Origin of the sequence: Stenotrophomonas sp. PFBMAA-4 (assembly GCF_030053215.1) — a bacterium.
Taxonomy (GTDB): Bacteria; Pseudomonadota; Gammaproteobacteria; order Xanthomonadales; family Xanthomonadaceae; genus Stenotrophomonas.
In genome coordinates, this window is record NZ_JASGBW010000031.1 from 1 (window position 1) to 55226 (window position 55226).

Annotated in this window: 46 protein-coding genes and 2 pseudogenes; 27 read left to right on the forward strand and 21 right to left on the reverse strand. The window is 67.9% G+C overall.

From position 1 onward, the window contains the following. The 3 genes and pseudogenes from QMZ26_RS16965 to QMZ26_RS16975 form a co-directional block, all read right to left on the reverse strand. A pseudogene (locus tag QMZ26_RS16965) lies at window positions 1–1630 on the reverse strand (phospholipase); the annotation flags it as partial. Between the two features lie 2 nt (window positions 1631–1632). Beyond that, a complete protein-coding gene (locus QMZ26_RS16970; RefSeq protein WP_283222159.1) occupies window positions 1633–3750 on the reverse strand; it encodes a type VI secretion system Vgr family protein in 2118 nt (705 codons plus the stop codon). 75 nt (window positions 3751–3825) lie between these two features. Next, a pseudogene (locus tag QMZ26_RS16975) lies at window positions 3826–5034 on the reverse strand (phage late control D family protein); the annotation flags it as partial. Between the two features lie 187 nt (window positions 5035–5221). Between QMZ26_RS16975 and QMZ26_RS16980 the strand changes: the two are divergent. The 7 genes from QMZ26_RS16980 to QMZ26_RS17010 all read left to right on the forward strand — a co-directional run bounded on the left by QMZ26_RS16980 (window position 5222) and on the right by QMZ26_RS17010 (window position 11372). After that, entirely contained in the window at window positions 5222–6205 is a 984-nt protein-coding gene (locus QMZ26_RS16980; protein WP_283222140.1) for a PhoH family protein, read from the forward strand. Window positions 6206–6352: 147 nt separating this feature from the next. Beyond that, window positions 6353–6838, forward strand: a complete 486-nt coding sequence (gene ybeY / locus QMZ26_RS16985) for an rRNA maturation RNase YbeY (protein WP_079221336.1) — start codon at window positions 6353–6355, stop codon at window positions 6836–6838. 50 nt (window positions 6839–6888) lie between these two features. Further along, entirely contained in the window at window positions 6889–7494 is a 606-nt protein-coding gene (locus QMZ26_RS16990; protein ID WP_283222141.1) for a hypothetical protein, read from the forward strand. Window positions 7495–7583: 89 nt separating this feature from the next. Further along, window positions 7584–8138 (forward strand): hypothetical protein, encoded by a 555-nt coding sequence (locus QMZ26_RS16995; protein WP_200731997.1) that lies wholly within the window; start codon window positions 7584–7586, stop codon window positions 8136–8138. Between the two features lie 64 nt (window positions 8139–8202). Then, window positions 8203–9084 carry a transporter associated domain-containing protein gene (locus QMZ26_RS17000; protein WP_079221333.1) on the forward strand — a complete coding sequence of 294 codons (882 nt, stop codon included), beginning with the start codon at window positions 8203–8205 and terminating at the stop codon, window positions 9082–9084. Next, window positions 9081–10343, forward strand: coding sequence for a DUF4105 domain-containing protein (locus QMZ26_RS17005; protein WP_283222142.1), 1263 nt, complete (start codon window positions 9081–9083; stop codon window positions 10341–10343). The genes QMZ26_RS17000 and QMZ26_RS17005 overlap by 4 nt, the downstream gene beginning before the upstream one ends. A gap of 6 nt (window positions 10344–10349) precedes the next feature. Next, on the forward strand, window positions 10350–11372 hold the full coding sequence (locus QMZ26_RS17010; protein ID WP_200731996.1) for a magnesium and cobalt transport protein CorA: 1023 nt from the start codon (window positions 10350–10352) through the stop codon (window positions 11370–11372). Window positions 11373–11484: 112 nt separating this feature from the next. Here QMZ26_RS17010 and QMZ26_RS17015 read toward each other — a convergent pair whose 3' ends face one another. The 10 genes from QMZ26_RS17015 to QMZ26_RS17060 form a co-directional block, all read right to left on the reverse strand. Continuing rightward, window positions 11485–12849 carry an NAD-dependent succinate-semialdehyde dehydrogenase gene (locus tag QMZ26_RS17015; protein ID WP_283222143.1) on the reverse strand — a complete coding sequence of 455 codons (1365 nt, stop codon included), beginning with the start codon at window positions 12847–12849 and terminating at the stop codon, window positions 11485–11487. Window positions 12850–12934: 85 nt separating this feature from the next. Further along, window positions 12935–13777, reverse strand: a complete 843-nt coding sequence (locus tag QMZ26_RS17020; RefSeq protein ID WP_079221329.1) for an ABC transporter permease subunit — start codon at window positions 13775–13777, stop codon at window positions 12935–12937. Then, on the reverse strand, window positions 13774–14706 hold the full coding sequence (locus tag QMZ26_RS17025; protein ID WP_079221328.1) for an ABC transporter permease subunit: 933 nt from the start codon (window positions 14704–14706) through the stop codon (window positions 13774–13776). Before QMZ26_RS17025 ends, QMZ26_RS17020 begins: the two co-directional genes overlap by 4 nt. Further along, window positions 14703–15839: a polyamine ABC transporter ATP-binding protein gene (gene potA / locus QMZ26_RS17030; RefSeq protein WP_283222144.1), complete on the reverse strand. Its 1137-nt coding sequence runs from the start codon at window positions 15837–15839 to the stop codon at window positions 14703–14705. The genes QMZ26_RS17025 and potA overlap by 4 nt, the downstream gene beginning before the upstream one ends. A gap of 129 nt (window positions 15840–15968) precedes the next feature. Continuing rightward, complete coding sequence (locus tag QMZ26_RS17035) at window positions 15969–17510, reverse strand: efflux transporter outer membrane subunit (protein ID WP_283222145.1); 1542 nt, start codon at window positions 17508–17510, stop codon at window positions 15969–15971. Then, window positions 17510–19066 carry a DHA2 family efflux MFS transporter permease subunit gene (locus QMZ26_RS17040; RefSeq protein ID WP_108759637.1) on the reverse strand — a complete coding sequence of 519 codons (1557 nt, stop codon included), beginning with the start codon at window positions 19064–19066 and terminating at the stop codon, window positions 17510–17512. The genes QMZ26_RS17035 and QMZ26_RS17040 overlap by 1 nt, the downstream gene beginning before the upstream one ends. Beyond that, on the reverse strand, window positions 19063–20232 hold the full coding sequence (locus QMZ26_RS17045) for an HlyD family secretion protein (RefSeq protein ID WP_283222146.1): 1170 nt from the start codon (window positions 20230–20232) through the stop codon (window positions 19063–19065). The genes QMZ26_RS17040 and QMZ26_RS17045 overlap by 4 nt, the downstream gene beginning before the upstream one ends. Window positions 20233–20458: 226 nt before the next feature. After that, window positions 20459–21568, reverse strand: a complete 1110-nt coding sequence (locus QMZ26_RS17050) for a polyamine ABC transporter substrate-binding protein (RefSeq protein WP_108759639.1) — start codon at window positions 21566–21568, stop codon at window positions 20459–20461. Between the two features lie 94 nt (window positions 21569–21662). Continuing rightward, complete coding sequence (locus QMZ26_RS17055; RefSeq protein WP_283222147.1) at window positions 21663–23060, reverse strand: glutamine synthetase family protein; 1398 nt, start codon at window positions 23058–23060, stop codon at window positions 21663–21665. After that, window positions 23057–23818 carry a gamma-glutamyl-gamma-aminobutyrate hydrolase family protein gene (locus QMZ26_RS17060; protein WP_200731992.1) on the reverse strand — a complete coding sequence of 254 codons (762 nt, stop codon included), beginning with the start codon at window positions 23816–23818 and terminating at the stop codon, window positions 23057–23059. Before QMZ26_RS17060 ends, QMZ26_RS17055 begins: the two co-directional genes overlap by 4 nt. A gap of 161 nt (window positions 23819–23979) precedes the next feature. Between QMZ26_RS17060 and QMZ26_RS17065 the strand changes: the two genes are divergently transcribed. Next, window positions 23980–25257 carry an FAD-binding oxidoreductase gene (locus QMZ26_RS17065; RefSeq protein ID WP_283222148.1) on the forward strand — a complete coding sequence of 426 codons (1278 nt, stop codon included), beginning with the start codon at window positions 23980–23982 and terminating at the stop codon, window positions 25255–25257. Window positions 25258–25502: 245 nt separating this feature from the next. After that, entirely contained in the window at window positions 25503–27113 is a 1611-nt protein-coding gene (locus QMZ26_RS17070; RefSeq protein WP_325166973.1) for an MASE1 domain-containing protein, read from the forward strand. Window positions 27114–27162: 49 nt separating this feature from the next. Here the strand turns inward: QMZ26_RS17070 and QMZ26_RS17075 are convergent, their stop codons facing one another. Further along, complete coding sequence (locus QMZ26_RS17075; RefSeq protein WP_234458257.1) at window positions 27163–27678, reverse strand: hypothetical protein; 516 nt, start codon at window positions 27676–27678, stop codon at window positions 27163–27165. Between the two features lie 129 nt (window positions 27679–27807). On the opposite strand from QMZ26_RS17075, the gene QMZ26_RS17080 reads away from it, so the two are divergent. Both QMZ26_RS17080 and QMZ26_RS17085 read left to right on the forward strand, forming a co-directional pair. Beyond that, the gene (locus QMZ26_RS17080) at window positions 27808–29160 is read left to right on the forward strand and encodes a diguanylate cyclase (RefSeq protein ID WP_108746323.1); all 1353 of its coding nucleotides are present in this window, start codon (window positions 27808–27810) and stop codon (window positions 29158–29160) included. Between the two features lie 71 nt (window positions 29161–29231). Beyond that, window positions 29232–29693 carry a bacteriohemerythrin gene (locus QMZ26_RS17085; RefSeq protein ID WP_079221317.1) on the forward strand — a complete coding sequence of 154 codons (462 nt, stop codon included), beginning with the start codon at window positions 29232–29234 and terminating at the stop codon, window positions 29691–29693. Here the strand turns inward: QMZ26_RS17085 and QMZ26_RS17090 are convergent. Further along, window positions 29674–30972, reverse strand: a complete 1299-nt coding sequence (locus QMZ26_RS17090; RefSeq protein ID WP_079221316.1) for an MFS transporter — start codon at window positions 30970–30972, stop codon at window positions 29674–29676. The genes QMZ26_RS17085 and QMZ26_RS17090 overlap by 20 nt on opposite strands. On the opposite strand from QMZ26_RS17090, the gene QMZ26_RS17095 reads away from it, so the two are divergent. Then, on the forward strand, window positions 30905–31756 hold the full coding sequence (locus tag QMZ26_RS17095; protein WP_345782688.1) for a hypothetical protein: 852 nt from the start codon (window positions 30905–30907) through the stop codon (window positions 31754–31756). The two genes, QMZ26_RS17090 and QMZ26_RS17095, sit on opposite strands and share 68 nt — an antisense overlap. Before the next feature lie 286 nt (window positions 31757–32042). Here QMZ26_RS17095 and QMZ26_RS17100 read toward each other — a convergent pair whose 3' ends face one another. Continuing rightward, window positions 32043–33539 (reverse strand): aldehyde dehydrogenase, encoded by a 1497-nt coding sequence (locus QMZ26_RS17100; RefSeq protein WP_283222149.1) that lies wholly within the window; start codon window positions 33537–33539, stop codon window positions 32043–32045. Between the two features lie 128 nt (window positions 33540–33667). Here QMZ26_RS17100 and QMZ26_RS17105 point away from each other — a divergent pair, with 128 nt between their 5' ends. The 9 genes from QMZ26_RS17105 to QMZ26_RS17145 all read left to right on the forward strand — a co-directional run bounded on the left by QMZ26_RS17105 (window position 33668) and on the right by QMZ26_RS17145 (window position 43587). Then, window positions 33668–35020 (forward strand): aspartate aminotransferase family protein, encoded by a 1353-nt coding sequence (locus QMZ26_RS17105; RefSeq protein WP_283222150.1) that lies wholly within the window; start codon window positions 33668–33670, stop codon window positions 35018–35020. Between the two features lie 63 nt (window positions 35021–35083). Then, window positions 35084–35962 carry a plasmid replication/partition related protein gene (locus QMZ26_RS17110; RefSeq protein WP_283222151.1) on the forward strand — a complete coding sequence of 293 codons (879 nt, stop codon included), beginning with the start codon at window positions 35084–35086 and terminating at the stop codon, window positions 35960–35962. Between the two features lie 154 nt (window positions 35963–36116). Further along, entirely contained in the window at window positions 36117–37403 is a 1287-nt protein-coding gene (locus QMZ26_RS17115) for a DUF445 family protein (protein WP_108746321.1), read from the forward strand. A 325-nt stretch (window positions 37404–37728) separates the two neighbouring features. After that, window positions 37729–38112 carry a DUF4124 domain-containing protein gene (locus QMZ26_RS17120; protein WP_159095319.1) on the forward strand — a complete coding sequence of 128 codons (384 nt, stop codon included), beginning with the start codon at window positions 37729–37731 and terminating at the stop codon, window positions 38110–38112. A 261-nt stretch (window positions 38113–38373) separates the two neighbouring features. Further along, on the forward strand, window positions 38374–40572 hold the full coding sequence (locus QMZ26_RS17125; protein ID WP_283222152.1) for a TonB-dependent siderophore receptor: 2199 nt from the start codon (window positions 38374–38376) through the stop codon (window positions 40570–40572). A 108-nt stretch (window positions 40573–40680) separates the two neighbouring features. Beyond that, window positions 40681–41001: a DUF3649 domain-containing protein gene (locus QMZ26_RS17130; RefSeq protein WP_283222153.1), complete on the forward strand. Its 321-nt coding sequence runs from the start codon at window positions 40681–40683 to the stop codon at window positions 40999–41001. Further along, on the forward strand, window positions 40998–42635 hold the full coding sequence (locus tag QMZ26_RS17135; RefSeq protein WP_283222154.1) for a PepSY-associated TM helix domain-containing protein: 1638 nt from the start codon (window positions 40998–41000) through the stop codon (window positions 42633–42635). Before QMZ26_RS17130 ends, QMZ26_RS17135 begins: the two co-directional genes overlap by 4 nt. Next, window positions 42632–42961, forward strand: coding sequence for a DUF3325 domain-containing protein (locus QMZ26_RS17140; RefSeq protein WP_283222155.1), 330 nt, complete (start codon window positions 42632–42634; stop codon window positions 42959–42961). Before QMZ26_RS17135 ends, QMZ26_RS17140 begins: the two co-directional genes overlap by 4 nt. A gap of 293 nt (window positions 42962–43254) precedes the next feature. Further along, window positions 43255–43587 (forward strand): hypothetical protein, encoded by a 333-nt coding sequence (locus QMZ26_RS17145; protein ID WP_234458256.1) that lies wholly within the window; start codon window positions 43255–43257, stop codon window positions 43585–43587. Window positions 43588–43652: 65 nt separating this feature from the next. On the opposite strand, the gene rlmKL is transcribed toward QMZ26_RS17145, so the two are convergent. Both rlmKL and QMZ26_RS17155 read right to left on the reverse strand, forming a co-directional pair. Further along, on the reverse strand, window positions 43653–45791 hold the full coding sequence (rlmKL, locus tag QMZ26_RS17150) for a bifunctional 23S rRNA (guanine(2069)-N(7))-methyltransferase RlmK/23S rRNA (guanine(2445)-N(2))-methyltransferase RlmL (protein WP_108759655.1): 2139 nt from the start codon (window positions 45789–45791) through the stop codon (window positions 43653–43655). Between the two features lie 145 nt (window positions 45792–45936). Beyond that, entirely contained in the window at window positions 45937–46464 is a 528-nt protein-coding gene (locus QMZ26_RS17155) for a hypothetical protein (protein WP_079221303.1), read from the reverse strand. Between the two features lie 72 nt (window positions 46465–46536). On the opposite strand from QMZ26_RS17155, the gene QMZ26_RS17160 reads away from it, so the two are divergent. Next, window positions 46537–47103: an N-acetylmuramoyl-L-alanine amidase gene (locus QMZ26_RS17160; protein ID WP_079221302.1), complete on the forward strand. Its 567-nt coding sequence runs from the start codon at window positions 46537–46539 to the stop codon at window positions 47101–47103. Window positions 47104–47566: 463 nt separating this feature from the next. On the opposite strand, the gene QMZ26_RS17165 is transcribed toward QMZ26_RS17160, so the two are convergent. The 3 genes from QMZ26_RS17165 to QMZ26_RS17175 all read right to left on the reverse strand — a co-directional run bounded on the left by QMZ26_RS17165 (window position 47567) and on the right by QMZ26_RS17175 (window position 50189). Continuing rightward, window positions 47567–48469: a sulfurtransferase gene (locus QMZ26_RS17165; RefSeq protein WP_283222156.1), complete on the reverse strand. Its 903-nt coding sequence runs from the start codon at window positions 48467–48469 to the stop codon at window positions 47567–47569. Next, a complete protein-coding gene (locus tag QMZ26_RS17170) occupies window positions 48466–49278 on the reverse strand; it encodes a CoA pyrophosphatase (protein ID WP_079225168.1) in 813 nt (270 codons plus the stop codon). The genes QMZ26_RS17165 and QMZ26_RS17170 overlap by 4 nt, the downstream gene beginning before the upstream one ends. Before the next feature lie 209 nt (window positions 49279–49487). Then, a complete protein-coding gene (locus tag QMZ26_RS17175; protein ID WP_079221300.1) occupies window positions 49488–50189 on the reverse strand; it encodes an FKBP-type peptidyl-prolyl cis-trans isomerase N-terminal domain-containing protein in 702 nt (233 codons plus the stop codon). Between the two features lie 166 nt (window positions 50190–50355). Between QMZ26_RS17175 and QMZ26_RS17180 the strand changes: the two genes are divergently transcribed. The 5 genes from QMZ26_RS17180 to pstS all read left to right on the forward strand — a co-directional run bounded on the left by QMZ26_RS17180 (window position 50356) and on the right by pstS (window position 54941). Then, window positions 50356–51150, forward strand: coding sequence for an enoyl-CoA hydratase-related protein (locus tag QMZ26_RS17180; RefSeq protein WP_283222157.1), 795 nt, complete (start codon window positions 50356–50358; stop codon window positions 51148–51150). Window positions 51151–51154: 4 nt separating this feature from the next. After that, the gene (locus QMZ26_RS17185) at window positions 51155–51508 is read left to right on the forward strand and encodes a hypothetical protein (protein ID WP_079221298.1); all 354 of its coding nucleotides are present in this window, start codon (window positions 51155–51157) and stop codon (window positions 51506–51508) included. Next, the gene (gene nth, locus QMZ26_RS17190) at window positions 51508–52194 is read left to right on the forward strand and encodes an endonuclease III (protein WP_283222158.1); all 687 of its coding nucleotides are present in this window, start codon (window positions 51508–51510) and stop codon (window positions 52192–52194) included. Before QMZ26_RS17185 ends, nth begins: the two co-directional genes overlap by 1 nt. Before the next feature lie 203 nt (window positions 52195–52397). Continuing rightward, window positions 52398–53609, forward strand: a complete 1212-nt coding sequence (locus QMZ26_RS17195) for an OprO/OprP family phosphate-selective porin (RefSeq protein WP_108759662.1) — start codon at window positions 52398–52400, stop codon at window positions 53607–53609. Between the two features lie 312 nt (window positions 53610–53921). Then, a complete protein-coding gene (pstS, locus tag QMZ26_RS17200; protein ID WP_079221295.1) occupies window positions 53922–54941 on the forward strand; it encodes a phosphate ABC transporter substrate-binding protein PstS in 1020 nt (339 codons plus the stop codon). The last annotated feature ends 285 nt before the right edge of the window (window positions 54942–55226 follow it).

Consider the following 55226-nt stretch of genomic DNA (forward strand, 5'->3'; position numbering starts at 1 on the left):
CCTGCATGCCGCCCATGGACTGCAGCCACTGATCACTCAAGGGCGTCAGTTCCATCCCGCGCGCCAGCGTGGTCTGCTCGGGCACATCCGTCCCGACCAGGCCGTTGGCCCCCCGGATTCCCCAGGTCAAGCTTTCGCGTACCACCGTGCCGATCTCGCGGTCACCGCGCTGGTTCTGCCAGACCATGGCATTCCAGCGGTGCATGAAGTTGCGGCAGATATCGAACACCGCCGGCCCCTGCAGCCGCGCGTGCACGTCCTGCCATGGCATGCGTGGCTGGCGCCCGCTGTCGAGCAGCCGCTGGATGCGATCCACCGGCTCGTTGATCCACTTCACCAGCGATTCCCAGGCCTGCTTCGCCTTGACGATCTTGCTCTCGATCTGGGCATATTTGGCTTCGGCGTCCTTGACCAGCGAGGCGGGATCGCGCACATATCCCACAACGGTGGTGGCCGTGTTGACCGGGCCCAGAATGGCGTCCTTGACCGCGGCCTTGCGCTCATCGAACCATTCACCGAATTTCTTCGCCTGGATCGTGGCGAAAGCTTCCGCGGCACGCGCGGCAGCCGCAGCTGCCTCGCCGACATTGAGCTTGACCGCCTCGTCGGCGGCCCTGTTGGAAGCGGCAGTGACCTCGGCGTACTCCTTCTCGATTTCTGTCAGCCAGCCCTTGATGGCAAGGAAGGTCTTGGCGACCGTACGCTGCACCTTTGTTGCTTCTTCCATGCCTGGGATGACCCATTCTGCGAGCTTGCGGATGCCCTCGCGTTCCAGCGCCTCCGGCACACCCAGCTTGTCCGCGTAGTCCTGCAGTTCGGCCAGCGCAGCGCCTGCGTCCCACTGCGCCTTCATCCGGTCCAGTGCGATGGCCAGGCCCGGCACGTACGCCTGGGCAAAGCCGGGGCGGACACGGCCAGCCGCGTCCGGGCTGGTATCGGGCTTGTCCAGGGTCAGCTCCTGCTCCGCGCTCGTCATGCCGCGGAACTTGCTCAGGCAGTTGTTGTAGTGGTCATTGAGCACGTGCAGCGCCGGGTCGCAGACCACGTCGAAGTTGCCGTCATCCCATCGACCATGCGCGATGTCCAGGCCCCCAACGAAGCCGATGTGCCCATCCACGACCAGGATCTTCTGGTGGTGCGAGAAGGCGATGTTGAAGGCATCGGTGCGGCCGGTGGCCGGGTTGTGCAGGCCGACCTGCACCTGTCCCGGCGTGTTGGCATCCTGCATCTTGTACAAGGCCGTACGCGCCTCGTTCTCGTGGGTATAGGCCGCCGCCTCGACACTGTCGTAGAGCAGCACCCGCACATCCACGCCGCGCTGGTTGATGGCGTCGAACAACAGTTCACTGAGGCGACTGGCGTGGGCGCCTCCGCGTTCGTCCATCTCGGTGTCGAAATTCATCTGCCAGTCGGCGATGAAAATGAATTTCTGCGCGTTGCGGATGGCGTCCGCCATTGCCTTCATCGCCGAACGCCCGTCGGTGAACGCATCGACCTTGTTGCCTTGCCGGACAGGCGCGAACTGGCGATCGGGCGGTGCGTAGTAATCACCGCTGGTGGTGCCCTTCTGCCCGTCCAGGCAGGTCAGGGCGGTATGCGGGACGCTGCCCAGTGTGGTGCCATCTGCCATGACTAGATCTCCTTGCGCTTTGCCGGGTCGGCGTCGATATGCGACTGGAACTCGTACTCGGCGCGCTGCCGGTAGGCGTACAGGGCCGCATCGTCGGGCAGGTCGGCCAGCGTCTTGCCGTAGTTGATCGCCTCGAGGGTGTCCATCGTGGCGCGCACACCGGGCGAGCTGCTGTACGGCCGCGGTCGCTGCAGTGGAATGACGTCGATGCCATGCACCAGGAACAGGCGCCCCGGGAACCGGCCAGCGTCGTTCCAGATTTTCGCGCACAGTGCATCGTCCAGGCTCACATCACCCTGCGCATCCGCCTCGCCCTCGGCAAGCGTCTCGGCCCAGCTTTCTGGCACCAGCGCGCCGTCACGCAGTTCAGCGTCCAAGGCCTTCCGGGTGCGCACGATCTTCCAGGCCTGGCCTGCCAGTGGCAGGCCCTGGGGCCCTGGGATGTCCTGCAGCCGGAAGGCCAACTTTGGAATCTGTTCGCTGAGCGCGCTGGTGGGCATGTCCGGCAGGGGATACGTCAGCTGTGCCGGGCCTATGAACGACTTCTGCCCCGCATGGACGGTCACGGTGCCGGGACAGTTGACCACCAGATTGCCGCCTTCCAGGGTGAGGCTGGCGCCACCGGCCGTGGCGATGTGCAGGGTGCGCGGCGCGGCCATTTCCAGCGTCCCCTGCGCACTGGCAGCACGTTGCGAGGCACGCGAGATGAGGTTGACCCGGTCTGACTGGGCCCGGATGTCCAGCATGGCCTGTCCGGCCACGATGCTCAGCGCCGCATCGCCTGCAAAGTTGCGACTGCCGGCAGCCAGCATGCCGATTGCCTGCCGCGCATGCAGTCGCGCATGGCCCGCAACGCTGGCGTCGCTGTGCTGGCCACTGGCCAGCGCCACATGCTGGGCACTGCTCCAGTGCAGGGACTGCCCGGCGACCATGGCGAGGCCGGCATGGCCGTGCAGCGCCAGGGTGGGCGCATCGGTATGTGGCACCCCGGCGGCTGAAGGCTGTCCAGCGCCATCCGCGCAGGCCTGTGCATAGGCCTGGCCGGAAACGCTGGCACGGGCGACACGCTGCAGGCCGGCCAGACCCGCGCTGTCGTCGGGTGGCGCGTGGCTGGCCAGGCCAACCGTGCCGTGCGTGGCGCTCGTTGCATGGCTGACCTGGGCCAGGGTGGCGGCCTGCCGCAGCAACGCACCGGCCGCGACCACCTCCCCGGCTGGCGACGACGCGCCATGGGGCCTGGCAGTCAGCCACACGCCACGCTCCGCGCGCAGCGTGCCCCACGCATCGGTACGCAGTTCCAGCCCCTCACCGCGCAGTGAGCCGCGATGGTTGTCGGCCGTGTGCAGCAGATGGCCAAGATTCAATTCACTGCTGGCCTGGCTGCTGGCCAGCTGCAGGCGCAGCTGCGCATCGGAATCGTCGAACACCAGGCGGTTGTAACCGGTGCCGGACCACTCGCGCGACTGGATACCCCACAACGCCCCGGCGTGACGGTGCTGCCCCTCGCCTGGCGCCATCGCATGCCAGGCCGGCGCGTGACCGCCCGCAGCATTGCCCTGCGCGCTGGCACCGGTGTCGGTAGCTCGCCCGAACAGCCCGGTATCACCTGCCCCTGCTGCCGCACCGGCGGGGGTGGGTACGATGCCTGCATCGCCGCGACCGTTGTAGAGCGCGCCGAGCACCAGCGGCCGGTCGATGTCGCCTTCGATGAAGCCGACCAGCACCTCCTGGCCGACACGCGGCAGGAACTGCGACCCGACACCCGGCCCGGCATAGCGCTGCGCCACGCGCATCCAGCATGTGGCGTCCGCATCGGCAGCCCCTTGCAGATGCAGGCGCACGCGGACCCGGCCCTGGCTGTCTGCATGCAGGTCCGCATCGTCGCGGCCGCCACCGCTGATGACCGTGGCCGACTGGTAGCCCGGCGCAAGCGGGCGCGGATTGAGGCGCTCCCCCGTACCATCGGGCAACACGGGCCGCCACGGTTTCTGCTGGTCGACGGCGCGGAACCGATTGACGCAGCCGGTGGCGGAGGCGGCGTCCGGCGGCGCACCTGGCAGCGTCCTGCAGGCATCCAGCCAAGCCGCGGGTGCTTCGGCGCGCCACGGCTGGGAAACCATGGCCAGCGGCGATGGGTTGCACCCGTGGTGCAGCACCTCGATTGGCAGGATCACCGGCGCGGGATCCGTGCCATAACCCAGGACGCGTATGAAGCGACCGGCCTGCAGGCTGCGGATACTCCCCGCCCCCACCCAACCGGCCAGGCCCGCTTCATGCGCTTCCGCCGCGCGGCGGGCCCGGCGCTGCCCGTCATCTGCCTGGGCGAAGGCATGGGCGCCGACGGGCTCGTAGATCTCGCGCGGACTGCTGCCTGCGCCCTGCAAGGGCAGCTGGACATGGCGCACCACCGGCCCCTGATAGTCGCTGGTGGAAAGGGACAGGCGGTTGCTGCCCAACAGGCGGTGCGGGCCCAGCTGCTGCAGCGTGTCCGTCGCCTCGGTGCCGTCGTTGCGATGGAAGCGGATGCCGCCATCGCGGGCCGACTATGGGTTTTCCGGCTGCACGGTGCTGTCGAACGACATCACCAGGGTCAGTCCGTCGCCGCTGTCACCATCGAAGGCGCAGGCGATTCCCTCTTCGGCGAGCAGGCGCAGCACGAATGCCAGATCCGGCTCCCGGTACTGCACGCAGTAGCTGCGCACGGGCGCGGTGGCCAGGGCAGCCACGGCATCGTCGCTCCAGCGCCAACGGGCCAGATCGCCATGCCCGCCCAGCACGTCCTCGACGATGTCGCGCACGGGGCGCTCCTGGTACACCCGGCTGTGCCGGGCATGACCCAGAAACCACGTCCATGGCACAAGATGCAGGCGGTAGCGGGCCAGCCCGCCGTCGCTGCCGAGCAGGCAGGCCTCGGCGACATGCCCCCAGCGGAGATGGTCCTGCCCGTCGTCGAGGCGGGTGAGCAGCGCCCCGCTTCGGCCCAGCCAGGCGTCGAGCGGCAGGTTGGCATCCGGGTGCAGCACATCCACCCAGTAATCGAATCCGCTGGCCAGGTGTTCATGGCCCCACCACTGTTCGACGAACAACGGCGGCAGGCCCTCGGCCTGCAGGCGGTGCAGCTGGTGATCGGGCTCCAGCCCGACCAGCGAAGCAAGCGCGGAATGCGCACGTGAAGCGTCCATGACTTCTCCTGTGCCAGGCGCTCCTGCGCCGGCGATGGCCTGATGCCACCTTCCACGCGGACCTGACCAGGCCCGGCCGCCGACTTCCCTTGGCGGTCGCGTCTGACCCGGCGCCCTGCGCCGATCCTCGCGGAAGACCCTGTTCCATTGGGACTCGGGGCCGATATTCATCTCCGGACCAGCCGCCGTCAAGTTCCCGTCACATCCGCCAACGTCGGCCATGACGGTTTTTTCACCACCGGCTCATGAGGCTTGTGGCACAAGCGATACAGGCGTCTATCCACAGGTTTCCTGCGGCCCGGTCCACACGGGGTGTGGAAAACGCCCGACGCTGGCCGTGCGGCCCTGCCGCGCGCTACCCTTGCTGCTTGAATCCACTGTGGTGCAAGGCTTCCGCCCTACCCGATCAATGAAAAGCATCGAGCATCGAGATTTCACCCTGTCGCCGGAAGACAACGAGCGACTGGCCAACCTGTGCGGCCCCTTTGATGGGCATTTGCGACAGATCGAGCTGAAGCTCGGTGTGGAGATCGCCAACCGCGGCTTCGTGTTCCGCATCAGCGGGCCGGGCGAGGCGATCATCGAGGCGCAGAAGCTGATCGAAGCGCTGTATGTCGAAGCCGCCGAGACCACCTTTGACAGCCACGGCATCCACCTGCGCCTGGCGCAGGCCAATGTCGAGCAGATCGCCGAGCGTTCCTACGAAGCGCAGGATGTGGCGATCAAGGTCAAGCGCGGCACCGTGCGCGGCCGCGGCGCCAACCAGGGCCGCTACCTGCACCAGATCGCGACCCATGACATCAACTTCGGCATCGGCCCGGCCGGTACCGGCAAGACCTTCCTGGCCGTGGCCAGCGCCGTCGAGGCTCTCAACGAGTCACGCGTGCAGCGGCTGATCCTGGTGCGCCCGGCGGTGGAAGCCGGCGAGAAGCTGGGCTTCCTGCCCGGCGACCTGAGCCAGAAGGTCGACCCCTATCTGCGCCCGCTGTACGACGCCCTGTACGAAATGATGGGCGTGGAGAAGGTGGTCAAGCTGCTGGAAAAGAACGTCATCGAGATCGCGCCGCTGGCCTACATGCGCGGCCGCACGCTCAACGACGCGTTCGTGATCCTGGACGAGGCGCAGAACACCACCATCGAACAGATGAAGATGTTCCTGACCCGCCTGGGCTACGGCTCCACTGCAGTGGTCACCGGCGACCTGACCCAGACCGACCTGCCCAAGCACGTGAAGTCGGGCCTGCGCGATGCCATCGACGTGCTGCGCGATGTGGAAGGCGTGACGTTCACGTTCTTCGAGGCACGCGACGTCGTGCGCCACCCGCTGGTGGCGCGTATCGTCAATGCCTACGACCGCCGCGACCTGCATCAGCTCAAGCCGGGCGCCGAATAACCGTACGCTGCCGTCGCGAGGCGGCCCGGGCTCCGCTGGAAGGTACCGGAAGGATGAGGATCGACTATGACGCCGGCGACTGGACGTCGCAGTAAGACGCCACACGCGCGATACTGTCGCCTCTCAGATCTGAATGCCGGAATTGTCATGACCAAGGGCCCCGTCCGCCTCGATGTCGCCATCAGCTATGCCCTGCCCCGCGCCGGGCTGCCGGCGGCGGTGAGCTTCCGCAAATGGGTGGCCGCGGCCCTGAAGGGCCGTATCCGCGAGGCCGACCTGGCCATCCGCGTGGTCGATGCCAAGGAAGGCCAGTCGCTGAACCGGCATTACCGTGGCAAGGATTACGCCACCAACGTGCTCAGCTTCCCGGCCGATGTGCCCGAAGGCCTGCCCAAGGGCGTGAAGTTCCCGCTGCTGGGTGACCTGGTGATCTGCGCGCCGGTGGTGGCCCGCGAGGCCGACGAGCAGGGCAAGGCCCTGAATGCCCACTACGCGCACCTGACCGTGCACGGCGTGCTGCACCTGCTGGGCTGGGACCACGAGGACGACAAGGAAGCCGAGGCGATGGAACAGCTCGAGCGCGAGATCCTGGCCGAGCTCGGTATCGAAGACCCCTACGCCGGCGAGCGCTGAGCCGCGTACGGCGCTATCCTGCAGCTGCAACCTCCCCGGAGACACGGACGATGATGGGTGACATGGGGCCGATGCTGGCCAAAACGGCGATCTTTGCCCTGCTGCTGGTGGTGGCCGCCAACCTGCTGCACCGCCTAGGCGCCCGCCACCCTGATGGCCGGCATTGGCTGCTGCGCACGCTGGCCGTGCTGTCGCCGTCCAGCCTGCTGGCCGCGCTGGCGGTAGGCGTGGTCGGCCCGCACATGCTGACGGGCCCTGGGCCGGTGAGCAGCAACGGCACGCTGTGGATGACGTCGATGGTGCTGATCCTGATCGGCGCGTTCTCCGCGCCGGTATGCTGGCGCGTGGTCCTGCAGAAGCGCCTCGGCCGCGACAGCAGCAGCCTGCCGTTCTTCCATGCAAGCCGTGCGCAGCTGTGGGCGCTGTTCGTACTTGCCACGGTGTACATGATCGTCATCCCTCGTTCGGTCGCTGATGTGCCGGACTGGCTGCTGGAATCGGGCCCCCTGCAGCTTGCATTGCGTGCGGTGCTGCAATTGGTGCACGTGGCACTGTTCTCGGCGATGCTGACCCTGCCGGTGATGGCGCTGCGCGCCGTGGCCCGTCGTTCGCTGGGGCGCATGCGGTCCCTGTTGGGCCGCACCTCGCAGGGCTGAGCATGCCCCCCGGGTGCGCCCCGGCCTGTCCGGTCGCGGGCGCCCCCCTCCGCCGCTACCATGTCCAGGCACCCTCCATTGCGGATCCCATGCCTGTGCTGCTGCGTACTGCCCTGCCCCTGCTGCTTGCCTCTTTCGCCGCCACCGCTTCGGCCGCCCCGCTGGACCTGCCGGCCCTGATCGAATGCCGCCAGGGCGTAGCCGAGCATGCCGCGCTGGCGCCGCTGCTGGCCGACCCGCTGAAGGCCGTGGCCCAGGGCCTGCAGCCGCTGCCGCAGGGCAACCAGTTCATGAGCGAATTCCGCCTGGCCAACCCCATCACCGTGTTCGGCCAGCAGACCGAACGGGTGGCCCTGGCCGGCGCCAGCGTGATGGCCGTGCTGGACCAGGCCGACCCGCACCCGCTGGCCAAGCGCCTGGAACTGGAAACCGGCTACGACCAGGACGGCAAGTTCATGGCCGGCCGCGAGGTGGTCAGCCGCGACGTGACCAACCCCAGGACCGGCGAGGCCCAGATCGAATCGATCATCCTCAGCGTGTCGACGGTGGCCAGCCACCCCGGCAAGACCCTGGCCGGCTGCACCTACAGCCTGGATCTGCCGGCCGAGGACGAGGTTCCGGCCGCCGCCGGCGGCGGTCACTGAAAGGCCCCAACATCCTGCTAGACTTGGGGCAACGCCCGGCTTGCCGGGTGCCCTTTTTCCAGAGATGTCAGAAGACGACAGTAGTAGCTCCTCCCTGGAGCCCCATGAAAAGAAGCGCGGCTGGCTTGAACGCCTGACCTCCGCCTTCTCCGGCGAACCCCATACCCGCGACGAGCTGGTCGCTGTCCTGCACACCGCGCAGGAGGAGGGTCTGATCGCCGCCGATACCCTGAAGATGATGGAGGGCGCCATTTCGGTGGCCGAGCTGACCGTGGGCGACGTGATGATCTCGCGCTCGCAGATGGTCTCTCTGCCGGTCGAGGCGCCGTTCCTGGACCTGATGAAACAGGTCGTCGAATCGGGCCACTCACGCTTCCCGGTGCACGGCGAGAACAAGGACGACATCCTTGGCATCCTGCTGGCCAAGGACCTGCTGCGCGGCGTGGTAGCCGACAACGGGCCGGCCAACGTGCGCGAGCTGCTGCGTCCGGCGGTGCTGATCCCCGAGGCGAAGAAGCTCAACGTGCTGCTGAAGGAGTTCCGCCTGTCGCGCAACCACATGGCCATGGTGGTGGACGAGTACGGCGGTGTCGCCGGCCTGGTCACCATCGAGGACGTGCTGGAACAGATCGTCGGCGAGATCGACGACGAGCATGACGAGGCCGAGGACCAGTCGGCGCAGATCGCGATCCAGGCCGACGGCCGCTACGTGGTCGATGCACTGACCGCGATCGGTGATTTCAACGAGCGTTTCGGTGCCACGTTCTCCGACGAGGACTACGACACCATCGGCGGCCTGGTGACTGAGGCGATCGGCCACCTGCCCGAGGTCGGCGATGAGCTGGCGCTGGACCGCTTCATGTTCCGCGTGGCGCGTGCTGATGCGCGCCGGGTGCAGGCCTTCCATGTGACGGTGCTGCCGCCGGACGAGCAGGACGACGCTTGAAGCGCCGGGGCCTGATCCTGAGTGTGTGGCTGGCACTGTGCGTGCTGGCCATGGCCCTGCCGCAGGCGGCCTTCGCGCAGGCGGCCTCGGCGGCTTCGGCCGCCCCGGCGGCCGGCGTCGCCAGCCCGCAGGAGGCACCGGCGCCGCGCATCGGCGTGGTGACCATGCAGCCGGGCACGGTGTTCTTCGAGCGCTTCGGCCACGACGCCATCGTGGTCCTCGACCCGGTCAGCGGCGAGGCGATCTCGTACAACTTCGGTTATTTCGATCCGTCCGAGGATGATTTCATCAGCCGCTTCGCACGCGGCGACATGATGTACTACCTGGTGGCGCTGCCGCTGCAGCAGGACCTGTCGTACTACGACGAGACCGGCCGCGGTGCCAGCGTGCAGTGGCTGGACCTGCGCCCGGACCAGGCCCGTGCCCTGGCCGCGGGCCTGGCCGAACGGGCGAAGCCGGAAAACGCGCGCTACCACTACGACTACTACACCGCCAACTGCGCCACGATGGTGCGCGACACCTTGAACGAAGCACTGGATGGCGGCCTGCATGCGCAGCTGTCCGGGCGTTCGCGCGGCAACACCTACCGCAGCGAATCGGTGCGGCTGGCCTCGCCGGCACCGTGGATGTGGCTGGGCTTCGACGTCGGCCTCGGGCCCTTCGCCGACCAGCCGCTGTCGCGCTGGCAGGAAGCCTTCGTGCCGATGCGCCTGGCCGATGCGCTGCGCCAGGTGCGCAACAGCGATGGCCGGCCACTGGTGCAGAGCGAGCAGGAGCTGCTGCCGCACCGCATCGCGGCCGAACCGAAGGAATTCGCCCGGCGCTGGTGGCCGTGGCTGCTGTGCGGGCTGGTGATCGCCGCCGGCGTGCTGGCCCTGCGCAGCCGCCCGCGCCTGCTGGCCGGGCTGGCCCTGCCGTTCTGGCTGCTGTGCGCGCTGTTCGGCGGCGTGCTGGTGTTCCTGTGGGGCTTCAGCATCCACTACGCCGCCTGGGCCAATCGCAACCTGCTGCTGCTCTCGCCGCTGGCGGTGCTGCTGCTGCCGGGCGCCATCGCCCTGCTGCGCCGGCGCGTGCCCGGGCGCATGTTCAGCATCGTCCTGTGGCTGCTGGCCGCGCAGTCGGTGGCCGCCCTCGTGCTGCACTGGCTGAGCCTGCAGGCGCAGTACAACGTGCAGTGGATCGTGCTGCTGCTGCCGGTGCACGTGGCACTGGCCTGGGTGCTGGCGCGTCGTCCTCACTTGTCCGAAACACCCCGCTGACGCAGGATGGCGGGCATGTCATTGCCCGCCTCCGCTTCCGCCCCCGCATCGAACAACCCCGCCTGCGTCATCAACTGCGTCCACTACGATGACCAGGGCAAGCGCCACGACATCAGCCTGGATGCCATCAGCGACGTGATCGCCAGTGGCAACGGTTTCGTCTGGGTCGGCCTGTTCGACCCCAACGATGACGTGCTGCTGAAACTGCAGGAAGAATTCTGCCTGCACGATCTGGCCATCGAGGATGCGCGCAACGCGCACCAGCGCCCGAAGGCCGAGGCCTACGGCAACTCGCTGTTCGTGGTGATGACCACCGCGCAGATGGTCGACGAGCGCATCCAGTATGGCGAAACCCACGCCTTCCTCGGCCCACGCTTCCTGGTGACGGTACGCCACGGTGCATCGCTGTCGTATGCACCGGTGCGCGCGCGCGTGGAACGCGAACCGCAGCTGCTGAAGATGGGCGCGTCCTACTGCCTGTACGCGGTGGCCGATTTCGTGGTGGACAACTACCTGCCGATCACCACCCGCTTCCGCGACACGCTGGACCTGCTGGAGAAGGACATCTTCGCCGAGACCTACAAGCGCAGCACAGTGACGCGCCTGTACGAACTCAAGCGCGAACTGAACAAGATGCGCATGGCGGTGGCGCCACTGCAGGACGTGCTGGCGCAGCTGCGCCGCTACCAGGGCGAGCTGATTCCCGACGAAGTGAAGCTGTACGTGCGTGACGTGCACGACCACGCCGCGCGCATCAGCGATGTGATCGATACGCTGCGCGAGATGCTGGGTACGGCCCTGAGCGTGAACCTGTCGCTGGTGACGCTGGCACAGGGTGAGACGGTGAAGCGCCTGGGTGCGTGGGCGGCACTGCTGGCCGCGCCGACGCTGATCACCAGCTGGTACGGCATGAATTTCAGCCACATGCCCGAGCTCAACCAGCCGTGGTCCTACCCGTTGATGATCGTCGGCGTGGCCGTGGTATGCGTGGGCCTGTACCGGTTGTTCAAGCGTGCCAGATGGTTGTAGGGCGCTTTTTGTAGAGTCGAGCTTGCTCGACTGATGCCTGCCAAAGCAGTCGAGCAAGCTCGACTCTACGAGAGCGCAGAGTCGAGCATGGCTCGACTCTACAGAAGCGGGATCAGGCCACGTAGACGGTCTTGATGTTCATGAACTCATGGATGCCGTGGTCGGCCAGTTCGCGGCCGAAGCCCGACTCCTTGCTGCCGCCGAACGGCAGGCGCGCATCACTCTTGACGATGGCGTTGACGAAGGCCGCGCCGCACTCCATGCGCTGGGCGAAGCGCTCGCCGCGCACCACGTCGGCGGTCCACACGCTGCCGCCCAGGCCGAAGCGGGTGTCGTTGGCCACGCGCAGGGCCTCGGCTTCGTCCTTGACCCGGATCACCGCGGCCACCGGCCCGAACAGTTCCTCGTCGTAGGCCGGCATGCCCGGCCCGACCTGATCGAGCACCGTGGCCGGGTAGCCCGCGTGGGTGCCGGCAATCGGTTCGCCGCCCACCCGCACGCGCGCGCCCTTGGCCACGCTGGCCTGTACCTGCTTGTGCAGTTCATCGCGCAGGTCGGCACGCGCCATCGGCGCCAGCGTGGTGCCACGCTCGTTCGGATCACCGTACTGGCGCTGGCCGGCGGCCTCGACGAAGCGGTCGGTGAAGGCATCGGCCACCGCATCGACCACGATGAAGCGCTTGGCCGCGATGCAGGTCTGCCCGCTGTTGTCGAAGCGCGACTTCACTGCGGCGGCGACGGTCTTGTCCAGGTCAGCATCGTCGAGCACGACGAAGGCATCGCTGCCGCCCAGCTCCATCACCGATTTCTTCAGCTGGCTGCCGGCGTTGGAGGCAATCGAACGCCCTGCCCGCTCGCTGCCGGTCAGGGTCACCGCCTTCACCCGCGCATCGCGCAGCACGTCGGCCGCCTGGTCGTTGTTGATATGCAGCACATCGAACACACCCGCCGGCAGGCCGCCATCACGGCACACCGCCAGGATCAGGTCGGCGCACTGCGGCACGTTGCTGGCGTGCTTGAGCAGGGCGACATTGCCGGCCATGAACGCCGGGGCCAGGAAACGGAACACCTGCCAGATCGGGAAATTCCACGGCATCACCGCGAACACGCAGCCGATCGGCTCATAGCGCACATAGCTGCGCTGCGCCTCGGTGTCGATGATCTGCGGCTTCAGGTAATCGGCAGCGTGGCCGGCATAGAACTCGCAGGCGGCCGCGCATTTGTCGACCTCGGCCAGCGCCTCGGCCTTCAGCTTGCCCATCTCGCCGGTCATCGCCTGCTGCAGGTCGTCGCGGCGTGCGCGCAGCTGGGCGGCGATGCTTTTGAGGATGGCGCCGCGATCCTGCAGCGAGCGCTCGGCCCACGCCGGGAACGCGTCGGCAGCGGCCTGCAGGCGCTGCTCGATGTCGGCCGTGCCGAGCAGTTCATGGCGGTAGGTGACCAGGCCGGTGGCCGGATTGACGATTTCGACGGTCATGGGGGATCTCCATCAGGCAGATCCCCAGTGTGCGCCCGATCCCGTGAGCCGGGTGTTGCCGCCGCATGGCGGCGGCGTGCGGGCCTCAGCCGTTGTCCTGGCGGGCCAGCTGCAGGTCGCGCTGGCGGCGCTTTTCGGCACGCGCGTTGATGTACCAGCCGATCACTGCGGCCACCGACACCGCCGACACCAGCAGGGTTGCCAGCGCGTTGATCTTCGGGCTGATACCCATGCGCACCGAAGCGAACACCTTCATCGGCAACGTGGTCGAGCCCGGGGTGGCGACGAAGCTGGCAACCACCACGTCATCCAGCGACAGGGTGAAGGCCAGCAGCCAGCCCGCCACCAGCGCCGGGGCGATGATCGGCAGGGTGATGCGGCCGAACACCGTCAGCCGGCTGGCGCCGAGATCCATCGCCGCTTCTTCCAGCGAGAGATCCATTTCCTGCAGGCGCGAGGACACCACCACGGTGACGAAGCACAGGGTGAAGGTGACGTGGGCGATCCAGATGGTGGCCAGGCCGCGAGCGGGGAAGCCGGGAATGGCGCCCATCGAGGCCAGCAGGGCCATCAGCGAGAAGCCCAGGATGACATCGGGCATGACCAGTGGCGCGGTGACCAGCGCACCAAACACCTGCTTGCCACGGAAACGGCGGAAGCGGGTCATCACCATCGCCGCCAGCGTGCCCAGCACGGTGGCGGTGCAGGCGGTCCAGAACGCTACGACCAGGCTGGTCCACATCGCATCCATCAGCGCGCGGTCGGCGAACAGGTCGCTGTAGGCACGGGTGGAGAACCCGGCCCAGACCATCGCCAGCCGCGAGCTGTTGAACGAATAGAACATCAACAGCAGGATCGGCAGGTACAGGAAGGCGAAGCCGAGCACCAGCACGCCCAGGCCCAGGCCCTTTGCGCTGCGCGGGCTCATGCCTGCTTCCCTTCCAGCAGGCGCTGCTGGGATCGGTTGAACCAGAGGATGGGCACCAGCAGCAGCAGGATCATCGCCACCGCCATGGCCGAAGCGCCCGGCCAGTTGCGGTTGTTGAAAAACTCGTTCCACAGCTGGCGGCCGACCATCAGCGTTTCCGAGCCACCGAGCATTTCCGGGATCACGAACTCACCCACCGCCGGGATCATCACCAGCATGCAGCCGGCGATGATGCCGGCCTTGGACAACGGCAGGGTGATGCGCAGGAAGGCCTGCCAGGGCTTGGCGCCGAGATCGTAGGCCGCTTCCAGCAGGCGGTTGTCATGCTTGACCAGGTTGGCGTACAGCGGCAGCACCATGAAGGGCAGATAGCAGTAAACGATGCCGATGTAGGCCGCGGTCGGGGTGTCGATCAGCTGCAGCTTGGGCAGGCCCATGCTGGTCATCAGCGATTGCAGGCCGGTGAACTGCAGGAACTGGTCGAGCAGGCCGTTGCGGTCCAGGATCGCCTTCCACGCATACACGCGGATCAGGAACGAGGTCCACGACGGCAGCACCACCAGCATCATCGCTACGTTGCGCGCGGCCGGCGACAGGCGCGCGATGGCATAGGCCATCGGGTAGCCGATCAGCAGGGTGAGAAAGGTGGAGATGGCCGCGATCTTGATCGAGCTGAGGAACGCCTGGGCGTAGATCGAATCGCGGAACAGCGCCAGGTAGTTCTCGAGGTTGAGCTTCAGCGAGAACGCGCCATCGACGTACTGCAGCAGCCAGGTATACGGCGGCGAGCCGACCCGGCTGTGCGAGAAGCTGATCATCAGCACGATCAGGAACGGCACCGCGAAGAACAGCAGCAGCCACAGGTAGGGAATGCCGATGACCGTGGCACGCGTGCCCGGCAGCCAGCGCTTCAGGCCCGCCGCGCTCATGAGGTCAGCACCACGCCGTCGTTGTCACGCCAGTGCACCCACACCTGGTCGCCCCAGGTCAGGCCATCGCTGGCCCAGCGCTGCGAGTTGGCGAAGTTGGCCAGCACCTTGGCACCACTGGGCAGGCGCACGTGGTAGACCGAATGGCTGCCGAAATAGGCGATGTCCTCGATCACGCCCTGCGCCTTGTTGGTCGGCGCGTCCGGCTCGTCCTTGCCGATCATCACTTTTTCCGGGCGCAGCGCGAACGCGACCGGCTGCCCTTCGTAGCAGGTGATGCCGTGGGCGATGTAGACCGGCGCCGGGAACAGCGGCGAGCGCACGGTCACGTACTCGGGAAGGTCTTCGTCGATGACCCCTTCAAACAGATTGACCGAGCCGATGAAGCCGGCAACGAAACGGTTGGCGGGCTGCTCGTAGACCTCATCGGGCTTGCCGACCTGCTGGATCCAGCCGGCATCCATCACCGCGATGCGGGTGGCCATGGTCATGGCCTCTTCCTGGTCGTGGGTGACCATCACGCAGGTCACGCCGGAGGATTCGATGATGCTGACCAGTTCCAGCTGCATCTGCGAGCGCAGCTTCTTGTCCAGCGCGCCCATCGGTTCGTCCAGCAACAGCAGCTTGGGCCCCTTGGCCAGCGACCGTGCCAGCGCCACGCGCTGCTGCTGGCCGCCGGACAGCTGGTGCGGCTTGCGCTTGCCCAGGTGCGCCATCTGCACCAGGTCCAGCATCTCGCCCACGCGACGGCTGATCGCATCCTTGGCCAGGCCATCCTGCTTCAGGCCGAAGGCGATGTTCTGCTCGACCGTCATGTGCGGGAACAGGGCGTAGGACTGGAACATCATGTTGACCGGCCGCTGGTACGGCGGCAGTGCATCCAGGCGCTGGCCATCGAGGGTGATGCTGCCCTTGGTGGGCGTCTCGAAGCCGCCCAGGCAGCGCAGCAGGGTCGATTTGCCGCTGCCCGAGCCACCGAGCAGGGCAAAGATCTCGCCCTTGCGCACGTCCAGGTTGACGTCGTCGACGGCGACGAAGCCGTCGAATTCCTTGCGCAGGTCACGAATGGAAAGATAGCCGGGCACACCGTTCGCATCGACGACGGCGGCTTCCGGCTGGGCTTCAACGGGCATGGGGGCTCCGGGAGCGGGCGGTGGACAGCGGCGGCCATTCTACCGGCCGGGGGGCGCAAATGCGTGCCGACCAACGGTCGGCACCTACCGGGCCGGAGGGCCCGCGGGGGCATGGCCCGGCGGAACGCATCACCGCGCGGCCACCGGCGGGGCGTCCTGCCAGCCCAGGCCCAGGCTCTTCTGCAGGCCCACGTAGCGCACCAGCAGCTGCAGGCGCGCCTGGGCGGCGGCATCCTGCGCCTGCAGGCGCTGGCGCTGCACGTCCAGCAGGTCGATCTGCGAGGTGGCGCCCGCCTGCCGGCGCTGGTTCATCAGCGCCAGCGAGCGGTCCGCCGAGGCTTCGGCACGGACGCTGGCCTGCAGCTGCTGACGGGCGGCACCGAAGCGTGCCAAGGCGGTGTTGGCGTCCTGCAGCGCGGCCAGCACCGTGCCTTCGTAGGCCGCCATCCTCGCCTCGTTGCCGGCCCGGGCCTGGGCCACGCGCGCCTTGTTCACCCCGAAATCGAACAGCGACCAGCGCAGGAAGGGGGCGACGATGGTGGCCGCCGAATCCGGCCCCAGATCGGACACCGATGTGGCCCCGGCACCGATGGTGCCCAGCAGGGTCACCTGCGGGAAGTAGGCTGAAATCGCCTGGCCGATCTGCGCCGACGAGGCTGCCAGCTCGCGCTCGGCCTTGCGTACATCCGGGCGGCGCTGGATCAGCGCACCGGCATCATCCACCGGCACGCTGGCCGGCAGCACCGGCAGCGCCTGGTCCGCGGCCAGCCGCGCATCCAGCGCGCCCGGCTCGCGGCCGACCATCAGGGCCAGCACATCGCGGGCCTCATCCGCCTGCGCCTGCAGCGGTGGCAGCGCGGCCTGCTGCTGTTGCAGCTGGGCCTGCGCGCGCTCGACCTGCAGGTCCGAATCGGCCCCGCGCTGGCGGCGCTGGCGGGTCAGCTGCAGGCTGTCATCGGCCGCGCGCAGGTTGTCCTCTGCCAGCGCGATGCGCTCGCGGCTGCTGCGGTAGCCCAGGTAGACCTGCGCCAGCTCGGCCGCCAACTGCACCTGCGCATCGGCCAGCGCCGCCGCATTGGCCTCGGCTTCGGCGGCGGCCTGTTCGGCCGCGCGGCGACGGCGGCCGAACAGATCCAGCTCCCAGCTGGCATCGAAGCCGGCCACGTACAGCTCGGTATCCAGATCGATATCGGCAAACTGCTGGCGCAGCTGCGCCGCCTCCTGCGGGCGACCGTTGGCCTCGGCCACGCCCGCGATGTTCTCGCCGAGGCCACGCACGCTGCTTTCCAGGGAATCAGGCGCCTTGACGTTGGCATAGCCCGCAGCCGCGCCCACGCTGGGCAGCTGCTCGGCGCGGCGCTGGCGTTGCAGCGCGCGCGAGGCCAGCAGCTTGGCCTGCGCCGCGCGCAGGTTGGGACTGTTTCGCAGCGCCTCGTCCACCAGCTGGTCCAGCAGCGGATCGTTGAGCGCGCGCCACCACTGGCTGGGTGGGGTCGCGGGCTGCACGCCGGCCTGCGCCGCGCGCGGCAGCCGGGCCTGCGAGGTGGCCCCGGTGGCCACCTCCGGCTTCACGTAATCCGGCCCGAGCATGCAGCCGGCCAACAGCAGTGGCAGCGTGGCCGGCCACAGCCGGTGCGGGCGAAGGGAAGCGGTGAGCGTCGTCGAAGTCATCAGTGCATCGCCAATGGAACGCCCTTGGGCAGGGGCTTGAGCAGGAAGACCAGCGGCAGGGTCGCCACCACGATCAGGCCGAAGATCCAGAACAGGTCGTTGTAGGCCATCACCATTGCCTGCAGCTGCACGGTCTGCGCCAGCACCGCCATTGCCTGCGTCGCGTCACCCAGCTGCTGGCCATAGGCGTGCAGCGCATCCTGGGCGACGGTCGAGTTGGCGGTGACGCTGCTGCCGATCGCATCGATGTGCAGGGTGGCGCGGCGTTCCTGGAAGGTGGAGATGATGGCCAGCCCGATCGAGCCGCCGAGGTTGCGCGCGGCGTTGAACAGGCCCGAGGCATCGCTGGTGTATTCGCGCGGCACCGAGGTGATGGCGGCCTGGTTCAGGGCCATCATCGCCAGCGCCAGGCCGCAGCCCTGCAGCAGCTGGCCGATGACGAAGTGCGGGCCGATGCTGTCCGGCGTCAGCCCCAGATTGACGAAGCAGGCCGCAGCGAAGCACAGCATGCCGCCGAACACCATGATGCGCACGTCCACCGTTTCCAGCATCTTCGGCATCAACGGCATCAGCAGGATCGTTGGCAGGCCTGCCAGCAGCAGCACGTAGCCGGCCTGCTCGGTGTTGTAGCCGGCGATGATCGCCAGGAACTGCGGGATCATGTACATGACCCCGAACAGGATCATGCCCACCGCCATCACCATCACGAACACCGCGCCGAAACTGCGCTGGAACAGGATGTTGAGGCGGATGACCGGCGCCTTGCTGGTGAACTGCGAAAGCGCCAGCAGGGCGAAACCCAGCAGCGAGACGAGGCTGAGCACCACGATCATGGTCGATTCGAACCAGCGCTCGCGCTGGCCGTCTTCCAGCACCACGGTGAGCGCGGACAGCCCGGCGGTCATGCCGAGGATGCCCAGCCAGTCGGCGCGCAGCAGCCCGCCCCAGTTCGATTTCTCATGCGGCAGGCCGAGCAGCAGCAGGGCGACCAGGCCGGCGCAGATCGGCACGTTGATGAAAAACGCGTAGTGCCAGCTGACGTTCTCGGTCAGCCAGCCGCCCAGCAGCGGGCCGATCACCGGGCCGAGGATGACGGTCATGCCGAACAGCGCGGTGCCCAGCGGCTGCTGCTTCGGTGGCAGCCGCGTGCCGACGATGGTCAGCGCCGTGGGGATCAGCGCACCACCGGCAAAGCCCTGCCCTACCCGGCCAGCGATCATCATCGGCAGCGAATCGGCCAGGCCGCACATCACCGAAAACGCGGTGAACAGCGTGGCGCAGATCAGCAGGAAGGTGCGCAGGCCCAGCGTGCGCACGAACCAGCCGGTCAGCGGAATCATCACGATTTCCGAGACCAGGAAGGCGGTGGAGATCCAGGTGCCCTCGGTGCCGCTGGCGCCGACTTCGCCCTGGATGGTGGGCAACGCCGCGTTGACGATGGAGATATCCAGCGTGGCCATGAACGAGCCGATGGTGCCGGCCGCCACGGCCAGCCACGCACCGGCATCGGCCTTGCCTCCGGCGGCGGGCGCTGCGGGGGCGGTGGTGGCGTTCATCGCGCCGGTGCGGCCGTGGCCTCGGCCTCGTCGCGGGTGCGCTGGCGTGCGTCCTTGGCATTGCGCGTATCGACCGTCACTTCCACCGACATGCCCGGCACCAGTACCTTGCGCGCCTCGGCTCCGGCATCGACACGGATGCGCACCGGCACGCGCTGCACGACCTTGGTGAAGTTGCCGGTGGCGTTCTGCGGCGGCAGCAGCGCGAACTGCGAGCCGGTGCCCGGCGAGATGCTTTCCACCGTGCCGTGCAGGGTGGTGCCCGGCAGCGCATCGACCTTGATCTCGGCGGGCTGTCCGGCGCGCATCAATCCCACCTGGGTTTCCTTGAAATTCGCGCTGAGGTACAGCGATTCGACCGGCACGATGGTCATAGTGCGGGTGCCGGCAGCGACGAACTGGCCCACCTGCACGGTCTTGTTGCCGACGCGCCCGTCGATGTGCGCGCGCAGCTCGGTGTCCTCGAAGGCGACCCGTGCCTGCGCGGCATCAGCCTGCGCCTGCTTGAGCCCGGCCTGGGCCTGTTCCAGCTGTGCCTGGCTGGCCTCGATCTGGCTCTGCGCGCCCTGGATCTGTGCCTTGGCTGCTTCGTACTGGGCCTGCGCGCGTTCGACGTCGTGGCGCAGGCTTTCCACGTGTTCGTGGGTGTCGGCGCCACTGGCGGCCAGCGGGGTGAAGCGGGCCAGCTCGGCCTTGCCGAAACGCAGCGAGGCCGTGGCAGCGGTGAGCTGGGTGCGTGCCTGCAGCAGGCTGGACTGCTGGCCCTGCACGCCGGCGGCAGCGGCGGCGATATCGGCTTCGCGCACGGCGATCACCGCCTCGGCCTGGTCCAGGGTGGCGCGGTAAGTGCGCGGGTCGATGCGCAGCAGCGGTTCGCCGGCCTTGACCCACTGGTTGTCCTGCACCAGCACTTCGGTGACGTAGCCGTTGATGCGCGGGGCGACGGCGACGGCGTCGGCCTGCAGGTAGGCGTTGTTGGTGTCCTGCAGGTATCGGCCGACCAGCAGGTGGTAGACGAGCCAGGCGACCAGCGCGATGACCACGACGATGCCGATGAGGGCCAGGGTCCAGCGGACCTTGGGGTTCTTCAGCGGCGAAGACTTGTCCTCTTTGGTGGAGGCGTCTTCGTCGGTGGGGGCGTCGGTGCGCTGGGGGTGGTCGGTCATTGTCTCGTCGTGGCGGTGGTCGGTGCCATACGGGACGGTAGGGGAAGGGGTGCGGAGGTGAGGTGAAAGCGTTTGTCGCGTGCCGGTGATTAGTTCCCGGTTGGCAGGGTGCAGAGCAGAGGCAAAGGCAAAAAAAAACGGAGGCCGTTGGCCTCCGTTTTTCTGCTTGGTGGAGGCCGACCGTTGGTCGGCCCTACCAGAAAGCGTGCCGACCAACGGTCGGCACCTACTTGCCGGTCTTCACTTCGGTCCACAGGCGGGTGTAGAGCTTGTCGGTTTCCGGGGTGTTGATCGAGTAGGTGAACATCTTCTCGGCGACGTCGGCCGGCGGGTAGATGGTCGGGTCGGTTCGGATGGCTTCGTCCACCAGCGGGGTCGCGGTCGGCACCGGGTTGGCGTAGTGGATGAAATTGGTGTTGGCCGCGGCGACCTTCGGTTCCAGCAGGTAGTTGATGAACTTGTAGGCCGCTTCCGGGTGCTTGGCGTCCTTCGGGATCGCCAGCATGTCGAACCACTGCGGTGCGCCTTCCTTCGGGATCGAGTAGGCCACGTGCACGCCGTTGCTGGCTTCCTCGGCGCGGTCGCGGGCCTGGATGATGTCACCCGACCAGCCCACCACCAGGCAGGTGCCGCCGTTGGCCAGCGAACCCACGTACTGCGAGGAGTGGAAGTTCTGCACGTACGGACGGATCGACTTCAGCAGGTCGGCGGCCTTCTGCAGCTCGGCCGGGTCGCCGCTGTGCGGGTCCAGGCCCAGGTAATGCAGGGCGATCGGGATCATGTCCGCCGGCGTGTCCAGGATGGTCACGCCACAGTCCTTCATCTTGCTGATGTTTTCCGGCTTGAAGATCAGGTCCCAGCTGTTGGCGATGTCGGCGCTGCCGCCGAAACGCTCCTTCAGCATGTCCACGTTGTAGCCGATGCCGGTGGTGCCGATCATGTACGGCACGCCGTACTTGTTGTCCGGGTCCTGGGTGGCGATGCGCTTCATCACCGACGGGTCCAGGTTGGCCAGGTTCGGGATCTTGCTCTTGTCCAGCGGCAGGAACACGCCGGCCTGGATCTGGCGGCCGAAGAAGTTCAGCGTCGGCACCACCACGTCGTAGCCGCTGTTGCCGGCCAGCAGCTTGGTCTCGACCATCTCGTCGCTGTCGAACACGTCGTAGGTCACCTTGATCCCGCTCTCCTTCTCGAAGGTCGGGATGGTGTCCTCGGCAATGTAATCGCTGTAGTTGTAGACGTTCAGGACCTGGCTGTCCTGCGCGCCACCGTTGCCACCGCCACAGGCGGCAAGCATGGCGGAGGCCAGGCCGAGCGTGAGGATACGCAGCTTCATCGGGTGCTCCAGAATGCGGAATGGGGGGAGGCCGGCGGGGCCGGCGACGGGTGCCAGCCTACCCCCCGGCGGCTCATTCATCAATTGCAGCCCTTCACACGTTCAACAGCAGGAACTCGCGCTCCCAGGAGCTGATGACGCGGAAGAAAGTCTCGTATTCCTTGCGCTTGACCGAGATATAGGCCCGGCAGAAACGTTCGCCCAGCAGGGCCTGCAGTTCGGCGCACTGTTCCAGCCCGTCCAGCGCCTCGCCCAGCGAGCGCGGCAGGTTGTAGCCCAGCTCCTTGGCGCTGCCGGTCACCGGGGCGTCCGGGGCCAGCCGCTCGCGGATGCCAAGCAGGCCGCAGGCCAGGGTCGCGGCCATCGCCAGGTAGGGGTTGGCATCGGAGCCGGCGAAGCGGCTTTCCACCCGCATGTTCTCCGGCGTGTCCAGCGGCACGCGCAGGCCACAGGTGCGGTTGTCGTAGCCCCAGTGCACGTTGCTCGGCGAGACCTCGCCGAACACCAGGCGCCGGTAGGAATTGACGTTCGGCGCGAAGAAGGCCATCGCCTGCGGCACGTACTTCTGCAGGCCGCCCAGGTAATGGCCGAACACCGGGCTGAACTCGCCCTCACCATGGGTCTCGCCGGTGAACACGTTGCTGCCGTCGCTCAACCGCACCAGGCTCTGGTGGATGTGCATGGCGCTGCCCGGCTCGTTCTCCATCGGCTTGGCCAGGAAGGTGGCGTACACGCCGTGGCGCATCGCCGCCTCGCGCATGGTGCGCTTGAACAGGAACACCTGGTCGGCCAGGTCCATCGCATCGGCGTGGGTGAAGTTCACTTCCAGCTGCGCCGCGCCCGACTCGTGGATCAGCGTGTCCACGTCAAGCTTCATCGCATCGGCGTAGTCGTACATCAGGTCGAGGATGGGATCGAACTCGTTGACCGCATCGATCGAATACGACTGCCGCGCCGTCTCCGGGCGCCCGGAACGACCGGCCGGCGGCAGCAGCGGGAAATCCGGGTCGGTGTTCTTCTGTACCAGGAAGAATTCCAGCTCCGGCGCCACCACCGGGCGCAGGCCCAGTTCGGCGTACGCGGCCAGCACCCGGCGCAGGACGTTGCGCGGGGCCAGCTCATGCGGCTCGCCGGTCTTGGTGTAGCAGTCATGGATGACCTGCGCGGTGGCATCAGCCGCCCACGGCACCATGCGCACCGTGTCCGGGTCGGGCCGCAGCATCATGTCCGAGTCCGACGGCGAGGTCAGGTCGTAGTAATCGTCGGGGAATTCACCGGTGACCGTAGTGGCGAAGATGCCTTCGGGCAGGCGCGTGCCGTAGTCGTGCGAGAACTTGTCGGCGGGGATGATCTTGCCGCGCGCGTTGCCGGTGATGTCCGGCACCAGGCATTCGACCTCGGTAATGCGCCGCTCCTTCAGCCAGCGCAGCAGGCTGCTTTCCTGCGGTGCGGGGGGCGTGGCCGTCTTGCGCGGGCGAGGTCGGGAACTCATCGGGAATCCAGTCGGTTCTGTTGGTACTGCCGGCAAGCTTGGCCGAAAGCACGGAAAATAGCGTGATAGAACGGCGCCTGCATGACACGCCACTCCGGGTGCCACTGTACGCCGAGCACGAAGCAATGGTCGCTGCTGCGTGCAGCTTCAACGAGGCCATCATCGGCCCACGCCTCCACCTGCAGGCCATCGGCCAGCCGCGCGATGCCCTGCCCATGCACGGAATTGACCTGTGCCCGCTCGCTGCCCTGCCACTGTGCGAGCCAGCCACCCCGGGCCAGGCTGACGGCGTGCGCCGGGCCATACTGCACCTCGACCGGCGCCTGCGGGTCCTCGCGATGGTCGGACAGGCCGGGTACTGCATGTACCTGCGGATGCAGGCTGCCGCCCAGTGCCACGTTCAATTCCTGGAAACCGCGACAGATCGCCAGCACCGGCAGATCCCGCGCCAGCGCGGCCTGCAGCAGGGCAAAGGCGTTGCCATCGCGCGCGGGGTCGTGCAGGTTGCCCGGCCAGCTGCGGCCGCCCTCATAGTGCTGCGGTTCGATATTGCTGACCGCCCCGGTCAACAGCAGGCCATCCAGCCCCTGCAGCCAGTCGTCGGCCGGCAGCGGTGGCTGCAGGCTGGGCAGCACCAGCGGAGTGACCGCCGCCGCATCGACCAGCGCGCGCACGTACTTTTCCCCAGCCACCGCGAAACGGTGATGGCCGAGCACGGTGCTGTCGGTGGGCAGGCCCACCCAGGGCAGGCGGCGCATGGGGAAACTCCTTGGCGGGGAGCCAAAATACCCGTCGGCGCGCGCAGGCGGCAAGTCGTCGCCGTCACACCCCAGCGCGCGCGTATCGGCCAGACTATACGGGTGAACAGTGATCGCCCTCCCCCGCCCTGTCCCTGCATCGCGCGCCCGCGAGGCCTGCCGTGAGCGCGGATTTCCCGCCCAGCTGGTACGCCAGCAGCCTGCCCGAGCCGGCCGCGCTGCCGCCGTTGCGGGGAGACGTGCAGGCCGACGTGGCCGTGCTCGGCGCCGGTTACACCGGCCTGACCGCCGCACTGGAGCTGGCCCAGCGCGGCTACCGCGTGATGCTGCTGGAAGCCCAGCGCATCGGCTGGGGAGCGTCGGGACGCAACGGCGGCCAGGCGCTGGTGGGCTACGGCTGCGAGGTGGATGAGCTGGAACGCCAGCTCGGCCGCGACGACGCCCGCCACCTGTTCGACTGGTCGCGCGAGGCGGTGCAGTCGATGCGCCAGCGCATCGCGCGGCACGGCATCGACTGCCACTGGGTGGAAGGCCATGCCAGCGTGGCGATCCGCGCGCGCCACGAACGCGACCTGCGCGCCGGCTGCGAACACCTGCAGCGCCACTACGATTACCCCATGCAATGGTGGGAGCGCGACGTCCTGCACGCCCAGCTGGACAGCCCGCGTTACCGCGCCGCGATGTTCGACCCGCTCAGCGCGCACCTGCATCCACTGGCCTACGCCCGCGGCCTGGCCGATGCCGCCCGCGCGGCCGGCGTGGCCATCCACGAACACTCACCGGTCACCCGCGTGCAGCGCGGCGCGCAGGCCACCCTGCATACCGCGCAGGGCAGCGTACGTGCCGCGCACCTGGTGGTGGCTGGCAACGCCTTGCTGCAGGGGCTGCTGCCGGAACTGGAGTGCCGCGTCATGCCGGTCGGCACCTACATCGGCGCCAGCGTGCCGCTGGGCGCCGAGCGCGCGCGGCAGCTGATCCGCAACGACATGGCGGTGGCCGACACCGCCTGGGCCCTGGATTACTTCCGCCTCAGCCATGACCACCGCCTGCTGTTCGGTGGCCGTGCCAGCTATTCGGCGTTGCCGCCGCCGGGGCTGCGCGGGGTGATGCAGCGGCGCATGCACGAGGTCTTCCCGCAGCTGGCCGACGTGGCCCTCGAGCAGGTCTGGGGCGGCTATGTGGACATCACCCGCAACCGTGCGCCGCACTGGGGCCGGCTGGACGGCAATCTTTATTTTGCCCAGGGTTTCTCCGGGCACGGCGTGGCCGCCGCCGGCCTGGCGGGCGAAGTGATCGCTGCCGCCATCGACAGCCAGAGCGCACGCCTGGATGTGTTCCAGCGCCTGCAGCACGCGCCGTTCCCGGGCGGCCGGCTGCTGCGCATGCCGCTGCTGGTGGCGGCGATGTCCTGGTACAAGCTGCGCGACGCACTGTGGTAGCACGGCCGGCGCCGGATTATCCCGGCACACGCACCAATCAGAACGACCTCATTATCAAAGGGCTGCCGCGTTCCCGCTGCAGGGTGACTTAGGTAAATCACACCATTGGTGTGATGACTTTCTCACTTGTGGAATTCAGGCGTGCGGCGATTGCATATTCGGACGCCTGCCGATACCGTCGGTCCAACCGGGGCCCGCGGCGAATGGAAGCTGACAGGGTACGTAGACAGGAAGGGGAAGTACGATTGAACTGGTGGAATGAAGGCCTGCAGTTGAAGTTGCGCATCCATCCGGCAGGTCTTGCCCTGGCTGCGCTGTACGCGATTGCGTGCTGGGGCGCACGGCAGCTGTCGTTTGACCAGTTCTACCTGCCCGCCGGCATCCGGGTTGCCGCCCTGCTCCTGTGTCCACCGCGACTGTGGCCTTATCTGCTGCTGGGCGAATACGCCTACTTCGCCCAGATCCGTTATCCGCTGATCGAGAAATACGGCATTGCCTGGGTCATCCTGGCCTCTACGCTGCTGATGCCCGCGGTGATGCTGATCGTCCATCGATCGAAACAGCTGATGTCGCGATCGACCAACGCCGGGCTGCTGGTCATCGCCGCCGCCGCGTCGGTCGTGGTCACACTGACCAACCTCGGGCTCTCCCATGCGCTGTGGCCATCAGCTCCCAGCGACACACTGACAGCGTTTCTCACCCGCGCCGGACGCTTCACGACCGGTGATTTCCTGGGCATCCTCACCGTCGCACCGCTGGCGCTGGTCTGGGCGGCAAGGCACGCCGAGCCGACGTTGAAGCGTGAGTACCTTGGCACCACGACCCTGGCGGTTGTATCGATGATCGTGCTGGGAATCATGGCCGCCTGGATGCCGGATGAGTCGGCAGCGGCCCGCACATCCATACAACTGCTGCTTGCCCTGCCGGCCGTCGTCCTGACCGGCCTGCACGGCTGGAAAGGTGCAGCCGTCGGCGTGCCACTGCTCAATCTGATGATCGGCCTGAGCATGCCCAAGCCCTACCCTGCCACGTTTGACGCGACGGTCCTTGCCACCCAGCAGGTCATGGCCATTACCGGCATTGCGTTGCTGCTGCTGGGCGCACGCATTTCCCAGTACCACCGCCGCTATCGCCAGCGTGAGTCCAGCGAGAAAAAGGCGATCTCGCTTGCCCGCAGCTCCCACGTCGCCAGTGAAATGGAACTGCGCGAACGTGCGATCAGCCTGCGCAGGCTCGGCGATGGCATCGATCTTTCACTGACGGAAGTCGTGAACTGGCTGACGTCGCAAGGCCACCAGTCCATTGCCAACAGCCTGCTGCACACCGCCACGGTGCACTCGCGCCTGTTCCGCGAACAGGCAAGCATGGTCTACCCGACGGCACTCGAGCAGCTCGGCCTGTATGTCGCCCTGCAGGCCGGTGGCGTGCGGGCTGCATGGAACGGAACGCATCGGGTGGTTGACCCGCGCTTGAGTGGTGATCCCTGCAACCTGAGCCTCGACCTGCAACTCCTGGCCTACCGCACGCTCATCGACGCCGTTTCACTGATGCTCAAGCACGAGACGGGCCAGATCGTCGTCCGTACGCGCTGTGTCCGTGGCCGTGGGCAGCGCGGCATCGTCATGACCGTCGCGCTGCTGGACCCGCACCGCGCCCTTTCCTCCGACACGGGCGAATTGGCTGCAGACCGGCTGGCCGGACGCATGCTGGCATTCGGCGGAACGGTCCGAACGCGTCACAACCGCATCAGGATGCTGCTGGTCGAGCCAAGCAGCGAACGATCATCCGTGCCCGGCCACGGACCTGCCGGGCTGCAGTCTGCATCGCCGTCCGCATGGAGCCAGACCCGCGCGTAGTCGCAGGCCGGAAGCCAGCAGGTGCCGAAGCAGCCTGCTGGCCCGTGGCTTACGGCGTTTCCACCGACCACAGCGCGTCCACACCGGCGCCGTAGCGGACGAGCGTGAAATCGCTGCCGCGGTACACCACCGTTCGCACCGCACCGCCCGGCAAGGGCAGCTCGCGGCCCGGCAGGGACACCCGCGCCAGGCTTTCACCGGCGGGAAGAACCCAGAATTCATCCCCGGCATTGCCGATGATCAACTCCACGCGGCCCGCCAGATCATTCACCTGGAAATAGCTGATGCCGTCGCGCTGGAAGCCATAGAGCAACCAGTTGGTGTCCTGGCTCAGGTTGACCGCAACGGGATTGGCCTGGCCAAGACCGCGCTTTGCCAACCGGATGCCATGGTCATCCGACTGAGCGGACGCTACCACGGGAAGGACTGCCAGCAGCGCCAGAACAAGCGCCCGAACGTATGAGATTCGCACATCCACCTCCTCATCTGGGACAGCAGGATCGCTGTCCGGAAAATGTAAATTGATTCCCTCCAGGGTGCCGCAGGAGGGCCCGCATTCGTGCATGCGACAGACACCCGCTCGATACTATAAGTCAGCCCCTGCTGCCGGCAGATCACATCCTCGGGCTAAAGTTTCTTCCGCAACCGCCGCTACCCATCCCGAGCGCCCCTCCCTCACGTGAGCCTCCGCACCATGCCCGTCCTCCCGCAGGTCGTTGTCGATGGCGACCTGGCCGACCCCCTTCCGCAGCGGATCCTGCTGGTGGAGAACTCACGCGCGTTCACTGGAATGCTGCGCGAAGCCATTGAACAGCGCCTGGAACTGCCGGTGGTGGTGGCCTCCACCCTGGCCGAAGCGGGCCGACTGCTGAGCGACGAAGGCGGCTGGTTCCTGGTCCTGACCGGGCTGGTGCTGGCCGACGGTGACCGCGATGCGGTCGTCGAGTTCTTCCTCAAGCGCGACCTGCCCACCGTGGTGGTCAGCAGCGTGTATGACGAAGACCTGCGCAAGCGCGTGCTGCAGCAGCAGATCATCGATTACGTGCTGAAGAACACGCCCGGCAGCGTCGACTACCTGGTGTGGCTGGTGCAGCGGCTCGAACGCAACCGTCGCATCGCCGCGCTGGTGGTGGATGATTCACCGTCGGCCCGCGGCTACGCCGCCGCACTGCTGCGCATGTACGGCCATGAAGTGTTCGAGGCCGCCGATGGCGCCGAAGGCCTTGCGGCCATCGAGGCACACCCGGCGATCCGCCTGGCGGTGGTCGACCAGGAAATGCCGGGCATGCAGGGCGTGGAATTCACCCGCCGCCTGCGTACCCTGCGTTCGCGCGACAAGGTGGCGGTGATCGGCATATCCGGCAACACTGACGCCTCGCTGATCCCGCGCTTCCTGAAGAACGGCGCCAACGATTTCCTGCGGAAACCTTTTTCGCGCGAGGAGTTCTTCTGCCGCGTGTCGCAGAACGTCGACCAGCTGGAGCTGATCGGCACCCTGCAGGACCTGGCCACCCGCGATTTCCTCACCGGCCTGCCCAACCGCCGCTGCTTCCTGGAACAGAGCCAGCGCCAGCTGCCGCAGCTGCAGCTGCATGGCCAGTGCGTGGCGGTGGCGATGATCGATATCGACCACTTCAAGCACATCAACGACACCCATGGCCATGAGGCCGGCGACGATGCGCTGCGCGCAGTGGCACGTGCAGTGGGCGACCACGCACGCAGCCAGGACCTGATCGCACGCTTCGGCGGCGAAGAGTTCTGCCTGCTGGTGCCGGAGATGGAGCAGGATGAAGCCATCGTCTACTTCGAGGAACTGCGCCAGCGCATCGCCGCGCTGGAAGTGGACATCGGCACCGCCACCCTGCGCATGACCGTCAGCATCGGCCTGTGCTGCCTGCGCCCGCAGCGCGATGCGCTGCACCGGCTCATCTCCGAAGCCGACCGCCAGCTCTACCTGGCCAAGGCCGCCGGCCGCAACCGGGTCAGCTGCACCACCGTGGCCAGCCCGCTGCGCCCACGCGAAGCGGCGATGGCCGGCGCGCTTTGATCCAGATCAACGCCGCCTGAGCGCGGCCGCCCTACAGTCGGCCCCGACATGAAAATGAAGGGGAGCCGGGGATGGCACTACTGGTATGGCAGGACGATCTGAACATCGGCATCGATGTGATCGATCAGCAACATCGGCGCATCGTGGAGATGCTCAACCATCTGCACGTGGCGCAGGCCGGGCTGCAGACGGCAGTGGTGGCCGAGGTGATCGACGAAGTGGTGGACTACACCATGTCCCACTTCGCGTTCGAGGAAGAGTTGATGGAGGAAGCGGGCTACCCGTTCTGTGCCGCGCACAAGCGCGTGCATGAGATCTTCATCAAGCGCGTGGCCGAGTACCGGCTGCGCTTCAAGGCGGGCGAGGACATCACCGACGAGCTGCGCACGATGCTCTCGCGCTGGCTGTTCAACCATATCCGCGGCGATGACCAGGCCTACGCCGAGCAGGTCAAGGCGCACCTGAACCAGTTCGCACGCGAGCACCAGAGCGGCGGCTGGCTGGGCCGCACGCTCAAGCGTGTCTTTGGTTGAGCTGGGCGCGCCGCTGCAGTGCCAGCAGCGCGCACAACGTGGCCACCGCGGTCAGGCACAGGTAGTAGCCAACCGCGACCAGGCCGAAGCGTTCGGCCAGCCACGTGGCCAGGTAAGGCGCCGGGGCCGCACCCAGGATGCCGGCCAGATTGAACGACAGTGAGGCGCCGGTGTAGCGCACTTCCACCGGGTAGATCTCGGCCAGGAAGGTGCCGCACGGGCCGTAGGTCAGGCCCATCAGGAACAGGCCCAGGCACAGGAAAGTGAACACCAGCCACGGGCTGTGCGCCTGGAACAGCGGCGCGAACAGCACGCCGAAGCCGAGGATCAGCAGGCTGGCGAACACCATCGTGCGGCGCGTGCCCCAGCGGTCGCCGTAGCGCGCCGACAGCGGGATGCCCGCCGCGAAGAACAGCATCGCGCCCATCTGCATCAGCAGGAACTGCTCGCGGCTGTAGCCCAGCACTGCCGTACCGTGGCCCAGGCTGAACACCGTCATCAGGTAGAACAGCACGAAGGTGGCGAACGCACCCAGCGTGCCCAGCAGCATGGGCAGCCAGTGGTCACGCAGCACCGTCCACATCGGCAACCGCACCGGTGCCTTGCGCTCCAGCGCCTGCTGGAAATCGGGGGTCTCGTGGATGTTCAGGCGCACCCACAGGCCCAGGCCGACCAGCAGCGCGCTGGCCACGAACGGAATGCGCCAGCCCCACTGCAGGAAATCCTGCTGGCCCAGGCAGCGGCCCAGCAGCAGGAAGATGCCGGCCGACAGCAGGAACCCCAACGGCGCGCCCAGCTGCGGGAACATGCCGTACCAGGCGCGCTTGCCCGGCGGCGCGTTCTCGGTGGCCAGCAGCACCGCCCCACCCCATTCCCCGCCCAGGCCGAGCCCCTGGCCGAAGCGGCACAGTGCCAGCAATGCCGGCGCCCACAGCCCGATCTGCGCGTGCGTGGGCAGCAGGCCGATGGCCACGGTGGACAGCCCCATGGTCAGCAGCGCCGCCACCAGCGTGGCCTTGCGGCCGATGCGGTCACCGAAGTGGCCGAATACCGCCGAGCCCACCGGGCGCGCGATGAAGGCCACCGCGAACGTCGCCAACGATTGCAGCAGGGCCGCCTTGTCGCTGCTTTCCGGGAAGAACAGGTGCGGGAACACCAGCACCGCCGCGGTGGCGTAGATGTAGAAATCGAAGAACTCGATGGTGGTGCCGATGAGGCTGGCCAGCAGGACACGGCTGGGGGAATTCACGGGCGGCGCGGCAGCGGTGATCGAGGACATCGGCAAGGCGTGGAAGGTGGATCGACCGATTCTGCCACGCGCGGGCGGCCGGACGGGACGATGGTTACAGGCGACACCGATGCCAACGGAATTTTTCCGTGCAGTGGTTACGCTGCGCCACCGGTCCCTGCATGGATGCTTGCCGATGGCCCCTGTGGTTGCGTTGCGCTGGTCCGACTCACCGCAGCTGCCGCGAACGGTGGCCTGCCTGTTCGTGGTGCTGCTGCATGCCCTGCTGGGCGCGTGGCTGTGGCAGGGTAGCCATCCCGGCACGGTGCCCGGCGATGATGAACGGATCAGCCTGCGTTGGCTGCCGGCATTGCCGCAACCAATCCCGCCCCGCGACGTGCCCGCCGAGGTATCGGCGGCACCGACGCCTGCCCGCCCCGCGCGGCGGCTCGCGCCTGTACCGCTGCCGCCGGCAGATGTGGAAAGCGACAGCACGCCGACACAGGCACATCTCATGCTGGGCCTGCCGGCTGGCAGCATCGATGGCGGCGATGGCATCACGGCGGCGGGCGTGGCGCCACGCCTGACCGGCCGCCGCGAAGTGCACCCGGCCTTTGCGCCGCGACGGAACTACTTCCGCATCCGCAGGACGATGTCGCCCGAACAGATCGTGCACGGCGTGGCACAGCTGCTGGGCCTGTGGCCGCCGGGGTATATCGTCGACCCGTGCCAGCTGGGGAAGCAGGACATTGACTATTTCCAGGGTGCGGTGGAGGAGATGGACCGGCAGGCGCTGCGTGATGCGGTGCTGGTGGTGAGCGCGCGGTGCCCGTAGAGTCGAGCTTGCTCGACTGCCTTTCGAGCAGCGCAGCCGAGCATGGCTCGGCTCTACAGAAGATCGAACAGCAGCCGAGTATGGCTCGGCTCTACAGAAGATCGAACAGCAGCCGAGCATGGCTCGGCTCTACAGAAGACCGAAGCGCAGCCGAGCATGGCTATGCCGGTCGTCCTGACCGGCACCCTTCGGGCCGTCGCCATGGGCGACGTTGGCAGCGGCTCCTGCCGCTGCCTTCGGCTCTACAGGAAGCCGGTAGCGCCGGGCCATGCCCGGCGGCGCGACGCTACAACTGGATCCAGGTCGCCTTGATCTCGCTGTACTTGTCGAACGCGTGCAGCGATTTGTCGCGGCCATTGCCCGACTGCTTGTAGCCATCAAACGGCGCAGTCATGTCACCGCCATCCCAGCCGTTCACCCACACGCTGCCCGCGCGCAGCTGCCGCGATACGCGGTGCGCGCGGCCCAGGTCGCGCGTCCACAGGCCGGCCGCCAGCCCGTATCGGCTGTCGTTGGCCAGCCGCACCGCCTCGGCTTCACTGTCAAACCCAAGCACCGCCAGCACGGGTCCGAACACTTCTTCGCGGGCCAGCGCCTGCTCCGGCCGCACCTGGTCGAACACGGTGGGCTGCACATAACAGCCGCCGGCTTCCACCTCGGCGCGCTGCCCGCCCAGCAGCAGGCGTGCACCGTCGCCTTCGGCGCGGGCAATATCGGCCAGCACCTTGTCCATGTGCGCGGCATCGACCAGCGCCCCCATCGGCGCATCGGCATCCAGCGGATGGCGCGGTTGCATGCGCCGGCCATAGGCCACCACCTGGTGTACGAAATCGTCACGGATCGAACGCTCCACCAGCAGCCGCGAACCGGCCGTGCAGACCTCGCCCTGGTTGAAGAAGATGCCCTGCGCCACGCCCTTGGCCGCCGCATCCAGGTCCGGCGCATCGGCAAACACCAGGTGCGGGCTCTTGCCGCCGCACTCCAGCCACACCCGCTTCAGGTTGGAACGGCCGGCGTACTGCAGCAGCTTCGCGCCGGTGGCGGTCGAGCCGGTGAAGGCCAGCACGTCCACGTCCATGTGCAGCGCCAGCGGCTCGCCCACGAACACGCCCTGCCCGGGCAGCACGTTGAGCACGCCGTCGGGCAACCCGGCTTCGGCGGCCAGTGCCGCCAGCCGCAGCGCGCTCAGCGGTGAGCGCTCCGATGGCTTGAGCACCACCGAATTGCCCATCGCCAGCGCCGGCGCGATTTTCCAGCAGGCCATCAGCAGCGGGAAATTCCACGGCACGATGGCCGCCACCACGCCGGCCGGCTCGCGACTGACCAGGCCCAGTTCGTGCGGGCCGGTCGGCGCGATATCGCCATACAGCTTGTCCACTGCCTCGGCGGTCCAGCGCAGGCAACGCACCACGCCGGGCAGGTCGACGCGCCGCGCATCGCGCACCGGCTTGCCCATGTCCAGGGTTTCCAGCAGGGCCAGTTCATCGGCATGGTGTTCCACCAGCGCGGCCAGTGCCAGCAGCACGCGCTTGCGCTGCGCCGGGCTGGCCTGCGACCAGTGCCCGGCATCGAAGGCACGACGCGCCCCTGCCACCGCGCGCTCCACGTCCTGCGCATCGCAGTCGGCCACCTGGCCGAGCACGCGGCCATCGATGGGACTGATGCAATCGAAGCGGGCGCCGCTGGCCGCGTCCACGTAGCGGCCATCGATGAAGGCCTGCGTGGGAATGGCCAGCTGGCCAGCCAGCGCCTGCCAGTGGGTGCGGTCGGGGAAGTCAGCCATGTCCGGCTCCAGGCAGCGATTGCCCCGTATATACCGCCGCGGCCGTGATGCGACCGTCCTCCTGCGGCACTGTCACCGCGATGACGCGGCTGCGCTACAGTCGCTGCATCGGAACCGACGGAGGCGGCATGAAGAACCCCGCGATCGACCCGCATGCGCTGGCCACCCAGCGTCCCGATTCACTGGACGCGTACTGGATGCCGTTCACCGCCAACCGCCAGTACAAGGGCGCCCCGCGCATGCTGGTGCGTGCCGAGGGCATGCACTACGAGGACATCGACGGGCGCAGCATCCTCGACGGCGCCGCCGGCCTGTGGTGCTGCAACGCCGGCCACGCGCGGCCGCGCATCGTCCAGGCCATCGCCGAACAGGCGGCCACGCTCGATTACTCGCCGGCCTTCCAGATGGGTTCGCCACCGGCCTTCGCCCTGGCCCAGCGGCTGGCTGCGCTGGCACCGGCCGGGCTCAACCATGTGTTCTTCACCAGCTCCGGCTCGGAGGCGGTGGATACCGCGATGAAGATCGTGCTGGCCCACCATCGCCTGCGTGGCGAGGGCCAGCGCACCCGCTTCATCAGCCGCGAGAAGGCCTACCACGGGGTGGGCTTCGGCGGCATGGCGCTGGGCGGGTTGCCCAACAACCGCAGGCAGTTCGGCCTGCAGCTGGGCGGCGTGGACTTCCTGCGCCACACCCTGGACCTGGAGCGCAACGCGTTCAGCAAGGGCCTGCCGCGCCACGGCGCCGATCTGGCCGACGACCTCGAGCGGCTGATCGCCCTGCACGATGCGTCCACAATCGCCGCCGTGTTCGTCGAGCCGGTGGCCGGCTCGGCCGGGGTGATCCTGCCCGCCCCCGGCTATCTGCAGCGGCTGCGCGAGATCTGCGACCAGCACGGCATCCTGCTGGTGTTCGACGAGGTCATCACCGGCTTCGGCCGGGTCGGCATGCCCTTCGCCGCGCAGCGCTTCGGGGTCACCCCGGACCTGCTGACCTTCGCCAAGGGCGTCAGCAACGGTGCCGTGCCGCTGGGCGGCGTGCTGGTTGGCGATGCGGTGCATGCCAGCTTCATGCAGGGCCCGGCGCAGGCCATCGAACTGTTCCATGGCTATACCTATTCGGGCCACCCGCTGGCCTGCGCGGCCGCACTGGCCACCCTGGACATCCACGCCGAGGAGCGCCTGTTCGAGCGTGCCATCGAGCTGGGCGAGTACTGGCAGGAGCGCCTGCATGCCCTGCAGGGCCTGCCGAACGTGTTGGACATCCGCAACTTCGGCCTGGTGGGGGCGGTCGAGCTGGCGCCGCGCAGGGATGCCGCCGGTGCCCGTGGCTACGAGGTGTACCGGCGCTGCTTCCACGACGGGCGGCTGCTGGTGCGCTGCACCGGTGACATCATTGCCCTGTCGCCGCCGCTGATCGTGGACAAGGCACAGATCGACCAGATCACCGGCACCCTGGGCGAGATGATCCGGGCCACCGCCTGAGGCCGGGCCGGCGCCGGCGAGCGGGTACAATGGTCGGTTCCGCTCCTGACTGTTGCCGTGCCCATGGACATCGTCGTCAAAGAAGAACTGAAGGCCTACATCGACCCGCTGACCGCGGACGAACATGACGCGCTGGAGCGCAGCATCCTGGCCGAGGGCTGCCGCGACGCGCTGGTGCTGTGGGGTGATGTGCTGGTGGACGGCCACAACCGCTTCGGCATCTGCCAGAAGCACGGCCTGCCGTTCAACACCGTGCAGAACACCCGCTTCCAGAGCATGGAAGACGTGCACCTGTGGATGATCGAGCAGCACCTGGGCCGCCGCAGCGTGTCCGACTTCCAGCGCGGCGTGCTGGCCCTGCGCAAGCGCGACATCCTGTCTGCGCGCAAGCAGGTGGAACAGGCGCAGCTGCAGCGTGAGAGCGACGGTACCGCCGATCCGGCCGACGACGCGGGCGAAGACAGCCCGCCGTGGGAACCGGCACCGAAGGTCAGCCGCGCCGAGCTGGCCCGTGAGGCCAAGCTGAGCACCAGCCAGGTGGGCATGATCGAGCGTATCCACGCCCAGGCCGCAGCCGAGGTCGTGGAAGCGGTGAAGGCCGGCGTGATCTCGATCAGCGCCGCCGCCGCCGTGGCCGACCTGCCGGAAGAAGAGCAGCGTGCGGCTGCCGCCGGTGGCAAGGACGAACTGAAGCAGGCCGCCAAGCGCGTGCGCGACGCCAAGCGCAAGCCTCGCGCGCCGAAGCCTGAAGCGGCCGAGATGGACTTCGAGGAGCCGAGCGAGGACGAGGTCGCCAGCCGCGATGCCGAAGTGCTGTCCGCACTGGAGCAGCTGGGCGAGGACGCCCCGGCGCTGCGTCGCCGCGTGGTGGCCCTGACCCGCGAGAACGACACCCTGCGCGCGCAGCTGGCCGCGCTGCGCAGGCAGCTCGAGGCGCTGTAACCACACCGCCTGGCATGGCCCGGCGCTACCGATAGGAATTCGCGCCGCTGTAGAGCCGAGCCCGCGCTCGGCTGTCGTGCACCGCAGCAGAAGCAGCCGAGCGTGGGCTCGGCTCTACAGATCAGCGTCACCGTGCGGCAGGTAGACTCTCCCCATGACGTCTGCCATCGATCCGCGCCGCGCGCAGCTGCGCCGCCTGAAAGCCATCGCCCTCGGCCTGCTGGTGTTGATGCTGGCCGGGTTTGCGGTCAGCCACTGGCAAGGCGAACGCGGCGCCTGGGCCTGGGTGTCGGCCTTCTGCGAGGCCGCTGCGGTCGGCGCGCTGGCCGACTGGTTCGCGGTGGTCGCGCTGTTCCGGCGGCCAATGGGCCTGCCCATTCCACATACCGCGATCATCCCGCGCAGCAAGGAACGCATCGGCGACAGCCTGGCCGTGTTCGTGCGTGACCAGTTCCTTGAGCCCGGCGTGCTGCTGGCCAAGCTGCAGGTGTTCGACCCCGCCAGCCGCCTCGGCAGCTGGCTGGCCGATCCGGCGCGTTCGCGCATGCTGGCTGACATGGCCCGCGGCTGGGCGCTGCAGGCATTGGATTTCTTCGACGAAGGCGCCGTGCGCCGGCAGCTGCACAGTTTCGTGGTGCAGCAGTTGCGGCAGTGGAACGCTGCGTCCACCGCCGGCGAACTGCTGGCGCTGCTGACCGCCGATGGCCGCCACCAGCGCGTGCTGGACGAGGGCCTGCAGCGGCTTGGCCGCTGGCTCGAGCAGCCGGAAGTGAAGGAGCGTGCCTCGCAGTTGATCGTGCGCTACATCCAGCGCGAGTGGCCGACGCTGTCGAGCACGGTGAACTGGGTGAAGCCGATCGACGAAATCGGTGACAGCCTGGCCGCGCGGCTGGCGCGGGCGGTGCTGGAGGAACTGCAGCAGGTGCTGGCCGAACCGCAGCATCCGTTGCGGCAGGATTACGAGACCTGGCTGGGCAACTACGTGCAGCGCCTGCGCGAAGACCCGGCGCTGGCCGAACGCATCGAGCAGCTGAAGCAGGAAATGATCGACCACCCGGCCCTGCAGGAGTACGTGCAGGGGCTGTGGGCGCGCATCCATGCCAGCCTGCGCGCTGACCTGCAGCGCGAGGATTCGGCGCTGGTCGGCCACCTGCAGCGCAGCCTGGCGTCGCTGGGTGCGACGCTGCAGGCCGATCCGGCGCTGCGCGATGCCCTCAACCAGCATCTGCTGGAGGGCGCGCAACGGCTGACCGAACGCCTGCGGGAGGGCGTGACCACGCATATCGCGCAGACGGTGAAGGGCTGGGACGAGCGGCACCTGGTGGAGCAGCTGGAGCTGAGCGTGGGGCGTGACCTGCAGTTCATCCGGTTCAACGGCACGCTGGTGGGTGGGTTGATCGGGCTGCTGCTGCATGCGGCGACGGTGGTGTTCAGGTTCTGATGATTGCTTGGCAGGGCTGCGCCCTGGGTACGCGCCATCGCATGCGCGCTGCCGCTCCCACGATTCGCTACGCGAACCGCGGGCCCCACTTACCAGCTCCCAAACCCCCGCCGCTTCGCGGCTGCCCCCTGACTCAGGGGGCTCTGCCCCAGACGCGATGCATGCCTTTGACGGTGACGGATCCCGCCGCCGCTGGTGGGTGCCGACCGTTGGTCGGCACGGGGCCGGATCCCGTTGTTGCGCGACCGGGGTCACACTCCTTATGCTCCCGCGCCATGCGGGCCAGGGTGGCCCGTGGGGGGGATCCATGCGAAGGATATGGGTGTTGCTGCCACTGCTGGCGGCGGCCGCTGATGCGTGCGCGCAGCGTGTGTACAAGTGCAACGACGGTGGCCGTACCGTCTACCAGACCGTGCCGTGCCCGAGTGGGCAGGACACGGGCGTGACGCGGCCGATCGTGCGTGATCCCAAGCTGAGCTGGCAGGAATCGGAACGGGTGGACCGCGAGCTGCGCGATGCGCGTCGCCAGCTGCAGGCCAATGCCGGCCGCAGTGCGCCGCAGGGCACTGGTGCCGTGATCGAGGCCGCCAGCAACGCCGAGGCCTGCGACAAGGCCCGCACGCGCCGGGAAATGGCCGAGTGGTTCGGCACGCGCACGCCGCAACGGCAACTCAACGACGAAGTCACCCGCGCCTGCGCATCGCGCTGAAGGCTGGGGCACCTGCCCCGGCCAGGCCGTGCTTGATTAACGAAATGCGAATGCCTATCATTTACTGATCGGTTGTACGCTCAGCCACCTGGCGCCCCCACCGCGCTTCCGCCCGTGTACATCCCCGGCTCCTCGTGCGCCGACGGTCCAGGCCGTCAGCGCGTGGCGATGGGAGATGCCTCGGGTCGCGCGATTCCGCGCAGGCGCCCGCACGCATGGATTCCATCGCTGATGTTTTTCTCCTGCATGGAATCGCACTGTATGGCCCGACCGAACATTCCCGTCGTTTCACCCTTGGCGCTGGCCCTGGCCACGCTGTTGTGTGCCCCGCTGGCCCACGCCGATGCACCGTCCGCTGCCGATGCACGCACGCTGGACACGGTGAAGGTGACCGCCGACGGCGAGATCCAGAACGGCTACACGGTGAAGAACACCCGCAGCGCGACCAAGCTGGACCTGTCGCTGCGCGAGACGCCGCAGTCGGTCACCGTCATCACCCGCCAGCGCCTGGATGACATGGGCCTGTTCTCGCTGTCCGATGTGATGGGCCAGGTGACCGGCGTGCATGTGGCAGTCACCGACAGCGAGCGCATCAACTATGTGTCGCGCGGCTACAACATCACCAATTTCCAGATCGACGGCATGCTCAACACCTTCGGTGGGTCGATCAAGACCAACACCGACAACGTGATCTACGAGCGCATCGAAGTGATCCGCGGTGCCACCGGCCTGACCACGGGTGCCGGCGATCCGTCGGGCACCATCAGCATGGTGCGCAAGCGCCCGACCGACACCTTCCAGATGGGCGCCAACCTGACCCTGGGCCGCTGGGGCAACCAGCGCCTGGAAGCCGACCTGGGCGGCCCGATCGCCTGGGACGGCCGCATCCGCGCGCGCGTGGTCGCCGCCAAGCAGCAGAGCGATTCGTTCCGCGATGTCTACAAGCTCGACAAGGATGTGTTCTACGGCATCGTCCAGGCCGACCTGACCGACAGCACGCTGTTCGAAGTGGGCTATGAGTATCAGTCGCCGCACACCACCGGCGTGACCTGGGGCGTGGTGCCGTACTGGGGCCCGGATGGGACGCCGGCCAACCTGCCGCGCTCGACCAACCTGTCTGCGTCCTGGAGCAGCTGGCCGATCGTGGAAAAGACCACCTTCGCGCGGCTGGAACAGCAGCTGGGCAGCCACTGGTCGGTGAAGGCCGCGATCAGCCGCGCCAAGCGCAACACCGATGGCGCGGTCTGGTATGGCGCGCAGGGCTACCCGCGTGCCGATGGCACCGGCGTGCTCGCCTACATCGGCAACTTCGTGGAAGACAGCACGATGGATGTGGTGGACGTCAACGCCACCGGCAGCTTCGACCTGTTCGGCCACACCCAGGAAGTGGTGTTCGGCGCGGGCCAATCGCTGCGCAAGGGCGAGTATCCCGCGGCCTCCATCGATCCGTACCCCGCCAGTTACGCCCAGGTTCCCGACTGGCGCCACTGGACCGGCGATGTCGCGCCGCTGTCGGTGACCCGCCCGGGCTACCTCGGTTCGCAGGATGAGCTGCGCCAGCAGGCGGCCTACGTGGCCACCCGCCTGCGCCTGGCCGATCCGCTGCTGGTCGTGGCCGGCGTGCGCTACGGCAACTGGGAAACCAAGACCTGGCGCTACAGCTACGACAGCAGCGGCAACCGCACGGGCACCACGCGCACCGGCTACAAGCCCAAGGACCAGACCACGCCGTACGCCGGCGTGGTGTACGACTTCAACCGCGTGCTCAGCGCGTATGCCAGCTACACCGACATCTTTGCGCCGCAGAACTATCGCGACAGGAACGGCAGCTACCTGGAGCCGGTGGTCGGCAAGATGTACGAAGGCGGCCTGAAGGCCGAGTTCTTCGGCGGCCTGCTGAACGCCTCGGCGGCGATCTTCGAAGGCGAGAAGGACAACGTGGCCGAGGTCGATGATTCGGTGCCGCCGAACTCGCTTCCGGATGGCACCCAGGCCTACCGCTCCACCGGCAAGGGCAACAAGGTGCACGGCTGGGAAGTGGAAGCACAGGGCAGCCTGGGTGAAAGCTGGAACCTGTCGACCGGCTTTGCCCATGCCGTCAGCCGCAGCCAGGCCGGTGTGCTGCAGAACACCCCTACCCCGCAGGACACCTTCCGCCTCAACGCCAGCTGGCGCCCCGGCGGCATCGATGGCCGCTTCTGGCTGGGTGGCGGTGCCACCTGGCAGAGCCGCATCTGGCGCACCAGCACCAAGGCCGATGGCAGCAGGGCCGACATCACCCAGGACGCGTTCTACCTGCTGAACCTGGCCGGCGGCTACCGCTTCAACGAAAACTTCAGCGCGCAGTTGAACGTCAACAACCTGCTGGACAAGAAGTACTACAACAACGTCGGTTTCTACAACGGCGTGTACTGGGGCGAACCGCGCAACGTCAGCGTGACGCTGCGCTGGAAGCTCTGATGCCCTGATGGATGGCGCCGGTTCTGCGACCGGTGCCCGGCCACGGATGGCCACCCCCAGCGCATTTCGGTGCGCCGGCCTTTCTTCCAACACACCTGCAGGACCGCCGTGGACCGCTCGCCCGAACTTGCCAGCTCCCGCCTCAGCACCTTCTTCGCCAGCGAACGCTGGGGAGTGCTGTCCCGTTCCCTGGCCGCGATCTTCGGTGGCTACGCGCTGGCCGCGATGACCAGCGTGTTCTGCGCCGTGGCCCTGCCCGCCGCGCGTGGCCAGGCCGTGCTGACCGGCATGCTGCTGGCCATCGTGGTGGCCGCCTGCGCCGCACTGTGGGCCTTCGCCACCCGCAGTGCGCTGCGCGCCTGGGTCGGCATCCTCGGCCCCACCCTGCTGCTGGCCGCCGCATCGCGCCTGCTGGGGGCCTGGGCATGAAGAACGGATTCCGCCAATCGATGGCCTGGCTGCACACCTGGACCGGCCTGCTGGTCGGCTGGCTGCTGCTGCTGATCTTCATGGCCGGCACGGCCAGCTACTACCGCGAAGAGATCAGCCGCTGGATGCGCCCGGAGCTGCCCAGCACCAACGTCAGCACCGACGTGGCCGCGCAGCGCGCGATCGACTTCCTGCAGGACAAGGCCGGCAATGCCGAGATGTGGTACGTGACGCTCCCGCAGCCGCGCAACCCGGCCATGAGCACGTTCTGGCGCGTACCGGCCGACCAGGCCGATCCCTCCAAGGGCCGGCGCGGTGCGTTCGGCGATGCCACCCTGGACCCCAACACCGGCGGCGAACTGAAGGCGCGCGACACCCGTGGCGGTGACTTCTTCTACCGCCTGCACTTCGACCTGCACTACATCCCGGTGTACTGGGCGCGCTACCTGGTGGGCTTCTGCGCGATGTTCATGCTGGTGGCGATCATCACCGGCGTCATCACCCACAAGAAAATCTTCAAGGACTTCTTCACCTTCCGCAAGGACAAGGGCCTGCGTTCGTGGCTGGATTTCCACAACGTCAGCGCGGTGATGGCCCTGCCCTACCACGCGATGATCACCTACACCGGCATCGTCACCCTGATGATCATGTACCTGCCGTGGGGCGTGAAAGTGGCCTACCCGCAGGACGAGGACAAGTTCTTCGCCGAAGCGTTCGGTGGCATGCCCGAGGTGAGCGCACCGGCCGAGGGCCGCGCGGCGCCGCTGCCGATCGCGCAGCTGCTGGACAGCGCGCGCGCGCACTGGAAGGGCGTGGAAGTGGCGGGCTTCACCGTGACCAACCCGGGTGCCGCCAACGCGGTCATCGACATCCGCCAGCGCGACGGCAAGCGCCTGTCCACCGACACCCCGGCGCTGCGCTATGACATGACCAGTGGCGCCCTGCTGGAAGAGAGCCCGCCCTCAGGCGGCGCCACCGCCACCCGTGGCGTGATGTACGGCCTGCACCTTGCCCGCTTCGCCGATTGGGGCCTGCGCGCGTTGTTCTTCCTGTCCGGCCTGACCGGCTGCCTGATGGTGGCCAGCGGCGTGGTGCTGTGGGCGGTGAAGGAACGGCCCAAGCATGCCAAGAGCGGGCGCATCGGTTTCGGCCTGCGCCTGGTGGATGCGCTCAACATCGGTGCCGTGGCCGGCCTGCCGATCGCGTTTGCTGCCTACTTCTGGGGCAACCGCCTGCTGCCGCTGGAGATGGCCGAGCGCTCGAACGCCGAGGCCAACGTGTTCTTCTACGCCTGGGGTGCGGCCCTGCTGGCCGCCTTCCTCTGGCCCAAGCGGATGATGTGGGCGTGGCAGTTGTATATCGGCGCGGCCGCGTTCGCGCTGGTGCCGGTGGTCAATGCCCTGACCACCCACGCGCACCTGGGCGTGACGCTGGTCAACGGTGACTGGGTGCTGGCCGGCTTTGACCTGTCGATGCTGGCCTTCGGCGCAATGCTGGCGATGTGCGGCTGGCGCATGCAGCGCTGGACGCCGCCGCTGAGCGCGGCCGAGAAAAAGAAGCGCGCGGCTGCCGCCGCTGCAGCAGCCAAGGCACCGGCTGCGCCTGCGGCAACCGAAGCGGAGGCCAGCGCATGATGCTGCTGGCCCTGGCACTGTCCTTCTCCGCGTTCACCGCGCTGTCGCTGGCGATGGAAAAGCACCAGCAGGACCTGCACGGCAAGGCGGCGGCCACGCCGGCACGGCGCACGCAGTGGCGCGTGCTGGGCTGGGCCCTGCTGACGGTCGCGTTCGCGCTGTGCGTGGTCGACCACGGCTGGGCAATGGGCCCGGTGCTGTGGCTGGGTGCGCTGACCCTGGCCGGGGTGCCGCTGGCGTTCGGCCTGTACCCGTACCGCCCGGCGTGGATCGCACCGTTGGCGGTTGTGCTGCCGCTGGTCGGGCTGGTCGTGGCGTTGCTGTAGCCGCCATCCACGCATGGCGTGGATCTACCATGGGCATGGCCCGGCGCTACCGGGGTCGGATCCCTTGCGCGCCGCGCAAGGGCTCTGACCCCATCCAGACACCGCGCATCCATGCACCGCGTAGGTCCACGCCGGGCATGGCCCGGCGCTACAGGCCTACAATTCCCTGCATGGAATCAACTGCGCTGCTGCAACGGATCGCTGGAATCCGCTTCTTCTCCCGCCTGGGCGAGCCACTGCCCGCGGCTGCGGGGGTTGCGTCCGTTGGGTCATTGGCCGAAGCGCTGCAGGCCATGGAAACTGACGACTTCGAGTGGATGCCCAGCGTGCTGGGCGATCCGGATCCGTTCCATGGCGCATTGCCGCGCCCCGCCGAGCTGGCCGAACCCCGCCGCGAACTCAACCGCACCCTGATGCGCGTGCTGTCCGCCGTCGATCTGCCGGCCCTGCGCTGCGGTGCACATGACCTGCATCTGGTTGCGCGCGATACGGCGATGTTCGCCGCGCGGCAGCGATTGCTGGAAGTACACCTTGGCCTGCCGGCGCACTGGGAACCGGTGATCGCGCTGTACGAACAGGGGCATTGGCCGTTGGCCCATGCCCCGGGTCGGTTGCTGGTGTTGTAGGGCCATCCACGCATGGCGTGGATCTACCAGCGCCGCGCACGCCGGGCATGGCCCGGCGCTACCGGTCAGCCCAGTCGCTTCAACTCCCACGCGCGGTGGATGCGCGCGTTGCGCTCGAAGTCCGGGCCGATAGTGCGCGCGGTGATCTCGCGGCACTGGGCGAACTCGGCGATGGCGTTCTCTTCCAGCTTGAAGCGGCGGAAGTTGTTGGAGAAATACAGCACGCCGCCCGGCGCCAGGCGCGCCACGGCGGCACGCAGCATCTTCAGCTGCTCGCGCTGTACGTCGAAGTCGTCGGCGCGGGCCGAGTTCGAGAACGTCGGCGGATCGCAGAAGATCACGTCGTACTGGCCGCGGTCGCCTTCCAGCCACGCCATCGCATCGGCCTGCACCAGCAGGTGCTGATTGCCACCCTGGCCGTTCAGCGCCAGGTTGTCGTAGCACCACTGCAGGTAGGTGGCCGACAGATCGACGCTGGTGGTGCTGGCCGCACCGGCCACCGCCGCCTGCACGCTGGCCACGCCGGTGTAGCAGAACAGGTTGAGGAAACGCTTGCCACGCACCTGCTCGGCCATCATCCGGCGCAGCGGGCGGTGGTCGAGGAACAGGCCGGTATCCAGGTAATCGAACAGGTTCACCTGCAGCAGCGCGTTGTTCTCACGCACCACGATGAACTCGTCGCGCTGTTCGAAGCGGCCGTACTTGCTGCCGCCCTTGCCACGCTCGCGCGACTTCATCGAGACCTGTTCCGGCGGCACGCCGAACACTTCACGCGCCGCGGCCAGCAGTTCGTTGCGGCGGCGGCGCACATCGTTCTCCGGAATCGCCGCCGGTGCGGCGTATTCCTGCACGTGCAGGAAGGTGCGGCGCTGGCCACCGTCTTCTTCATAGACGTCGATGGCCGCCGCATATTCCGGCAGGTCGGCATCGTAGGCGCGGAAGCAGGTGATGTCCTCGCGCGCGCGCCAGCTCTTGAACTTCTTCAGGTTCTTGCGCAGGCGGTTGGCCACCATCTGCGCGCCTTCGCTCAGCTCGCGCGGCTGCGCCGGGTCGCGGCCCGGCACGGCGATCGGGTCGCAGACGATCAGCGCGCACTCCAGCGCACCATTGAACATCTGGTACTTCTTGCCCGCGCGCAGGCCGGTGGCGAAGGCCAGTTCATCGTTGCCGCACAGCAGGCTGGCGCGCCACTGCGGCACCGCCTTCTGCAGGGCATTGCCCAGCGCGCGGTACAGCGCCGGATCGGCGGCCAGGCGCTCGTCGTACGGGGGGTTGCAGACCACCGCGCCGATCTCCTGTTCCGGCGCGGCCAGGTCGGCCACGTCGGCGCGGGTGAAGCGGATCGCATGGGCGACGCCGGCCACTTCGGCGTTCTCGCGGGCCGCCTGGATCGCAGTCGGGTCGATGTCGCTGCCGTGGATGACCGGCTTCAGCGCGGCCAGGCCAGCGGCTTCGCGGTCACGCGCTTCGCTCTGGATGGCCTTCCAGGCGGCCTTGTCGAAGCCCAGCCAGCGGCTCGGCGGCAGGCTGCCGTGGCGCATCAGGCCCGGGGCAACGTCAGCGGCCATCAGCGCGCCTTCGATCAGCAGCGTGCCGCTGCCGCACATCGGGTCCAGCAGGCCACCACCGGCGGCGTGCAGGCGCGGCCACTGCGCGCGCATCAGCAGCGCGGCGGCCAGGTTTTCCTTCAGCGGCGCCTCGTGGGCGGCACCGCGCCAGCCACGGCGGTGCAGCGGGCCGCCGCCGAGGTCGATCGACAGCGAGGCACGGCCCTTGCGCAGCGACAGGTTGACGCGCACGTCGGGCAGGTCGGTGTTGACCGAGGGGCGTTCCAGGCCTTCGTCCCGCATGCGGTCAACGATGGCGTCCTTGATCCGCTGCGCCGCGAAGCGGGCATGGGTGATCTTGTCGCCGGACACGTGCGCGTCCACCGCCAGGGTCATTTCCGGCTTGATGTGCTCGTGCCACGGCAGGGCACGCACGCCGTCGTACAGGGCCTGCTCGTCCGGGCACTCGAATTCGTCGATCGGCCACAGCACGCGGCTGGCCAGGCGCGACCACATCACGATCCGCAGTGCCTGCTCCAGCTCGCCGTCGGCATTGACGCCGGCGATGGTAGCGGTGGCCTTGCCAAGGCCCAGGGCCGACAGTTCATCGGCAAGCAGGTATTCCAGGCCCTTGGCGCAGGAGACGAAGAATTTCACGGGATCGGTTCGCAGGTGGTCGGGCGCGGCATGGGGGCCGGGCCAGTCGGAAAGGAGGGCCGTAGTCACGGCCGGCAGGCCCGCGCCGGGGGCGGCGGGGCTGCCATTGTAGTCAAAGCGGGCGGGCGCGCCGTGCGCCCGGGCTTCACAGCTGGCGCAGCAGGCGCTCGAAGGCCTGCGCGGAGGCCTCCACATGGCGTTCCAGGCGGTGGCCGTCGTCCACCAGCAGCAACTGCGCCGAGCGCGCCTGCGCCCAGGCGATGACCCCGGCGGCAGGCACCACTTCGTCATGCCAGGCCTGGACCACCGTGGTCGGCACGGCGGCGGCGTCCAACGCCGGCATCGGGCCCATGGTGGTGGGCGGCACCATCAGGAACAGGCCGGCCACCGGTACCTGCAGCGAGGCGATGCCGGAAATGTAGGCCCCCAGGCTGGACCCGGCGAGCACCACCGGCCCCTGTGCGGCGGCAGCGGCAGCGCGCTCGACCAGCCGCTGCAGGCGGGTGCGCACGTCGCCGACGCGGCTGATCTCGCTCATCGCGTCCAGGTCGGTGTAGTCGGGGCGCTCATGGGTCCAGCCCAGGCGCTGCGCGACTTCGGCCAGTGCGGTGACCTTGGTGGCCTCCGGGCCGCTCTCGAAGCCGTGGGACAGGATGCAGTGGCCGCGGCTCATGCATGCGCTCCCAGGGAGCGGTTCAACGTCGATCGGGAAGGCAGGTTCATCCTGCAATGCTAGCATCGCCGGATGCCCACCCCGCTCCTGCCCGGCCTGCAGCTGCAGCCCCTGCCCTACCACGACCGCCTGCCCCTGCGTGACGCCGACAGCCTGCGGATGGTGGTGATCCACTGCACCGAGCTGCCCGACCTGGCCATGGCCCGCGAATACGGCGAGCGCGTGCTGTATGACAGCGGCGCCGGCAACAGCGGCCACTTCTACATCGACCGCGACGGCAGCGTGGTGCAGTACGTGGCACCGGAGCGCATCGCCCATCACGTGCGCGGCATGAACGCCGATACGGTGGGCATCGAGCTGGTCAATACCGGCCGCTACCCGCACTGGTTCGACAGCCGCCACCAGGCGATGGACGAGCCGTACACGGAGGCGCAGCTGCTGGCGCTGGAGGCGCTGCTGCTGGCGCTGGTGGCGCGCTACCCCTCGCTGCAGCGGATTGCCGGGCACGACCAGCTGGACCTGGAACAGGTGGCGGCCAGTGATGATGCGGCGCTGATGGTGGCGCGCAAGCGGGATCCGGGCCCGTTGTTCCCGTGGGCGCGGGTGCTGGCGAAGGTGCCGTTGCAACCGGTGGGGTGAGGGTCTGCAGGGCTGCGCCCTGCACCTGCCGGATCAACGTCAACGTCAACGTCAACGTCAAAAGCTGGCTCTCCGTGGGATGGCGAGGTGGGTCCGGTGGCGGGGGACGCTGCAAGTACGTCCATGGGGGCTTGGTCGCGGCTTGCTCGTGTGCGCTGTCCTGCGCACACGGCAAGACCGGGGTTGGGCGTCCTGCCCAACCCGCCCGAGGCATGCCTCGGGCCCATGCCGCTCACGCCCCCGCAACCGGACCCACCCCGCCTTCGACAGTTTCCTGCGGGCTGTTGGAAACTGCTGCTGATGGTGGGTGCCGACTGATGGTGGGTGCCGACCGTTGGTCGGTACGGCATCGGACCCCCATCCACGCGTGGTGTGGATCTACTGGCATCTATCTATCGGAGCGGCGCTCTGCTCTGGTGGGTGCCGACCGTTGGTCGGCACGGGGTCGATTCAATCGGAGCCTTCAGGCGCCGGTCGCCACCGGGCGGGTGCTGTCGCTGACCCATCCGCTCCAGGAATCGGCATAGATGCGGGCGCCGCTCAGGCCGGCGCTTTCCATGGCCAGCAGCAGGTGGCAGGCGGTCACGCCCGAGCCGCACATCAGCACGACACGCTGCGGGTCCTGGTTGCCGATCACGCCCTGCAGTTCTGCACGCAGTTCCTGCGGGTCGCGCAGGTGGCCGTCGAGAACGTTCAGGGCGAACGGGCGGTTGACCGCGCCGGGAACGTGGCCGGCTACCGGGTCCAGCGGCTCCACTTCGCCACGGAACCGCTCGCCGGCGCGGGCGTCGACCAGCCAGCCGGGGGCGTGCTTGAGGCGCGCGGCGATCTCGTCGGCGGAGGCCACCTGGGTGGTGTCGAAACGGCCCGGATACGGCGGCTGCGCGGGCACCTCGCTGTGGCCGGTGGCCAGTGCATGGCCGGCGGCCTGCCAGGCAGCGATGCCGCCGTCGAGCACGGCCACGCGGGTGTGGCCGATCAGGCGCAACAGCCACCACAGGCGTGCGGCGGCCATGCTGCCGTCGCTGCCGTCGTAGACCACCACCTGCGTGTCCTGGCCGATGCCCCACTGGCCCACGCGCGCGGCAAACGCGTCACTGTCGGGCAGCGGATGGCGGCCATGGCCGCTGCGGCGCAGATCGGAAAGATCCTGGTTGAGATCGGCATGTACCGCGCCCGGGATATGCCCGGCCGCGTACTGCCCTGCCCCGGCCTGCGGATCGGCCAGGGCCGCGCGGGCATCCACCACGCGCACGGCCGTGCTGGCGGTGGCGCGCGCATCAACCACGCGCACGCCTTCGCCCAGGGCGGCGGCCAGCGTGGCGACATCGACCAGGGTGGTCCACGGCGGATCGATCGGCTTCATTGCACTTGCTCCAGGCGGCGACGCAGGTTGTAGAGGATGGCCGCGGTGGCGCCCCAGATGCGCTGGCCAGGCCAGCCGTACTCCAGGACATGGCGCACGCGGCCGCGATGGTTGATTTCGACCTGGCGCAGGTTGTCGGCGGCCATCAGGTAATCCAGCGGCACCTCGAACACTTCGGCCACTTCACTGGGCTGCGGCACCGGCACGAAATCCGGATCGACCACCGCCACCACCGGGGTCACCCGGTAGCCGGTGATGGTGACGAAAGGATCGAGGTAGCCCAGCGCCTGCACCTGGCCCGGTGCCAGTGCGATTTCTTCCTGGCTCTCGCGCAGTGCGGCGGCAAGTGCGTCGCGGTCATCGGGTTCGGTGCGGCCGCCGGGAAAGCCGACCTGGCCACCGTGGGTGCGCAGGGTTTCGGTGCGGCGGGTGAGGATGACCTGGGCACCACCGGCACGCGGCACGATACCGGCCAGCACGGCGGCTTCCACCGGCGGGCCGGGTGGCAGCAGGTCACTCAGTTCGCTGCGGTTCCAGCCGTCGCCCTGCGGCGGTTCGGCCAGCGGATGCAGCGCGCGCAGCAGGCGCTCATGGTCGGCCAGTGAGCCACGCAGCGATTGCTGCAGTTGTTCGCGCAGGGGTTGCACGCGGTGCAGGATGCGGCTGCGTTCGCGATCGCTCATCGACGACCACCCTGCGATTTCATCGATATGCCGCCCGCACCCGGCGCACAGCCGGTTGTGATCCAGCTTGCACACGCCAATGCAGGGGCTTGCAACAACACGCGCCGGTTCTTCCGAAGTTTGCACCCTGCAACAGTAGCGCGAATGGCTGCGGTTGGGGACGATCGCGACACGCGGATGGGCGGTAGAGTCGACTGTCAGTCGACGATCGCGCGCAGCGCGGTAAGAGCAGTCGACCAACGGTCGACTCTACCGGGTTGGCGCACGCGTCCCGCAGCGGAAACAGAAACGCGCCGGTGGAAGCCACCGGCGCGTCGTCTGCACTGCTTCGTTTTTTACTTGACGCTGACCAGCTTGACTTCGAACTGCACCGCCACGTTCGGCGGGAAGCCGGTACGCGGGTCGGCACCGTAAGCCTGGTCCGGCGGCAGGGTGATTTCCCACTTCGAGCCAGCCGGCATCTGCAGCAGGGTCTCGCGCATGGCCTTCATTTCGACTTCGCTGACCTTGATCGACGGAATCTGCTGGGCCGGGCGGGCTTCAGCCGGGCGCTGGCCGAACGGATACGGACCGGCCACTTCCAGCTGCACGGTGTTGGCCTGGGTCGGCTTGGCACCCTTGCCGGCTTCGATCACGCGGTACTGCACGCCGCTCGGCAGGGACTGCACGCCCGCCTTGGACTTGTTGGCCGCAATGAACTGGTCGCTCTTGGTCTTGTTTTCGGCAGCAGCCTTTTCGTACTCGGCCTTGGCGGCCTGGGCACGGCCCTGCTCGCGCTTCTGGAACGCTTCAACGGCCGGCTTCAGCTGATCGGCGGTGATCGCCGGCTGCTTCTTGGCGTAGGCGTCCTGCAGGCCCTTCACCACCGAGTTGATGTCCAGCTGCTCACCACGGGCGGTCAGCTCAGCCAGGTTGTTGCCGTAGTCGTAACCGAAGTAGTAGCTCAGCTTGCCCTTTTCGGACGAGACGTCCTGGGCGAAGGCATTGCCCGTCAGGGCCAGGGCCGCGACGGCGACCGCGATAGAACGCAACTTCATCAAACAGTTCTCCAGGGGTGGTAACTCAGGGACGTTCTGCGCCGCCCTGAGGCGACGGGTTAGGATACCGGCCACAACGTGTAACCGCTACTGACCACGCAGGCTTTGACCCGCCTGCGTTTCAAGAGTTCAATCTCACTTTTTTTTAACGTTCCAGGAGCTTTCCGTGGCCTCAGCCCCCGCCGACCACCCCGTCGCCGTGACCGATGATGGTGCCATCCGCACCCTCACCGTGCAGCGCCCGGAAAAGCTCAACGCCCTCAACGCGGCCACCCTGCAGGCCCTGGCCGAGGCGTTCAGCGCCGCGGCGGCCGACCCGGACGTCCGCGTGGTGGTGCTGACCGGCGCCGGCCCCAAGGCCTTCGTAGCCGGCGCCGACATCGCCGAAATGAACACCCTCAGCGCGGTTCAGGGACGTGATTTCTCCCTGCTGGGCCAGGCCCTGATGCGGCAGATCGAGCGCATGCCCAAGCCGGTCATCGCCCGCGTCAACGGCTTTGCCCTGGGCGGCGGGCTGGAGCTGGCCATGGCCTGCCATCTGCGCATCGCGGCCGATACCGCCAAGGTCGGCCAACCGGAGATCAACCTGGGGCTGATCCCGGGCTTCGGTGGCAGCCAGCGCCTGCTGCGCCTGTGCGGCCGCGCGGCCACCCTGGAACTGTGCCTGCTGGGCGCGCCGATCGACGCCGGGCGCGCCCTCGCGCTGGGCATCGTCAACCAGGTGGTGCCGGCAGCCGAACTGGACAACCGCGTGCAGGACGTCGCCAGGCAGCTGGCCCGCTCGGCACCGCTGGCCCTGCGTGGCCTGCTGGACGCCGTGCACTTGGGCGGCGAATGCAGCCTGGAAGCGGGCCTGGAATACGAAAGCGCGCAGTTCGGCCTGCTGTTCGCCACCGAAGACATGCGCGAAGGCACCAGCGCGTTCCTGCAGCGTCGCCCGCCGGCATTCCAGAACCGCTGACCCCATGGCATCCCGACCCAACCCCGCGCAGCTGTTCGCCCGGGTCCAGGCAGACGATCTCGATGGCGCCCTGCAGGCCGGCCTGATGGACTACGTCGCCGGCGAGGCCGACGCACGCTTGGTACCCGGCCACCCGGAACTTCCGCAGCGCCTGCTGCAGGTACAGCACGACCTGCAGAACGCCTGGGCCGCGCGTGAGCGTTATCGTGCGCGTGCCGTGCGTCTGGCGCGCCGCGAAGCCGAACGTGATGCACGTCGCACACCAGCGCCGGCACCGGATGTGAAGCCTGCGCTGCCCGCTGCGGCGGCCGCGATCCTCGCCCGGGCCAAGGCCCGCGCCGCAGGCAAGGAACAGTAATGGCCACTGCAAAGAAGACCACGCGCACACCCGCGCGTCGTGGCGGCGTGATGCCGCGCGCCGACGTGGTGGAAATGTTCACCCGCCTGCGCGAACTCAACCCGCACCCGAAGACGGAACTGGAATACAGCTCGCCGTTCGAGCTGCTGGTGGCCGTGGCACTGTCGGCGCAGGCCACGGACGTGGGCGTCAACAAAGCGACGCGGAGGTTGTTCCCGGTGGCCAATACACCGGCGAAGATTCTCGCGCTCGGTGAGGACGGCCTGAAGAAGTACATCGCCACCATCGGCCTGTTCAACGCGAAGGCGAAGAACGTGATCGCCACCTGCGCGATCCTGCTGGAGAAGTACGACGGCGAAGTGCCACGCGATCGCGAAGCGCTGGAAGCGCTGCCCGGGGTCGGCCGCAAGACGGCCAACGTGGTGCTCAACACCGCGTTCGGCGAACCGGTGATGGCAGTCGATACGCACATCTTCCGCGTGGCCAACCGCACCGGGCTGGCGCCGGGCAAGAACGTGCGCGAAGTGGAGGACCGCCTGGTCAAGGCGATCCCGGCCGAGTTCCTGCTCGATGCGCATCACTGGCTGATCCTGCACGGGCGTTACGTGTGCAAGGCGCGCAAGCCGGATTGCCCGGGGTGCGTGATTGCCGACCTGTGCCGGTTCAAGGAAAAGACCGCCGCGTAGGGCGCACGACAGGCATCCCCGCGTGGCGTGGATCTACTGCAATCCGTGCGCAACCGCAGCGTCACATGCAAGCGTTTACATCGTCAGCCCCTGACGCGACGGGGCCTGCGGCGGATGCCTGCCGCGTGCGAACTGTCACATTTACGCAATCTTTACCTTTTAGCCTGCGCGCATCTTCCCACCTGCCTGCAAGGCTCCTCTCCATGAAACTGCATCACCAACTCCTGACGGTGGCCGTGGCTGCTGCGCTGTACGTGCCGGCTGCTCACGCTGAAGTCGCCATCGATGTGATCGGCGGTTCGGAAATCACCTTCGAAGGCCTGGTCCAGGCCGACGGCAACTGGTTCGACAATGACGTCGTGGACCTCAACGGCGGTGACGCCGGCAATGGCAAGGACAGCGAATTCGAACTGCGTCGCGCCGAGCTGGTGCTGAAGGGCAAGGGCCCGGGTAACGTGGAGTGGGTGGTCGGCTATGACGCCAAGGCCGACAAGTTCCTCGACACCAACGTGAAGTACAAGCTGCTGGGCAACGCCAACCACTTCATCCAGGCCGGCCAGTTCAAGCAGCCCAACAGCCTGGAAGAACTGTCCAGCACCAAGAACAACGATTTCATCTCCAAGGCTGCGGTCACCAACACCTACGCGGTCGCCCGCCGCCTCGGTGGCGCCTACAGCTACGGCCAGGACAACTGGTCGGTCACCGCCAGCGCCTTCGGCCGCGAACTGACCCGCAACCTGGCCCACGGCAGCGGCTACGGCGCACGCGGCACCTTCGCCCCGATCAACGAGAAGGGCCAGGTCCTGCACTTCGGCCTGAGCTACGTCGACTACGACGCCGACGCCGACACCCTGCGCGTGCGTGCCCGCCCGAACGCCGACCTGGCCACCGCGCGCCTGGTCGACAGCGGCAACATGACCGACACCGACCGCGTCAGCACCCTCGGCGCTGAAGCCATGTACTTCCAGGGCCCGTTCAAGGCCCAGGCCGAGTACTACAGCAGCAAGGCCAAGCGCTACGACCACGACAACTACACCAGCGACGGCTACTACGTCAGCGGCGTGTGGAACGTGACCGGCGAAACCTGGAGCTACAAGGGCGGCACCCCGGGCACCGGCCTGCCGAACAACCCGGCCGGCGGCCAGTGGCAGCTGGGCGTGCGTTACGACCACATGGACCTGAACGACGGCAACCTGGCGGCCAACCCGGTCGCCGGTCGCCCGCCGATCGTCGATGGCGTGCTGGGCGGCAAGATGGACATCTGGACCGTTGGCGCCAACTGGTACTGGCGTTCGAACTTCAAGTTCATGGTCAACTACGTGATGGTGGACAGCAAGAAGTACAGCTCCACCGCCCGCGGCTTCGTCAACGACGATCCGAACATCCTGGAAGCCCGCGCGCAGTTCTTCTGGTAAGACCTGAAGCACGCGTTGCAACGAAGGCACGGCTCCGGCCGTGCCTTCGTCGTTGTGGGGCCCGCCGCCCTGCCCTCCGAGCGGTGGCGCCTGCGCAGCACCGGCGCCCGGGCAGTGCCCACGGCTGCCGCCAGGCTCCCTTTCCGACCGTGTCCCGAAGGGCCTGCAGGCTCTCTGGCGCGGGTTCCGAGACATTCATGACGGGTGTCACGGTTGCGTCATATGACAGACGCGGGCGTGTCACGTAACCGTTATGGAATGTGCACCGAAACGTTGGGCAGCCGCCCTTCGACCACCCCAGGAGTCTCTCCCGTGATCCACGCCTTCAAGTCGCGCGCCGCTGTCGCCATCCTGGCTGCATCGTCCGTGTTTGCCGCCAACGCCGCCGATGTCACCGGCGCGGGCGCTTCGTTCATCTACCCGGTCATGTCCAAGTGGTCGGCGGACTACAGCACCGCGACCGGCAAGAAGGTCAACTACCAGTCCATCGGTTCCGGTGGTGGTATCGCCCAGATCAAGGCGGCGACCGTGGACTTCGGTTCGTCCGATGCCCCGCTGAAGCCGGAAGAGCTGGCTGCTGCCGGCCTGGCCCAGTTCCCGTCGGTCATCGGCGGCGTGGTGCCGGTCATCAACGTGGCCGGCGTTGCCCCGGGCGCGCTGAAGCTGGACGGCCCGACCCTGGCCAACATCTTCCTGGGCAAGATCAAGACCTGGAACGACCCGGCCATCGCTGCCCTGAACAGCGGCCTGACCCTGCCGAACGCCAAGATCACCATCGTCCACCGTTCGGACGGTTCGGGCACCACCTTCAACTTCGTCAACTACCTGTCCAAGGTCAGCCCGGAGTGGAAGACCAAGGTCGGTGAAGGCACCTCGGTCCAGTGGCCGGCCGGCATCGGCGGCAAGGGCAACGAAGGCGTCGCTGCCTACGTGAAGCAGATCAAGGGCGGTATCGGCTACGTCGAACTGTCCTACGCCCTGCAGAACAAGATGTCCTACGCGGCGATGAAGAATGCTGCCGGCAAGATCGTGCAGCCGTCTGACGCCTCGTTCTCGGCCGCGGCCGCCAGCGCTGACTGGGCCAATGCCAAGGACTTCTACCTGGTCATGACCAACGCCCCGGGCGAGCAGGCGTGGCCGATCACCGCCACCAACTTCATCCTGGTGCGCAAGCAGCCGAAGAACGTGGCCGGCGCCAAGGCGACCCAGGAGTTCTTCCGCTGGATCTACAAGAACGGTGATGCGCAGGCCAAGCAGCTGGACTACGTGCCGCTGCCGGACACCCTGGTCAAGCAGATCGAGACCTACTGGACCCAGAACCTGAAGTACTGAGCAAGGCGTTCCCCCGCAGGAACGGGGATCGGCGGGTCCTCTCTCCCCCGCCGATCCCAACCGGGCGCTGGACCTTCGGGTCTGGCGCCTTTCTGTTTTGGGGGATCCTGGCCCGACCCCTGCCCTTGCAGAGCCGAGCCCATGCCCGGCTGCTTTTCGCCTTTGTAGAGTCGAGCCATGCTCGACTACGGCCCGCCAGCCGAGCATGGGCTTGTATGTTCCCCCCGGCTCCTACGAGGTATGTAGGAGCCAGGGTGGAGGGACCGACAAGCATGGATCTGCGGA

Excerpts from the sequence above, each read along its gene's own strand:
- QMZ26_RS16970 (WP_283222159.1), bottom strand. The coding sequence starts at position 3,750 with ATGGTTTCCCAGCCGTGGCGCGCCGAAGCACCCGCGGCTTGGCTGGAT.
- QMZ26_RS16980 (WP_283222140.1), top strand. The coding sequence starts at position 5,222 with ATGAAAAGCATCGAGCATCGAGATTTCACCCTGTCGCCGGAAGACAAC.
- ybeY (WP_079221336.1), top strand. The coding sequence starts at position 6,353 with ATGACCAAGGGCCCCGTCCGCCTCGATGTCGCCATCAGCTATGCCCTG.
- QMZ26_RS16990 (WP_283222141.1), top strand. The coding sequence starts at position 6,889 with ATGATGGGTGACATGGGGCCGATGCTGGCCAAAACGGCGATCTTTGCC.
- QMZ26_RS16995 (WP_200731997.1), top strand. The coding sequence starts at position 7,584 with ATGCCTGTGCTGCTGCGTACTGCCCTGCCCCTGCTGCTTGCCTCTTTC.
- QMZ26_RS17000 (WP_079221333.1), top strand. The coding sequence starts at position 8,203 with ATGTCAGAAGACGACAGTAGTAGCTCCTCCCTGGAGCCCCATGAAAAG.
- QMZ26_RS17010 (WP_200731996.1), top strand. The coding sequence starts at position 10,350 with ATGGCGGGCATGTCATTGCCCGCCTCCGCTTCCGCCCCCGCATCGAAC.
- QMZ26_RS17015 (WP_283222143.1), bottom strand. The coding sequence starts at position 12,849 with ATGACCGTCGAAATCGTCAATCCGGCCACCGGCCTGGTCACCTACCGC.
- QMZ26_RS17020 (WP_079221329.1), bottom strand. The coding sequence starts at position 13,777 with ATGAGCCCGCGCAGCGCAAAGGGCCTGGGCCTGGGCGTGCTGGTGCTC.
- QMZ26_RS17025 (WP_079221328.1), bottom strand. The coding sequence starts at position 14,706 with ATGAGCGCGGCGGGCCTGAAGCGCTGGCTGCCGGGCACGCGTGCCACG.
- potA (WP_283222144.1), bottom strand. The coding sequence starts at position 15,839 with ATGCCCGTTGAAGCCCAGCCGGAAGCCGCCGTCGTCGATGCGAACGGT.
- QMZ26_RS17035 (WP_283222145.1), bottom strand. The coding sequence starts at position 17,510 with ATGACTTCGACGACGCTCACCGCTTCCCTTCGCCCGCACCGGCTGTGG.
- QMZ26_RS17040 (WP_108759637.1), bottom strand. The coding sequence starts at position 19,066 with ATGAACGCCACCACCGCCCCCGCAGCGCCCGCCGCCGGAGGCAAGGCC.
- QMZ26_RS17045 (WP_283222146.1), bottom strand. The coding sequence starts at position 20,232 with ATGACCGACCACCCCCAGCGCACCGACGCCCCCACCGACGAAGACGCC.
- QMZ26_RS17050 (WP_108759639.1), bottom strand. The coding sequence starts at position 21,568 with ATGAAGCTGCGTATCCTCACGCTCGGCCTGGCCTCCGCCATGCTTGCC.
- QMZ26_RS17055 (WP_283222147.1), bottom strand. The coding sequence starts at position 23,060 with ATGAGTTCCCGACCTCGCCCGCGCAAGACGGCCACGCCCCCCGCACCG.
- QMZ26_RS17060 (WP_200731992.1), bottom strand. The coding sequence starts at position 23,818 with ATGCGCCGCCTGCCCTGGGTGGGCCTGCCCACCGACAGCACCGTGCTC.
- QMZ26_RS17075 (WP_234458257.1), bottom strand. The coding sequence starts at position 27,678 with ATGCACGAATGCGGGCCCTCCTGCGGCACCCTGGAGGGAATCAATTTA.
- QMZ26_RS17080 (WP_108746323.1), top strand. The coding sequence starts at position 27,808 with ATGCCCGTCCTCCCGCAGGTCGTTGTCGATGGCGACCTGGCCGACCCC.
- QMZ26_RS17085 (WP_079221317.1), top strand. The coding sequence starts at position 29,232 with ATGGCACTACTGGTATGGCAGGACGATCTGAACATCGGCATCGATGTG.
- QMZ26_RS17095 (WP_345782688.1), top strand. The coding sequence starts at position 30,905 with ATGAGGCTGGCCAGCAGGACACGGCTGGGGGAATTCACGGGCGGCGCG.
- QMZ26_RS17090 (WP_079221316.1), bottom strand. The coding sequence starts at position 30,972 with ATGTCCTCGATCACCGCTGCCGCGCCGCCCGTGAATTCCCCCAGCCGT.
- QMZ26_RS17100 (WP_283222149.1), bottom strand. The coding sequence starts at position 33,539 with ATGGCTGACTTCCCCGACCGCACCCACTGGCAGGCGCTGGCTGGCCAG.
- QMZ26_RS17105 (WP_283222150.1), top strand. The coding sequence starts at position 33,668 with ATGAAGAACCCCGCGATCGACCCGCATGCGCTGGCCACCCAGCGTCCC.
- QMZ26_RS17110 (WP_283222151.1), top strand. The coding sequence starts at position 35,084 with ATGGACATCGTCGTCAAAGAAGAACTGAAGGCCTACATCGACCCGCTG.
- QMZ26_RS17115 (WP_108746321.1), top strand. The coding sequence starts at position 36,117 with ATGACGTCTGCCATCGATCCGCGCCGCGCGCAGCTGCGCCGCCTGAAA.
- QMZ26_RS17125 (WP_283222152.1), top strand. The coding sequence starts at position 38,374 with ATGGCCCGACCGAACATTCCCGTCGTTTCACCCTTGGCGCTGGCCCTG.
- QMZ26_RS17135 (WP_283222154.1), top strand. The coding sequence starts at position 40,998 with ATGAAGAACGGATTCCGCCAATCGATGGCCTGGCTGCACACCTGGACC.
- QMZ26_RS17140 (WP_283222155.1), top strand. The coding sequence starts at position 42,632 with ATGATGCTGCTGGCCCTGGCACTGTCCTTCTCCGCGTTCACCGCGCTG.
- QMZ26_RS17145 (WP_234458256.1), top strand. The coding sequence starts at position 43,255 with ATGGAAACTGACGACTTCGAGTGGATGCCCAGCGTGCTGGGCGATCCG.
- QMZ26_RS17155 (WP_079221303.1), bottom strand. The coding sequence starts at position 46,464 with ATGAGCCGCGGCCACTGCATCCTGTCCCACGGCTTCGAGAGCGGCCCG.
- QMZ26_RS17160 (WP_079221302.1), top strand. The coding sequence starts at position 46,537 with ATGCCCACCCCGCTCCTGCCCGGCCTGCAGCTGCAGCCCCTGCCCTAC.
- QMZ26_RS17165 (WP_283222156.1), bottom strand. The coding sequence starts at position 48,469 with ATGAAGCCGATCGATCCGCCGTGGACCACCCTGGTCGATGTCGCCACG.
- QMZ26_RS17175 (WP_079221300.1), bottom strand. The coding sequence starts at position 50,189 with ATGAAGTTGCGTTCTATCGCGGTCGCCGTCGCGGCCCTGGCCCTGACG.
- QMZ26_RS17185 (WP_079221298.1), top strand. The coding sequence starts at position 51,155 with ATGGCATCCCGACCCAACCCCGCGCAGCTGTTCGCCCGGGTCCAGGCA.
- nth (WP_283222158.1), top strand. The coding sequence starts at position 51,508 with ATGGCCACTGCAAAGAAGACCACGCGCACACCCGCGCGTCGTGGCGGC.
- QMZ26_RS17195 (WP_108759662.1), top strand. The coding sequence starts at position 52,398 with ATGAAACTGCATCACCAACTCCTGACGGTGGCCGTGGCTGCTGCGCTG.